Genomic DNA, 57,671 nt, shown 5'->3' on the forward strand with positions numbered 1-57,671 from the left:
ATTCGNGGACGGGACGTCGATGTTCGCGCACGGCTACACCTTCGGCGGGCACCCGGTCTCCGCGGCGGTGGCGCTGGCGAACCTGGACATCTTCGAACGCGAGGGCCTCAACGCGCACGTCGCGGAGCAGGCGCCGGCGTTCAGAGCCACCCTCGACAAACTGTTGGATCTGCCGATGGTCGGGGACGTGCGCGGGGAGGGCTTCTTCTACGGCATCGAACTGGTCAAGGACAAGACCACCAAGGAGTCGTTCAGCGACGAGGAGGCCGAGCGGATCCTGCACGGGTTCCTCTCCACCGCCCTGTTCGACGCCGGTCTGTACTGCCGGGCCGACGACCGCGGCGACCCGGTCATCCAACTGGCACCCCCGTTGATCTGCGGGCAGGCCGAATTCGACGAGATCGAAAGCATCCTGCGCAGCGTCCTCACCGAAGCCTGGACCCTGCTGTAACGCAACGGGTCCCGCGCCGAAAAGCGGCACCTCGACAACGGCGTCGAGGTGCCGCCTTCGTGTTTCCGGTGCGCCGCGCGCGCATCGCCCCTTCTCACGAGAACGGCAGAATCATGACTTCCCACTCCTCGCTGTCCGCGAATGGCGGTGCCGGACCGAACGGCCCCGATCGCGGCCAGAGTGCGCATCCCCTGAACCGCGGATTGGGCGTCGGCGCCATCGTCTTCATGGTGGTGGCCGCTGCCGCGCCGCTCGCCGTGGTCGCCGCCCAGGTGCCCATCGTCATCGCGTTCGGCGGCAGCATCGGTGCGCCGCTGTTCTTCCTGATCGCCGCCGTCATCCTCACACTGTTCGCGGTGGGGTACACGCTGATGAGCAGGCACGTCCGCAATGCGGGGGCGTTCTACTCGTACGTGCAGGCCGGGCTCGGGCGGGTGAACGGGCTGGGTGCCGCGTTGCTGGCGCTCGTGTCGTATTCGATGCTCCTCATCGCCGTCTACTCCTATCAGGGTGTGGCGGCGAGCAACGCCGCCGCGCAGTACCTCCATGTCGACGTCCCCTGGTGGGTGTTCTCGTTCGCGGCCTTCGGGATCGTCTCCGTGCTCGGGTACCGCGACATCGAACTCAGTTCCAAGGTCCTCGGGGTACTCCTGATCGCGGAGGCGCTCATCGTGGTCGTGCTTGATGTCGCCATCCTGGTCAAGGGCGGCGCCGCAGGACTGACCGCCGCGCCCGTGCTGCCGACCACGGTGTTCGACGGCTCGCCCGGACTAGGTCTGATGTTCGCGTTCTTCGCCTTCTTCGGGTTCGAGGCCACGGCCGTGTTCCGAAACGAGGCGCGCGACCCCGACCGCACCATTCCGCGGGCAACGTATGTCGCGGTGGTGTCGATCGGTGCGTTCTACGCGCTGTCCGCGTGGGCGGTGGTCGTCGGTGCCGGTGTGTCCGATGCGGTGGACACGGCGTCGGACGATCCCGTGAACATGGTGTTCGCCCTCGCCACCCGGTACGCGGGGACGGTCGTGCACGACGTCATGCAACTCCTCGTGGTGACCAGCGTCTTCGCGTGCGTCCTGTCGTTCCACAACGTCATCACGCGATACCAGTTCACCCTCGGCTCGATGGGAGTGCTGCCGTCGACGCTCGGCCGGGTCAGCGTGAAGTACGGGGCGCCGTCGCGCTCGTCGATCGTCCTGACCGCGATCTCCGGAGTGCTGCTCGCGGTGGTGGCGGTCAGCGGTATCGACCCGATCACTCAGGCGTACACGTGGCTGTCCGGTGCGGCGACGCTCGGGATCGTCCTGCTCATGGCGCTCACCAACTTGGCGGTCATTGTGTTCTTCCGCATGCACGATCTCGACAAGCGCCGGTGGCACACGGTCGTGGCACCGTCGCTCGCGATCCTCGGTCTGCTCGCGGTGGTCGCTCTCGTCGTGGCCAACTTCGAACTCCTCATCGGAGATCGGCTGGGCGCGTTGATCATCGGAGGGCTGGTCATCGCTGCGTACGGCGTCGGTGTGGTCGTCGCCCTGAGGATGCGACGGTCCCGCCCTGCTGTCTACGCGGCGCTGCGGGACGGTGAACCGCAGAGCGGCGACTGACGCTGCGCAATGCGCAGCAGGAGCGTCGGAGTTCGACGCAAAGTTTTAATATTTCTGGGGTTGTGTGGCGGTTTGCGCGCTGTTAATGTGGTCTTCAACACGCAAAGCGTTGAATCAATCCGCATTGGATGCCGAAATGCGCAGCATCGAGTCACACCCGCCGCCGAAGCGGCGCAATCAGAGGAGCGTGTCTTGACGATTCAGGACTTTCCCACCGCAGACTGGCCGGGCAGCAAGGCCGCCGCAGTGTCGTTGACCTTCGACGTCGACGCGGAGGCCGGCTGGCTCGGGGAGGGCGACGAGTACGCGCGCCGTCTGACCATCCTGTCCGAGGGCCGCTACGGCGTCACGCGCGGAGTGCCGCGCATCCTCGACCTGCTCGGCCGCTACGACATTCCGGCCACGTTCTTCGTCCCCGGACACACCGCGCAGCACCATCCCGCGATGGTGGAGAGCCTGCTGGACGCGGGCCACGAGATCGGCCACCACGGACACCTGCACCTGCGCAGCGACAAGGTGAGCGAGCAGCAGCAGATCGACGAGATCGACAGGGGCCTCGAAGCTCTCGAGCGGCTCGGCGTCCCGCGGCCGCGGGGATACCGCTCCACGTCCTGGGAACTCACCCCCGAGACGTTCGGACTGCTCGTCGAACGCGGATTCCTCTACGACTCCAGTTGCATGGGCGACGACCGCCCGTACGTCGAGTCGTGGGACGGCCTCGAGATCCTCGAACTACCCGTCCACTGGTCGCTCGACGACTGGCCGCGCTTCGGCTGGAACATCGACGGGGGTGGAAACGTCGCCGACCCCGAAGAGCTGCGTCGTTGCTGGACAGCCGAATTCGAGTCGGCCCGCGCCGAACGCAGGCACACGAGTTTCACCATGCATCCCGAGGTCATCGGACGCCCCTACCGGCTCGCCCAGTTCGAGCAGGTGGTGGCGCACATGGCCGAATCCGGCGACGTGTGGTTCGCCCGCCTCGACGAGGTCGCCGAACTGGTGGCGCCGCGGCTGCGGGTGGCGTCGTGACGCGCCGGTTCCGGTCCGCGCAGACCCGGCCGTGGGATCGAGGATATGAGTTCGGCAGCGTCCACGCGGAACAGATCGGTGAATCCGTGGCCGCGTACCAGCGGTTGTTCGACCGCGCCGCCGGCGAGGCCGTCGACCTCGATCACTGGGGGACCCTCGCCCTCGAGCGGATCACGGCAGCCGCACCCGTGCTCGCCGACGAGATCGCCGGCATCGCGGAGGGCGCCGGTCTGCCGGTGACCGGGGTTGCGGCGATCAATGCGCGTACCGAAGTGCTTGCGGCAGTGGGCTCGACCACGCCGAGCGAGTGCTCGACGGTCGTCCGGCTCCGGGGCGGGGCGGCACCGGTTTCCGTGCAGGCATGGGACTGGTTCGCCGAACTCGCCGACCTGTGGCTGGTCTGGGAGATTCCGCACGACAACGGTCACCTGACCACCACCGTCACCGAATACGGCATCGTCGGCAAGATCGGCGTCAACGACCGCGGCCTCGGCGTGCACTTCAACATCCTCCACCACACCGGGGACGGGAACGGGATCGGCGTCCCGGTGCACGTGCTCGCCCGCGCCGTGCTCGACGAGTCGCGCGATCTCAACCACGCGCTCGTCCGGCTCGCCCAGGCGGAGGTGTCCGCATCGACGTCGCTGACGCTCGTCGCGAGCACCGGCGGTGAATCCGCTGCCGTGAGCGTCGAACTCAACCCCGGCGGAATCGGGTACGCCCTGCCGGACCCCGACGGCCTCCTCGTCCACACCAACCATTTCCTCAGCAGTCCGGCGAACCTGCACGACAGGGAACTCCGGGACGGACCGGACACCGTGATCCGGTTCGACATGCTCCGCCGTCGACTGGCCGGCAGGCCGGACGTCGACGCACCCGCGGTTGTCGAGGCGATGACGTCGCACCTGCTCGGCGGCGGAGCGACGTGCTGTCACGTCGATCCGGCGCTGCCGGCGTCGGCACGCTTCGAAACCCTCGCCACCGTCTCGCTCGACGTCGAGAACGGAACCCTGACCGCCCATTCCGGTGGGCCCTGCACCATTCCCGCCGATTTCGCGGCACCGACCAAGGAGAACACCGTGCTGAAACTGAAGCGCATCGACAACATGGACATCCTCACACGCGATGTCGACGCCCTGGTGGAGTTCTACCACGGCGTCCTCGGGCTCCCCTTCCACCTTCCGTACGAGAAGGACGAGGAGTGGGCGGCGATCGACATGGGCAACGTCACGCTGTACATCTTCAAATCCGAAGTGGGCGAACATGCGCCGCGCCGCACCGCGGTCAACCCCGACAACGCGCCCGGCTACGACTCGATCGCGTTCGAGGTCGACAGCCTCGACGAGGCCGAGGCCGCGCTCGACGGGCAGGTCGAATGGGTCGACGAACGGATCCAGTGGAAGCACCCCAGCGGCACCTGGTACCAGTACCGCCCGTTCTTCGACCCCGACGGCAACATGCTGTACGTCACCGAGCCGCACATCGTGGGATCGAAAGCATGAGTCTCACAGCGATTCCCGGTGTCCGGCTGGACGACCGCGTCGCACTGGTCACCGGCGCGGCCCGGGGGATGGGTGCTGCACACGCGCGGACCCTCGCGGCCCGCGGCGCCGACCTGATCGTCGCCGACCTCGACGCCGCGGAACTGTCGGCGGTCGCCAAGGAGATCCGCGACAGCACCGGCCGCCGCGTCGAATGCCTCGAACTGGACGTCACCGCACCGGACGCCGGTGAGCGGGTCGTCGCCGTCGCGAACGACAACTTCGGTCGCCTCGACATCCTGGTCCACAACGCCGGCATCATGCACGACTGGAAGACTCTCGGCGACACACCCGTCGAGAACCTGCGGCCCTACCTGGACGTCAACGTCCTCGGGCCGTACGCCGTCACCCGGGCCGCCGCGCCGCTCCTCGCCCGCAGCGAGGCGCCCCGCGTCATCTTCATCTCCTCGCAGTGGGGGCAGGTGCCGGACGGGCACTCCTACGGCTACATGGTGTCCAAGACCGCGCAACTCGGGCTGATGAAGGCACTTGCCTCCGAACTCGTCTCGCAGAAGATCCTCGTCAACGCCGTCGCCCCGGGCGCGATCCACACCCGGATGGTCCCCGACGACGTCTACGCCGAAGAACTCGCCGCCGTCCCCCTCGGCCGTCTCGGCGACGCCCACGAAATCGCCGCGGCCGTCGCCTTCCTCGTTTCCGACGGAGCCGCCTTCATCACCGGTCAGACCCTCGCGGTCAACGGTGGAGCGCTCGTCGTCGGCGCCTGAACTCCCCGAAAGGACCCTCGTGACCACCTCGATCCCCACCCCGACCAAACGTGAACTGGCCGAAGCGTCGATGCGCCGCTCCTGGTTCCCCGTCGCGCGCCTCTGCGACCTCGACAAGCCCCAGACGGCCACACTTCTCGGCGTCAACCTGGTGATCTACCGCGACGGCGAGGGGCGGATCTCGGTGCAGTCCCGGCGCTGCCCGCACCGCGGCGGCGACCTGTCCATGGGCGAAGTGCGCCGGAATTCGATCGGCTGCCCCTACCACGGCTGGGAGTTCTCGAGCACCGACGGCAGCTGCAGCCGCATCCCGTCCCTGGCGGATCAGGGCAAGATCCCGCCGCGCGCCTCGATCACCACCTACCCCGCGGTCGAACGGTTCGGCCACGTCTGGACGGTGCTCGAGGACCCGATCCGCGACATGTACGAGATCGAGGAGTGGCAGGGCCTCGACCTCGAATGGCTTGCCGCCGAACCCATCGACTCGTCCGTGGGCGTCGGGGTGACGATCGAGAACTTCCGCGACGTCGCACATTTTCCGTTCGTCCACAAGGTGTCGATGGGCCCGACCCCGGAGGTCGTCGAACCGCTGAACGTCAACCGGGACGGCCTCGACGTCTGGATGGACCGGCCCCTCGACGCCGGCTCCGGCGACTGGGCCAACGACGGAAACTGCATGATGCGGTACCGCTGCTCCGCACCGGGTCTCGCGTCCATCACGTATCACTACGAGAAGCTGGGACGCCGCGTCGTCGCCGGGTTCCCCTCGCCGATCGACTACGAGCACGTCAAGATCTTCTGGGGCGTCGCCAACGAGGTGGGCTACCGTGGCGCGGACCTCGAGGAATGCCTGCGCGTCGAGGAGATGGTGTACCTCGAGGACATCCCGATCGTCGAATTCATCGAACCCCGAGAGATCCCCTGGGATTCGGAGTTCCAGGAATTCTCCGTGCCCGCCGATCTGTTCACCCTCAACTACCGGCGCTCGTTCACCGAACTGATGAACCGCGTCAAGGACGGCAGTCATGTCAACGAGTTCGTCTGATCCGCACACCCTTCGGTTGCGTGTGGTCGTAGCCCGCCGGGAGGCCGAGTCGATCACCTCCTACGAGTTCGCCCACCCGGACGGTGCCGCGCTGCCCGCTTGGGAACCGGGCGCCCACGTCGACGTGCACCTGCCGTCGGGCACGATCCGGCAGTACTCGCTGTGCGGCGACCCGGCGGACGAGTCCCGCTACCGCATCGCCGTCCTCGAACTGCCCGCAGGCCGGGGCGGTTCGGTGGAGGTCCATCGCGAGCTGCGTCCGGGCCGACTCGTCGAGATCGGCAGGCCACGCTCCAACTTCGCGCTGGCAGAAGCGGAACGGTACGTCTTCGTCGCCGGCGGCATCGGCATCACCCCGATGCTGCCGATGATCCGCGAAGTGCAGCGGCGCGGTCGCACCTGGGAACTGGTGTACGGCGCCCGCACCGCCGAGCACTTCGCATTCGTGAGCGAATTGGACCCGTCCGCGGTGCGGTTGGTGCCGCAGGACACGCACGGTCACCTCGATCTGGAGTCCGTCGTGGCGTCCTCGTCGGGGGCGGCGGTCTACTGCTGCGGGCCGACACCCCTCATGGACGCGCTGGTGGAACGGATGTCGCAGGCGGGTCGCGCCGGTGACCTCCACCTCGAACGGTTCGCGGCGGCGGCCCCCGTGGTCGAGTCGAGCGGAGAATTCGAGGTCGAACTCGCCCGCAGCGAGAAAGTCGTCCCGGTGCGGCCCGACCAAACGGTGCTCGAGGCCGTCCGCGACGCCGGAATCGACCACCCGTCGTCCTGCGAGATGGGCATCTGCGGGTCCTGCGAGGTGAAGGTCCTCGGCGGCGACGTCGACCACCGCGACGACCTCCTCACCGAAAGCGAACGCGCGCAGTGCAACAGCATGATGATCTGCGTGTCCCGGGCGAGGGGACACCGCCTGGTCCTGGACCTGTGAGTACTTGTTAACCGCCCGACGTTAATAAGTACTCACGGGTGCGAAGCGCACCACCACACCGGGGCGGAGCAGGGCAGGGGGAGTGCGCCCGGCATCCCAGATCGTCTCGTCGGTGGTCCCGATGAGCTGCCACCCGCCGGGCGAACTGCGGGGATAGATTCCTGTGAACTCCCCACCGAGCGCCACGGTCCCGGCGGGGACGGAGGTCCGCGGCGTCGAGCGGCGCGGCACGTGCAATTCGGGTGCACCGCCGGTGAGGTATCCGAAACCGGGGGCGAAGCCGCAGAACGCCACCGTCCACGGTGTTCCGGTGTGTGCGGCGACGACGCCGTCGACACCGAGCCCGGTCAGTTCGGCCACGTCCTCGAGGTCGGGCCCGTCGTAGCGCACGGCGATCCGGACCTCCTCCGGGGCGTCCTCGGCGACCGCCGCCGCCGGTTCCGTTCTCCGCACCCACTTGGCGACGCGGTCGCGACTCGTCGCGCCGTGGTCGAACCGCACCAGGATGGTGCGCGCCGCCGGTATCACCTCCCGGACACCGGGCGGCCGGGAGTCGTCGAGAGCACGGAAGTGCGCGAGCACGGTGCCCTGATCCTCGAACTCGGCAAGGATCGCGCTTTCTCCGACGTCGAGGATGCGCATCACACGAACGGCTCCACCGTGACGCCCTCGGCGTCGAGCAACAACCGGATGGCGGTGGCCATCTCGACCGCGGCGGGCGTATCGCCGTGCACGCAGACGGATTCGGCGGTGACCGCGAGGACGGTGCCGTCGACCGCTTCGAGGGTGTGATCGACGACGAGTCTGCGGACCCGCTCGGCCACGACCGCCGGATCGTGCAGGACCGCGCCGTCCGTCCCGCGAGGGACCAGCGTTCCCTCGGGCGTGTACGCGCGGTCCGCGAACGCCTCGGTGACCGTCCGCAGTCCGGCCTTCTCGGCCTCCTCCAGGAACACCGAACCGGGCAGACCGAGAACCGGAAGCGTGTCGTCGTACGCGGTCACCGCCGCGACCACCGCGCGGGCCTGCTCGCGGTGATGCACGATCGCGTTGTACAGCGCGCCGTGCGGTTTCACGTACGCCACCGCGGACCCGGAGACCTGGGCGAGACCGTCGAGGGCGCCGATCTGGTAGACGACGTCGGCCGTCAGATCGCGCGGTGCGACGTCGATGAACCGGCGTCCGAACCCGGCGAGGTCGTGGTAGCCCACCTGCGCGCCGATCCGGACCGTCAACTCGGACGCCGCGGAACAACACGCCCACAGTGTCGCGGGATCACCCGCGTGGAAACCGCAGGCCACGTTGGCGCTGGTCACGAGGTTCAGCATCGCGACGTCGTCGCCGAGGGTCCAAGCACCGTAGCTCTCGCCGAGGTCGCTGTTCAGATCGATTGCCGGCACATATTCGATATTAGGGTTCCGAGGGCCGTCTTGTAGATTCTCTCGCGGGGGCGGGCGGAACCGGTGAGGGTCCTGCTGCGTCAGAACAATTGACCGTGTGTGGCGGACCGCGCCATCGGAGGGGGAAACGTGACCGACCCGGCATACATCAAGGATCCCGAGAACTTCCACTCGGACCAGTGGGACCACGCGAGGATTGCGAGCGCCGTCGCCGGCATGAACGTCGAGCACGTGAGCGGCATCGCGCGAGCCTGGACCGAACTCGGGACGACGGCCCACGACGCGATCGTCGAGTTCAGCGACGCGATCAAGAAGACGATCAGCGAGAGCTGGCAGGGGGCTGCCGCGTCGGCGGCCTACATCGAGACCGAGCGGTACTCGACGTCCGCGCCGCAGGCGCAGGATCAGCTTCACGGCGTGGCGGCGGCGCTGACCCCGTTGGCGGAGACGGTCGCGTCGCTGCGGTCGCAGGTTCCCGAAACCATCGGCACCGGACTGTGGGACAAGCTGACGCCCTGGGACACGGACACCGAGGACGAGTACTACCGGCGCGAGGGCGAAGCGCGCGAGAAGATGGCCACGATCTACAACCCGGGGCTCGCGACTTCGGACGGCAACGTCCCGTCGTTCACGAGACCGGAGAGCATCGTCGATGTTCCTTCGGGTCCGTCCGCTCCGGGCGTCGACTACTCGAGCGGCGCCCCCAGCTCGAGCGATCGGTTCGGGGGACCCAGCGTCGGCCAGCCGAGTTCCGGTGCCGCACCCGACAGCGATGCATCCGCTGTGCCCGGTACTCCCGCAGCGGACGACACACCGCAGAATGCGGACTCCGCGCCTTCGTCGGCCACCGCGCCTTCGTCGGCCACCGTGCCGGCGTCGGCCACCGCGCCGGCGGCGACTACCCCGGCCTCGGTGACGGGTGATCAGGCAGCGCAGAGCCGATCGGCCGTGCCGCCGGGTGGCGATTCGTCCTCGGGTGCCGGCTCACGAGCCCCGGGTGCGGGTGCGGGTGGAGGTGCCGGAGCAGGCGGACTCGGCGTCGGCGGGCTGGGCAGCGCGAGCGGCGTCGGCGCCGGAAGTCGGGTGGGGGCAGGCGCCCGGCCGGGCTCAACACCCGGGATCGCGGGTGCTGCAACCGGTGGTCGCACCGGCGCCGGGATGCGGGGCACCGGCCCGGGCGGCGGAATGATGGGCGGCGCCCCGGGGGCTGCCAAGGGCGGCGGCGAGGACAAGGAACACAAGACCCCCGACTACCTGATCACCCTCGACAACGGCAACGAGCTGATCGGCAAACTGCCCCTCGTTTCGCCGCCGGTGATCGGCGCATGAGCATGCGCAATTGGCGGCTGCGTCCCGAACTGTTCGACGCGCTGTGGGCCGGCGCCGGGCAGGACCGCATCCCGTACCCGTTCCGGATCGTGAGCGCACATCCCGGACTCAACGCCTATGTGGCGGAACAGAGCCGGATACGAGAAGCGTTCGCGGGAGCCGAGCACGACGACGTGAAGTCGGCGTTGGGCGTGCTCGCCGAGCCCGAGGTGTATGTCGAGATCTCCGGCTCCACTGCCGACGAGACACCGATCCGCATCATCGGTGCCCAGCGCCGGCAGTGGGTCGTGATTGCGTCACAACTACCCGGCCGGACACCACGGATCGGCGGCGACGTGGTGATCGGCGCCGGGCAGGCCGGAAAACTGGGCGCGCAACTGATCGGCCTCATCCCGCAGAACGCCGCCGGCAGGCGCCGATTCCAGCGACGGAACGAAGAGGACATCCACTTCTCGCAGGGGATTCTGCAGGAGGTCAACCGGGCGGCTCCCGTCCCGCGACTCGAATCCGCGGTGCAGAAGGGATACGTCGGCCGCGGCAAGATCCGAGTCTTCCGAGGCCCCCGCTACGGCACGGGCCGCGACGTCGGCGTCATGCAGTGGATCGACATTGCCGGCGACGGCCGCTACGTGATCGGCCCACACGATCCCGCCGCCGCGCACCCGGCAGGTCCCGACCAGCTCGTATCCTCGCTCGACACCCTGATCAGGGTGGGTACGACGCCTCGGGCAGGCTCGGTCGGTGCCCGCGGTTGGTAGATTGCCACGCCGGAGATTGCACAGGTGGGGACAGAGGGAGGGGACAGAACCATGGCGGGACCAGAAGCACCGGAAGCCGGTTGGAAGGCTTTCACCGAAACGGTCGTCGGGGGCGGCCGGCTCGAACTCGATCCGGCAGGGTTAGAGCAGTGCATCAAGCTGTGTCAGGACCATGCGGATCACATGGGTGATCTCGCCCGCCGCGCAAATGAGGAGCTACGCGCCACCGATCTCGGGATCGGAGAGAAGGACATTGCGTCTGCAGCCGAGCTTGCGCGAAAGTTCGACGAGAAGGCGATCAGCGGTAAGGACATCGAATTCGGCAACACTGCGCGTGGGCTCTTCACGGCTCATCAAACGTACGCGCGAGATATGAAATCGATGTTCGAGGCTGTGCTTGCCCGATACCAGGAGCAGGATGAGCAGATCGCAGGAACCCTGAGCGCCGCGGGAACCGAACTGTGAACGGCAAGCGAGCCGCAGCGACTGCAATGTCGGCACTGGTCCTGGTGGGATTCGCTACTTCCTGCGAGCAATCCTCCGACGGCGAAGCAACAGTCGACCCCGCTCCGGCTATCGGTTACCACCCATGCGACGACCTGCCCAACGAGGCGATCAAGGAGGCGCGGATAGACGCACGCCCTCCTAGTCGCTCGGATCACGAGTCGACTTCGAATTTTGCTTGCATGTTCACGTCGCACGATCCCTATTACGGGATCACGATCGCTGCTCGCGGCGACACCATCGAGGACATTCGGCGAGATGACCGCTTTGAGGTCGTCAACGAAACCGAGATCGGCGGGCGCCGCGCTGTAGTGGGGCTTTTCCTCGGTGGATCGTGCAGTGTCGCGGTCGACATCGCGCCGGGAGTCCTCGACTTCGACATTCTCTACAGCGAGGGAAGCCCGGAATTCACCACGGCGAACGCGGCGTGCGATCAAGCGACGAAGGTGGCGACGGCGTTGGCGCCGTATTTCCCCGACCACCTGTAGAGGAGTTGTACTGAGCCTCCACTCTTCGGGGTTCGAGGGCCGGTTCGGCCCTAGGTTCGCGGAAAGTGGCGGCTCAGTGCGAGTGGGGGCGATGCGTCCGGCGTTCTTGCGTCGTCAGGAGCCCGGTCGGTGCCCGCGGTTGGTAGATTGCCACGCGCCGGCGATTGCACAGGTGGGGACACAGGGAGGGGACACGAACATGGCGGGGCCAGAAGCACCGGAAGCGGGTTGGAGAGCTTTCACCGAGAACGTCGTCGGGGGCGGCCGGCTCGAACTCGACCCGGCAGGGTTAGCGCAGTGCATCAAGCTGTGTCAGGACCATGCGGATCGCATGAAGCTTCTCGGAGGCCGAGCACGCCGAGAACTTCGCGCTGCGGACCTCGGACTCGGGGAAAAAGACATCGAGTCGGCCAAGCAACTTGCGCGAAAGTTTGATGAAAAGGCGATCGGCGGAGATGACATCGAGTTCGCAAACACTGCGGTGGGCTTGTTTCTGGCGCACGAGACCTACGCGTCGGATATGAAGTCGATGTTCGAGGCTGTCTTGGCGAGCTATGGAGAGCAGGACGCTGCAACCGCCGCGCGATTGGGATCCGTTGGGGTGCAACTATGACGCGTTTCGCGGTCCGCGCGACGATGGGGAGCTTGAGTCTCCTGTCGGTTGTCGGGGTCGTCGCATGCTCTCAGCCGGTCGACGGGGAGCCTGCTGGAGAGCCTGCGGTCGAGATCGCCTACCAGCCATGCGATGCCTTCTCGCCGGAAGCGCTCGCCGCGGCGAGGATCGATGCGGCACCGCCTGACCGGATGCCGGATCGAGATGACCCTCCAAATCATGCATGCGGGTTCTTGTCCCGAGATCCCTCGTACGTGGTCGTGGCTTCGGCCATCGGCGCACCTTTCAGTGGTATCGCGAGCGACGACCGCTTCAACGTCCTGAGGGAGACCGAGATCGGTGGGCGGAGTGCGCTGGTGTCGGATTTTCGCGGTGGTAGTGCGTGCACGGTGTCGGTGGCGATCGAGCCGGGGATTTTGGAGTTCATGGTCGGGTACAGCGAGTTGGAGGATTTCACGACTGTGGATGCGGCGTGTGATCAGGCCACGAAGGTGGCGACGGCGCTAGCGCCGTATTTCCCCGACCACCTGTAGGCGGCTTGCATCGATCCGGCTCAGTGCGTGTGTGCGTGGGTGTGGGCGATGCGTCCGGCGTTCTTGCGTCGTGAGGACCCGCTGAGCCGGCAGGCGAGGTAGATGACGAACGAGATCGTGGTGACGAAGCTGGACACGGGCACGCCGGGTGCGAGGGACAGCAGGATGCCGCCGACGGCGGCGAGTTCGGCGAATACGATCGACAGGATGGTCGCCTTGAGGGGGCTGGCAGTGACGTAGGCGGCGGCTGCGGCGGGGGTGATGAGCAGTGCCATGACCAGCAGTGCGCCGACGATCTGGACGCCGAGGGCGGCGGTGATGCCGACGAGGACGGCGAACACGATCGACAGGGCGCGCACGGGGACGCCGCGGGCTTCGGCGACGTCGGGGTCGGTGCTCGAGAACAGGAGGGGACGGTAGATCAGGCCGAGGACTCCGATGACGAGCACGGCGCAGAGGAGTAGCAACTGCAGGCCGCTGTCGCCGGGTGCGACGATTTGGCCGATCAGCAGCGAGAAACTGGTGCCGGTGCGCCCTTGGTACGACCAGATGAACAGCACGGACAGTCCGAGCCCGAATGCCATGATCACGCCGATCACGGAGTCACGGTCGCGGGCCTTGGCGCCGAGCAGCCCGAAGAGGACGGCCGCGACCACGGAACCGGCGATGGCGCCTGCCCCGACGCTGACGCCGATGAGCAGGGCAGCGGATGCGCCGGTCAGGGACAGCTCGCTCGTGCCGTGCACCGCGAACGACATCTGCCTGCTCACGATCAGCGGCCCGATGGCTCCGGCGAGGAGTCCGAGGATGGCGCCCGCGATCAGGGCCTGCTGCACGAAGTCGTATTGCAGCAGGTCGACGGTGGCGGAGACGTCGAACATGCGTGACATGGCGTCGGTGAACTTGTTGCTCATGCGTGTCCCTCGTCCGTGTGGTGCACACCCTCGCCGGGGCGGAGGCCGCCCGCGCTGCCGAGTGCGTCGATGGCGTCGCCGGTGCCGATCACGACGAGGCGACCGCGTACGTGCAGCACCTCGACGTCGGTGCGGTACAGCTCGGACAGCACCTCCGACGTCATGACCTCTTCCGGTTTGCCGATGCGGAACTGGCCGTCGACGAGATAGAGCACGCGGTCGACGAGGGGGAGGATCGGGTTGATCTCGTGGGTGACGAAGAGGACCGCGGTGTCGTGGGTGCGGCGGCGCCGGTCGATGAGGCCGGACACGAGGTTCTGGTTGGCCAGGTCGAGGCTGAGCAGCGGTTCGTCGCACAGCAGCATCCGTGGGTTGCCGACGAGGGCTTGCGCGATCCGCAGTCGCTGCTGCTCACCGCCGGACATGGAACCGATCGGCGCGTCCGCGTAGTGCTGGGCGCCGACTTCGGCGATCGCCGCGTCGACGATGGCCCGGCGCCGGCCTCGCCGGAGGAGGCCGGTTCCCCACTGGTGGCCGTCGACGCCGAGCCCGACGAGGTCGCGGCCGCGGAGCGGTAACCCGTCGTCGAGCGACTTCTGCTGGGGGATGTACCCGACGTGCGAATTGCCCTTCCGCGCCGGGGTTCCGGCGATGCGCGCGGTGCCGGAGCTGAGTGCGAGCTGGCCGAGCAGCACCTTGAGCAGCGATGTCTTGCCCGACCCGTTGGGTCCGAGGACGGCGACGAATTCGCCGGGTTCCACGGTGAGGTCGAGGTCCTGCCAGAGTGTGCGTTCACCGAAGGACAGTCGCGCCCCCGTCAATTCCAGTGCGGGGACGCGACCGTTGCCGGCGTTCTTCGAAGTGGGTTCTGTCACAAGCCGATCAGTTCTATTGCAGAGCCGCGGCAAGCGACTCGGCGGTGTTGGTCTGCCACTGAATGTAGTCCAGGCCTTCGGGCAGGGTTTCGGTCACCTCGACGACGGGGATGCCCGCCGACTCGGCCGTGGCGCGCACGTCCTGGGTGACCCGGTCCTGTGTCTGCACGTTGTAGACGAGGGCCTGCACCTGCTTGCCGGTGAGCAGTTGCCGGGTCGCGGCGATGGCGGCGGGTGCGGGGTCGTTGCCGTTTTCGATGGCGCTCGTGAAGTCGGGCGGGGTGACGTCCTTCAGGCCCGCGGACTGGAGCAGGTAGTAGGCGATCGGTTCGGTCTGCGCGACGGGCGCGTCCTTGTGCGCTGCGGCGATGCCGGCGGTGATCGCCGAGATCTGCTCGAGCTGGCCGTGGAAGGTGGCGGCGTTGGCCTTGTAGGCGTCGGCGTTGCCGGGGTCGAGTTGGCCGAGCTTGTCGGCGATGGACTGGGCGGTGGCGTCGACGGTGTCGACGTCGAACCAGACGTGTTCGTTGACGTCGCCGTGGGCGTGACCCTCATGCGAGTCACCGCCGTCTGAGTCACCGCCGTCCTCGCCCGCATGCGCGCCGCCCTCGAGGAGGTCGAACGCGTTGACCGTGAGCTGGTCGCTGTTGCCGGTGCCGATGATGTCGTCGACGAAGTGGTCGTACCCGCCGCCGTTGTAGACGATCAGCGACGCGTCGGTGAGCTTGGCGGCGTCGGTGGGGCTCGCCTCGAAGGAGTGCGGGTCGGATGACGGTTCGGTGATGATCGAGGTGACGTCCACCTTGTCGCCGGCGACGGCCTGGGCGACGCTGCCCCAGACGTTCGTCGACGCGACGACGGTCAGGGTGCCGTCGCCGGTCGTGTCGGAGCCGCACGCGGTGAGGGTGAGGGCCGCGGCGAACGACAGCCCGACGGCCGCCGTGGCGGCACGAAAACCGGAGGAAGCGCGCACAGAGAACTCCTGACAGAACGAAGCGCTAAACGCTATTGGAAACCGTTACCGTTGCACTTTAGCGGATCGGTCCTGGTAGTGCACTTTCGGTGCAGCCCCGACGAGCCCGAACCCGCGCCAGGTACTAACGTCCCCCTATGCCCAGGTCTCGACAGCCACGTCGCCAAGCCACGCTGGCGTCGCTCGCGGCCGAGCTCAATATTTCGCGAACGACGGTGTCCAACGCATACAACCGGCCGGATCAACTCTCTGCCGAACTCCGCGACCGGGTGCTGCAGGCGGCGAAGCGCCGCGGCTACCCGGGCCCCGACCCGGTGGCCCGGTCCTTGCGCACCCGCAAGGCCGGCGCCGTGGGACTGCTGCTCACCGAGGCCCTCAGCTACTCCTTCCGCGACCCCGCCGCGATGAGCTTCCTGTCCGGCCTGGCCGAGTCGTGCGAGTCCGCCGGGCAGGGTCTGCTCCTGATCCCGGCGGGCCCGGGCCGGGAGGAGGCGGACGCCGCGGCGGTCGTGCAGCAGGCGGGTGTCGACGGGTTCGTCGTGTACTCGGTGGCGGACGACGACCCGTACCTGGCGGCGGTGTACGAGCGGCACCTGCCGATGGTCGTGTGCGATCAGCCGCGGGAGATCCCGGGGGCCTCGCTCGTGGGCATCGACGACCGCGGCGCCATGCGTGGTCTCGCCGACTACCTGATCGGCCTCGGCCACCGGGACATCGGCGTGCTGAGCATGAGGCTGGGGCGCGACCGCTCGGACGGGGTCGCCGGCGCGGAGCGTTTGCGGTCGCCGAATTTCCACGTCCAGCGTGAACGCATCGAGGGCGTGCGCGATGCCATGTCCGACGCCGGCCTGGACCCCGCGACGCTCACCGTGATCGAGCGGTTCGAGCACACCGGGAAGTCGGGGCACGCCGGTGCGGCACAGGCGCTCGGCGTCAATCCCCGGATCACCGCGCTTGTGTGCACCACTGACGTCCTCGCTCTCGGCGCCCTGGACTGGGCGCGCTGGCAGGGCATCGACGTGCCCGGCCAGCTGTCGGTCACCGGATTCGACGGCGTCGACGAAGCGCTGCGCGAGGGCCTGACCACGGTCCGGCAACCCCAGGAGGAGAAGGGGCGCAGGGCAGGCGCTCTGCTCATGTCGCCGTCGCACTCCGGGGTCGCGACCGTCGAGATGCTCGAGACGGAACTCCTCCGCGGTTCGACGGCCGGGCCCGCAAGACGCTGACCCGGCCTCCGGCTCAGGCGAGGAGCTGGGCGCAGCGCAGCAGGCCCAGGTGGCTGTACGCCTGGGGGTGGTTGCCCAGCGACCGCTCGGCGACGGGGTCGTACTCCTCGCTGAGCAGCCCGGTCGGTCCGGCGGCGTCGACCAGTTGCGCGAACAACGCCTCCGCCTGCGACCGCTGACCGACCAGCAGGTACGCCTCCACCAGCCAGGCCGCGCAGAGGTGGAACCCGCCCTCGGTGCCGGGCAGGCCGTCGTCGTGGTGGTACCGGTACACGGTGGACCCGCTGCGCAGTTCCGCCTCGGTGGCGGTGACGGTGGCCGCGAACTTCTCGTCCGACGGGTCGATCAGCCCGGACAGTCCGATGAACAGGGTGGCAGCGTCGAGGTCGGTGCCGTCGTAGGCGGCGGTGAACGAGCGGACCTCGTCCTTCCAGCCCTTCTCGCGCACCTCCTCCGCGATCTTGTCGCGCAGCGATGTCCAGCCGGGTTCGACGTCGCGGCCGAAGTGTTCGGCGAGCGCCACCGCACGGTCGACGGTGACCCAGCCCATCACCTTGGAGTACACGTGGTGGCGCGGGTTGTCGCGGATCTCCCAGATGCCGTGGTCGGGTTCGAACCAGCGCCGTTCGACGGCTTCGACCATGGCGCAGACCAGTTCCCAGTCGCGGTCGTTGAGCGCCACCTCGACGCCCTGCTGCTCGCGGGCGTGGGAGAGGTCGTGGATGAGTTCGACGATGGGTCCGAACACGTCGAGTTGCACCTGCTGGTTGGCCGCGTTGCCGATGCGGACGGGACGCGAGCCCGCATATCCGGGCAGCGAGTCGATGACGGCCTCGGGCGGCAGACCGCCACCGTGCAGCGTGTAGAGGGGGTGCAGGCGTTCGGGGCCGGGCAGCGTCTCGAGGACGTCGTGCACCCAGTCCAGGTAGCCCTCGGCCTCACTGAGCGAACCGAGACTGACGAGCGCGGACGCGGTGAGCGCCGCGTCGCGCAGCCAGCAGTACCGGTAGTCCCAGTTGCGGACGCCGCCGATCTCCTCGGGCAGCGACGTGGTGGCGGCCGCCATGATCGCGCCGGAATCGACGTGCACCAGGCCGCGGAGGGTGAGCGCGGAACGCTTCATCAGGTCGGGTTTCAGCGTGGGCAGGGTGAGGCTCTTCGCCCAGTCCGACCAGTACGCTTCGGCCTGCGCGCGGCGTTCCGCCTCCGGGGTCTCGGAAGGCCCGAGGTCCTCGGTGCCGCAACGTAACTCCAGGACGACGTCGCCCCCGGACGGATCGACGACGGCATGCGCGGTCTGCTGGTTGCCGTCGGAGGTGACGTTCCACTGCACGCCGGGGGAGCGCAGCACGATCGGCTCGTTGGTGCCGTGCACCCGCAGTCCCTCGCTGACCGCCTCGAGGATGACCTGGCCCTGGCCGAACTCGGGCCGCGGTGCGAACGTCACGACGGCGGCGGCCCGCCCGCTGATCACCCGGGTCAGGTCGGTGCGGCCCAGACGGACGTCGTGCGGCAGATAGTCGGTGACGGACAGGCTGGCCCACCGGGTCTGCACGGTCATCGTGCTGTCGATGTACCGCTGGCTCAGCGGCAGGGCGCTGCGGTGCGGGCCGACGCTGAAGTGGCCGGCTTCCGGCCCGCCGAGCAGGTGGGCGAACACGGACGCCGAGTCGGGTTCGGGGTGACACAACCACGTGAGGGTCGCGTCGGGGGTGACCAGGGCGACGGTCCGCGGGCTGGCGAGCATGGTGAGGCGTTCGATCGGCGGCGCGTGCGCCCCGGACAGCCAGGTGCGGCGCTCCTCGAGCAGGAACGCGAGGGCGGCGGCGACGTCTTCGGTGCTCGACACCCGGAATTCGGCGAGGCTCTCGCCCGGGCCGACCTTCACGCCGAGGTCGGGGCCCTGGAGACGCGCGAACGCCTTCTCGTCGGTGACGTCGTCGCCGACGAACACGGCCGCGGTCGCGCCGTCCTGGTGGCGGATCAGGTCGAGGGCATGGCCCTTGTCGGTGGCGACGACGGCCAGTTCGATGACGGACTTGCCCTCGGTGACCTGCACGCCCACCCGCTGTCCGGCGTCGCCGCGCACCGCGGCCAGGGCCTGGGCGCCTTCCTCGGCGTCGGCGTTGCGGACGTGCAGCGCGACGCTCGCCGGCTTCGCCTCCACCGACGTGCCGGTGTGCAGGGCGGAGATCCGCCTGAGTTCCTCGGTGATCTCGCCGAGAAGCTTCTTGGCGTCGGCGTCGATCGCATGGATGAACCCGATGTCGAATTCCGAGCCGTGGCTGCCGACGAGTTGAACCTCGGCGGGCAACCGCGACAGCGCGGCGAGGTCTTTGAGCGCCCGGCCCGAGATCACCGCCGCCGTGGTGCCGGCGAGGCTGGCCAGGGCGCGGAGAGCGCGCACCGATTCGGCGTGGGGAAACGCCTTTTCGGGATCGGAGACGATGGGAGCCATCGTGCCGTCGTAATCGGACGCGACGAGCAGACGAGGGGTCCGCGCGACCCGGGAGAGGGCACGACGAAGTTCGATGGGCAGATCATGGGCGCTCACACGTTCAAATCTAGGGGATGTGACGGATGTGGGCGCGTTCTCGGCCGGGGCTGTGCCCCGATCGCGTCCTATTCGGGTCTGCGGCTCCCGTCACCGAGCAGCAGTTCGACGGTGAGTTCGAGCCGATTCGCGACATCGGTCGCGGACGAGCGGCGTGTGAGCCAGGCCACCAGGTTCGACAGCCACACGTCGGAGATGACGCGGGCGACGGCCAACTGGTCCTCGGTGGGTTCGGTGTCCGTCATCGCGCGGGCGAACAAACGGTCCATCAGCTTGCCCACCTGATCGACCTCGGCGGCGGCGGACGCGTCGGCGAACATGAACGCGCGCGTCATCGCCTCGGTCAGCAGCGGGTCGCGCTGCATGGCCCGGGTGATCTGGCTGAGGATCAGCTGCATTCGCTCGAGCGGGTTCCGGCCCGGCGGGTTCTTTCCGCGTGAGTCGATCCGCTCGAACTCGCGGGCGAGCGCCGATACCAGCAGGTGCACCTTGGACGGGAAGTAGCGGTACAGCGTTCCCACGGCGACGTCGGCGCGTTCGGCCACGGCCCGCATCTGCACGGCTTCGTATCCGCCCTTGGAGGCCAGAGCCAGGGTCGCGTCGAGGATCCGCTTGCGCCGTTCCTTCTGCGCGTTGGAACTGAGATCGTCCTCGCCCAGCGTCGCCGCAGCGACCGTCGTGGACCGTGATCGAGAGCTGGTCGTCATTACCTGTTTTCCTTCGCGCCTTGACTCATGGCCAGGTGTCATATTAGAACACGTTCTAGACGAATGTGTCATTCAGGAGAGGCGGATACCCGTTGTGACTATCGCCACCACCGAGGAACAGAAGGCTGCAGCGGGTGCGATCCAGGCTTGGGCGCGGTCGACGGACCCGCTGGTCACAGTACGGCAAGGACCAGCAGATTCGTGGCGCACCTCGTGGCAGTCGTTCTCTTCGCTCGGAATTTTCTCGGTCGCCGTGCCCGAAGAGGTCGGTGGGTCGGGAGCGGAGATCGTCGATCTCGCCGCGATGCTCGAACAGGCCGCGACCGAACTCGTGCCGGGGCCTGTTCTCTCCACCGCACTGGCCGCTCTCGTCGTCGGGCGCAGCTCCGGCGCCGCCGCGAAACGGTGGTCCGAGGACCTCGCCGACGGCGCGATGCCGTGCGCGGTGGCTCTCGGCAACTCCCCGGTGAACGCGACGCTCGGCGCCGACGGCGGGTTGACGGTGACCGGCGACGCCGGATTCGCGATCGGCGGCGACACGGGCGTGTCCGTGCTGCTGCCTGCCGACACGGGCGAGGAGGTCGTGTGGTGCCTGGTCGACGGTGAATCCGACGGCTTGACCGTCACGGTCGCCGACACGATCGACAAGAGCCGTCCGCTCGCGCGGGTGCGGTGCGACGGGGTGGCGGTGGCGGCCGACCGCGTGGTCACGGGGGTGCGGGACGGGCTGGTGCCCGACCTCGCCGCGACCCTGGCCGCCGCGGAGGCGTCCGGCGTCGCGACCTGGTGTCTGCGAACGGCGGTGGAATACGCCAAGATTCGCGAGCAGTTCGGCAAACCGATCGGGTCGTTCCAGGCGATCAAGCACCTGTGCGCGGAGATGCTGTGCCGCGTCGAACAGTCCGGGGCCGCGGCGTGGGACGCGGCCGTGGCGGCGGAGGACGCGTGGAATGCGGACGGCGGCGAACTCCCGGTCGCGGCCGCGGTGGCGGCGACGATCACGCTCGACGCCGCCGTCGAGACCGCCAAGGACTGCATCCAGGTGCTCGGCGGCATCGGCTTCACCTGGGAGCACGACGCCCACTTGTACCTGCGCCGGGCGACGTCGCTGCGGCAGCTGCTCGGCGGCTCGGCCCGCTGGCGGGCGCGGGTCACGGAACTGACCCGGGCCGGCGCCCGCAGGCACCTGTCGATCGATCTGACAGGCCTGGACGACGAGCGGGCCCGGATCCACGCCGACATCGCGGACTTGGTGGCGCGGCCGGAGTCGGAGCGACGCGCGGCCCTCGCCGAGTCGGGCTACCTGGCGCCGCACTGGCCCGCGCCCTACGGGCGAGGTGCGCGCGCCGCGGAGCAGATCCTGATCGAGGAGGAACTGGCGGCCGCCGGGGTCGGCAGACCCGACCTCGTGATCGGCTGGTGGGCCGTGCCGACCATCCTCGAGCACGGCAGCGCCGAGCAGATCGAGCGGTTCGCCACCCCGACGCTGCGCGGCGAGATCATCTGGTGCCAGCTGTTCAGCGAACCCGGCGCCGGCTCCGACCTCGCGGCGCTGCGGACGTCGGCCGAGAAGGTGGGCGGCGGGTGGCGGCTGCACGGTCAGAAGGTGTGGACGTCGAGGGCGCAGGAGGCGGACTGGGCGATCTGCCTGGCCCGCACCGATCGGGAGACGCCCAAGCACAAGGGCATCAGCTACTTCCTCGTCGACATGACGAGCCCCGGCATCACCATCTCGCCGCTGCGCGAGATCACCGGCGACGCCCTGTTCAACGAGGTGTATCTCGAGGACGTGTTCGTGCCGGACGACCTGGTGGTCGGGAATCTCGGCGACGGCTGGAAGCTGGCCCGCACCACGCTGGCGAACGAGCGGGTCGCGATGGGAGGGGGCTCCTCGCTCGGTGCGGCGATGGAGGAACTGGTCGCACTCGCGGGCGACGGCGACCCGGTCACCGACGACACGCTCGGCCTGCTCATCGGCAACGCGCTCGTCGGCTCGCAACTCGAACTGCGCACCACCCTCCGGCAGCTGGACGGCCAGGACCCGGGGCCCGAATCGAGCGTCCGCAAGCTGGTGGGCGTCCGTCAGCGGCAGGCGGTCGCGGAATTCGCGATGGAACTCGGCGGCACGGACGGCTGGGTGGAGGGTCCGCTCGCGCGCGAGTTCCTGAACACCCGGTGCCTGTCCATCGCGGGCGGAACGACGCAGATCCTGCTGACCGTGGCGGCCGAGCGGATTCTCGGGCTGCCGCGCGGCTGAGCCGACTCGCGCTCGGCCTTCCGCGGGGTCCGGGATGGTGATACAACTAGAACACGTTCTAAATCGAAAGTGGGATTGTCAGCGTGGACTTCACTCGAGACGAAACCCAGGAGGCCGTGGCCCAGGTCGCGGCCGGACTACTGGCCCGCGACGTCGACGGCGACGCCCTCTGGGCGGCCTTCGCCGACGCCGACCTGCTGACCCTCGCGCTGCCGGAACGGCTCGGCGGTGAAGGGCTCTCGGTCACCGACGTGGGTGCGCTGCTCACCGAGGTCGGGCGGAAGGCGGCGCAGGTCCCGGCCCTCGCGACGCTCGGATTCGGGGTGCTGCCCATCGTCGCGCTGGGCGACGACGCGCAGCAAGATGCGCTGCTCACCGGTCTCGCCGACGGGCGCACATTTACCGCGGCGCTCGCCGAACCCGGGGCGCAGTTCCCGGCACGGCCGTCGGTGACGGCGGTCGCTGACGGCGACGGCCACTCCGTCACCGGGCGCGTGCTCGCGGTTCCGTACGCCGAGCAGGCACACCGGATCCTGGTGCCGACGGACGCCGGCGTGGTGCTGGTGGATCCGGCGGCGGACGGCGTCACGCTCACACCGACGCCCACGGCATCGGGCAGTCCCGAATTCGCGGTCACGTTCGACCGGGCGCGGGGCGAACTGCTCGCGGCCGGCGACGACGCAGTGCAGACGCTGTACCGGATCGCACTGGCGTCGATCGGGGCTGTGGCCGACGGGCTGCTCTCCGGTGCAACGGTTCTGGCGGGCGAGCACCTGGCCACCCGGCACCAGTTCGGCAAGCCGCTCGCGACGTTCCAGGCCGTCTCTCAGCAGATCGCCGACGTCTACGTCACGTCCCGCACCCTCCACGTGTCGGCGCTCGCAGCGTCGTGGCGGGTGTCCGAGGGCCTGGACGCACAGGACGATCTGGACGTGATGGCCTACTGGATCGCCGCCGAAGTGCCCGCCGCGATGCAGGTGCTGCACCACCTGCACGGCGGGATCGGCGTCGACGTGACGTACCCGCTGCACCGCTACTACTCGACCGCCAAAGACCTGGCCCGCCTCGTCGGCGGCGCCTCGTACCGACTCGACCTCGTGGGGGCCCGGTGTTCATCGATCTGACCGACGAGCAGCGGGAGCTGCAAGCGGAACTCCGGCGCTACTTCTCCGGGCTGATCTCCCCGGCCGAGGCGGAGGTGATGCGCACCGAGCGCCACGGCGCCACCTACCGCGAGGTCATCCGCCGGATGGGCAAGGACGGCTGGCTCGGGGTGGGCTGGCCGGTGGAGTTCGGCGGCCGCGGTTTCGGGGAGATCGAGCAGCAGATCTTCGTGAACGAGGCTGTGCGCGCCGATGTTCCGCTGCCGTCGGTGACGCTGCAGACGGTCGGGCCGACGCTGCAGACCTACGGCACCGAGGAGCAGAAGCGCAAGTTCCTGCCTGCGATCCTGGCGGGCGAGGTGCACTTCGCGATCGGCTACACCGAACCCGAGGCGGGTACCGACCTGGCGGCGTTGCGGACCACGGCCACCCGGGTGGGGGACGAGTACATCGTCAATGGCCAGAAGATCTTCACCACCGGCGGCCACGACGCCGACTACCTGTGGCTCGCCGTCCGCACCGGTTCGCCCGACTCGCGGCACCGCGGCATCTCCATCCTGATCATGGACACCAAGGACCCCGGTTACAGCTGGACGCCGATCATCACGTGCGACGGCGCCCACCACGTCAACGCCACGTACTACTCCGACGTCCGGGTGCCCGCGAACATGCTGGTGGGCGAGGAGAATCAGGGCTGGCGCCTGATCACCACCCAGCTCAACCACGAACGCGTCATGCTCGGGCCCGCCGGCCGGGTCGGGGGTCTCTACGACCGCATCCGCAACTGGGCGGCCGCGCACGACCTGCTCGGCGAACCGGACGTCCGGCGCGTGCTCGGCGAGATCCACGCGACGTACCGCCTCAACGAACTCCTCAACTGGCAGGTGGCGTCCAGTGAGTCGGATGCCGTCGACATCGCCGACGCGTCCGCGACGAAAGTGTTCGCCACCGAACGCATTCAGCGCATCGGCCGGCTCGCGGAGGAGATCGTCGGACGTTACGGCGACCCGTCCGAGCCGGAGACCGCCGACCTCGTGACGTGGCTCGACATGCAGGTGAAGCGCAACCTCGTCATCACGTTCGGCGGCGGCGTCAACGAGGTGATGCGCGAACTGATCGCGACAGCCGGCCTGAAACTTCCCCGAGTCCCGCGATAGGAGCGCCGCGCGAAATGAGTTCCGAACAGATTCTTGCTGCCGCAGAAGAGGTCCGGTCGGCGGGACCGAGCGCTCCCCGGCCCGGACGGGACCCGATCAACCTGCCGATGATCCGCAACTGGGTGGAAGCGATCGGCGACAGGAATCCGATCTACGTCGACGAGACGGCCGCGCGGGCAGCGGGACACGACGGCATCGTCGCACCGCCGGCGATGGCGCAGGTGTGGACGATGCAGGGCCTGAACGCAGTTCGGCAAACCGACGACCCGCTCGGGCGCATGACCACCATCCTCGACGAGGCCGGGTTCACGTCCGTCGTCGCCACCAACTGCGATCAGATCTACCACCGCTACCTGAAGGTCGGCGAGGAAGTCACCATCACCACGACCCTCGAGGACGTGGTCGGCCCGAAGAAGACGGGCCTCGGTGAGGGATGGTTCTTCAACACCCGCAGTGTGTGGCGCGACGCCGCAGGCGAACCGGTGGCCGAGATGCTGTTCCGGATCCTGAAGTTCATGCCGAAGACCGACCGGCCGGGGCCGTCGGGGAACGGGCAGGGCGCGTCCTACGACGACCTGGACCCGTCGAGAATGATGCGGCCCAGCGCCTCGCAGGACACCCAGTTCTTCTGGGACGGCGTGACCGCGCACGAACTGCGGATCCAGCAACGCGAGGACGGGACGCTGCAGCACCCGCCGGTGCCCGCGCTGTGGAAGGACAAGGCGGAGACGACGGATTACGTCGTCGCGTCGGGCCGCGGCACGGTGTTCAGTTACGTGGTCCATCACGCGCCGAAGGTCCCGGGGCGCTCGCTGCCGTTCGTGGTGGCGCTGGTCGAACTGGAGGAGGGCGTCCGCATGCTCGGCGAACTGCGCGGGGTCGCGCCCGCCGACGTGGCGATCGGGATGCCGGTGGAGGCGATCTACCTCGACTTCCCGGGCGACGACGAGACGGGCGGCGCGCCGTGGACCCTGTACGCGTGGCAGTGCGGAGCGAAGGAGCAGTCATGACGTCCACTCTCGATGTCGTAGTGGGAACGGCGCTTCCGGAACTGTCCGTCACCGGCGACCCGACGTTCGTCGTCTCGGCCGCGCTGGCGACGCGCGACTTCCAGGACGTCCACCACGACCGCGACCTGGCGCAGCAGCGCGGATCGAAGGACATCTTCGTTAACATCCTGACCGACACCGGTCTGGTGCAGCGGTTCGTCACGGACTGGGCGGGCCCGACCGCGGTGATCAAGTCGATCGCGCTGCGCCTCGGGGTTCCGTGGTACGCCTACGACACGCTCACGCTGAGCGGCACGGTGGCGTCGGTGGACGAGGGCGTCGTCACGCTCGACGTCGTCGGGAAGAACGGTCTCGGCGACCACATCACGTCGAAGGTGACCCTCGTCCTGGACGGACGCACGAACGGAGCGGGTGCATGAGCGGGCTGTCGGGCAAGGCTGTCATCGCCGGGATCGGCGCCACCGACTTCTCGAAGGACTCCGGGCGCAGCGAATTACGGCTCGCGGCGGAGGCCGTCACGGCGGCACTCGGGGACGCCGGGCTGACACCCGCGGACGTCGACGGCCTGACGTCTTTCACGATGGACACCAACACCGAAGCGGCCGTGGCCCGTTCGGTCGGCATCCCGGACCTGAAGTTCTTCAGCCGCATCCACTACGGCGGCGGCGCGGCGTGCGCCACCGTGCAGCAGGCCGCGATGGCCGTGGCCACCGGCGTCGCCGACGTGGTGGTGGCCTACCGGGCGTTCAACGAGCGGTCGGGAATGCGGTTCGGGCAGGTGAACTCCGGGCTGGTGCAGCAGGTGAACTCGTCCGGCACCGACAACGCGTTCTCCTACCCGCACGGCCTGTCGACGCCCGCGGCGTTCGTCGCGATGGTCGCCCAGCGGTACATGCACGAATACGGCGCCACGAGTGAGGACTTCGGACGGGTCGCGGTCACCGACCGCAAGCACGCGGCCACCAACCCGAACGCCTTCTTCCACGGCAAGCCGATCACCCTCGAGGACCACCAGAATTCCCGCTTCATCGCCGAACCGCTGCACCTGCTCGACTGCTGTCAGGAGTCCGACGGCGGCATCGCGATCGTCGTCACGTCACCGGGGCGGGCGAAGGATCTGAAGCAGAAGCCGGTCGTGATCGCCGCGGCGGCCCAGGGGAGCGGCAGCGACCAGTACATCATGACCAGCTACTATCGGCCCGAACTCGCGGGACTGCCCGAGATGGAACTGGTCGGCAGGCGGCTGTGGGATCAGGCCGGACTCGCACCGCAGGACATGGATCTGGCAATCCTGTACGACCACTTCACACCATACGTATTGATGCAGCTCGAAGAACTCGGCTTCTGCGGTCGCGGTGAGGCCAAGGACTTCATCGCCGACGGGACCATCGATCTCGACGGCAGCCTGCCGCTCAACACCCACGGAGGCCAGCTCGGGGAGGCCTACATCCACGGCATGAACGGCATCGCCGAGGGCGTGCGGCAGATCCGTGGCACGTCCGTCAACCAGGTCTCCGGTGCGCAGAACGTCCTCGTCACCGCTGGCACCGGGGTGCCTACGTCGGGGTTGGTGCTGACGGCCTGACACCGGCCCGCAACTGTCTGCGCGCAATGTGTTTCGCGACGTACCCGGCGTCGCGCCCCACCCCGCCGGTGAGCATCGACGCGAACGCCTGCAGGAACGGCAGTCCCACGAAATACAGCCCGGGATGGTCGGGTGAAACTCCACGGGACTGCTCCGGCCACCCGTCCGCACCGGTAATGGGGATCTGGATCCAGGTCGTGTCCTTGCGGAACCCGGTGCACCAGATCACGTTGCGGACGTCGAGCGCGGTGCCGTCGTCCAGTACCGGTCGGCCGTCGCGCACGTCGGTGACCTTCGCGGGGAAGTGGTCCACACCGGCCGCGGCCAGGTCGGCGCGCTTGACCCGCAGCAGTGGGCCGCCGCCCGAGCGGACGTGGGCGCGCATCTTCCGGCCGACGGGGGTGCGTTCCGTCAGAACGTGATTCGCCATGAACCACATGATCGGGATGGCGATGTGCGCGGCGCGTCCCTCGAGGTCGAACGGCACCTCACCGCGGACGGGACCGCAGATCGTGGTGCGATGCGAACGGGAGGTCTCCAGAGCGATGTCCGCGCCGGAGTGGCTGCACCCGACCACCAGCACCGGCCCGTCCTGCAGTTGGGAGGGATTGTGGTAATCGCTGGAGTGCAGTTGCCGGATCCGGGGGTCGAGGCGGTCGGCGAGGTCGGGGATGACCGGGGTCTGCCAGGTGCCGGACGCGACGACGACGTTGCCGGCCTCGTATCGGTCCGTTCCGGCGGTGACGACGTAGCGGTCGCCGAGACGGGTCAGTCCGTCCACGGTGACGCCGGTCCGGACCGGCAGCGCGAACCGCTCCGCGTAGGTCTCGAAGTAGTCGGCGACCTCGTCCTTCCCCGGCCACGACCACGCGGGGGCGGGGATTCCCCAGCCGGGCAGCCCGTCATATTGTGCGGGACTGTACAGGCGGAGCGAGTCGAACCGCTCCCGCCACACGTCCCCGACGCGGTCGTGGGCGTCGAGGATCACGAAGTTCTGCCCGCGTTCGGCGAGGTGGTAGCCGGTGGCGAGGCCGGCCTGCCCGGCACCGATCACGATCGTGTCGAAACGTTCTGTAGACATGGTGGGCCTTCTTCCCTCGGCGTTCGGTGGTTGTGCTCAACGTTATTGAGCGGACCGATCCGGGCGCGTCGGGAGAAAGGCGCAGATACGTACGACCGTATGGGTACTTTCATGCAGACGGGCCGACGAGGTGATGCTCGTAGGCATAGGCGGTGGCCGCCGACCGCGACGAGATCCCCAGTTTGACGAAGATGTTGCTCAGGTGGCGTGCGACCGTCTTCTCGCTGAGGAACAGTTCCGTCGCCACCGCCCGGTTGCTCTTGCCCGCCGCGACGAGGCGCAGCACGCACACTTCACGCGGGGTCAGCGGAGTGGAGTCCGCGGAGTCGGGACTGAACTCCGCCCGCAGTCGCTCGAGGTCGGGGAGCGCGCCCAGTTGCCGGTACGCGGCGGACGCGAGGTCGTGCTCCATCTGCGCGGTGTCGTCGTCGCCGAGGTCGCGGCACACCAGCGCGACCGACTCCCGGACCCGCGCGCACTCGTAGGGCGCGCCGACCTCCTGCCAGCGCCGCCACGCGTCGCGCAGAACGGTCCGCGCGTCGCTGCCCCGACCCTCGGCGTGCAGCACCGATCCTGAAGCCTGCGCGGCCAGGGCGCACAGATAGGGAATCCCGAATCGGGTTGCCGTCGAGTCGAGTTCGTCCGCAGCAGACCGCGCCGCCGGAACGTCGCCCGCGGCGAGCAGGATCTCCACGCACGCAGGCAGCAGCCGGGCGCGTTCCACGGCGCCGGTGGCTTCGTCCACCGCACAGCGGATCGACGCGGCCGCGCTGCCGACCCGCCCCTGCGCCATCCGCAGCAGCGCGAGCCCGGGTTGCGGGCGCCTGCCCAAGCGATTCGCCTCCAGGAACAACTTCTCGGCCTGCGCGACCTCGCCGCGCAGGCGGTGGAGGTCGGCTATCACGTAGGCGGCGGACCCGGCCGAGGGTTGCGCGCCGAGTCGTTCGTGCGCCCGCCGCGCCGAGTCCATCGCCATCGGCCAGTCGCCCTGCAGTTGCAGGATCTCGGCACGGTGGACGAGGCACTGACCGCGATAGGGGACGAGACCGGGTTGCGAAGAACACCATTCCTCCAGCGCCACAGTCCATTCCCTCGACCTCCGGAGGTCGCAGATGTTCTGGCACTGCTCGATCACGGCGCAGTACACGATCCCCGCGACCACCGGGGACACGTTGTCGGACGTCACCCCGACCATCGCCTCGTCGAACGCGGAGACCGCCTCCTCGACGTTCCCCAGCAGGACGAGCGAATGGCCGGTGCCCAGCACCCCGAGCGTCGTCAGATCCGGGTCGGCGAACCGGATGCCCACGTCCGTGATCGCGCGGAAGATGTCCCGGGCCGCGGTGCCGTCGCCGTCGTCGATCCGGCGCAGACCCTGCGGCACCAGCAGGTAGCCGCGCTCCGCGCAGTCCACCCCCGCGGTGTCCAGAAGTCGCTGGGCCTTGCCCAGCCAGCCGCCGCCGCGAGCGTGCTCGCCCCGCATGAGCAGGCCGAACGAGAGCCAGAACGCACACCGCGCCGAGCGCACCGGTCGACCCGTGCGGGTCCACTCGTGCACCGCCCGCTCCCACCATCCGGTGCTGGCGTCGTCCTCACCGAGCAGGTAGGCGGCGGTCGCGAGCAGTTCGAGATCGTCACCCGGCAGCGGGTCCTGCCGATCGGCGCTCGACAGGCGGGTGTAGGTGTCGCGCCAGTCTCGCCGGTCGAAGGCCGCACGGCCCGTCCGGAGTTCCGACGCCGCATCCGACATCATGGTCTCCTGCCGAAGATCTGCGCGCTGACCTGCTCGAATTTCAGACTACCGCCGCACAGTGCCTGCCCGGAACGTCGAATATTCCCCTGCACCTGTCGGTACCTCGAGTCACACTGGGTCGACACGCCAACGGATGGGAACTTCTGATGGTCGATGCGATAACGGCAGAGGGTCTGGTCAAGAAGTACGGCAAGGTCACAGCGCTGGACGGGGTCGACCTTGCGGTCCCCTCGGGAACGGTCATGGCCCTGCTCGGTCCGAACGGCGCAGGCAAGACCACGGCGGTGCGGGTCTTCACCACCCTCCTCGTCCCGGACGCCGGCCGCGCGCAGGTCGCCGGTCTCGACGTCGTCCACGACGCGCGGGTGCTCCGGTCCCGGATCGGCGCGTCGGGGCAGTACGCGGCCGTCGACGAGTACCTCACCGGTTTCGAGAACCTCGACATGGTCGGGCGGCTCTACCACCTCGGGGCCAAACGTAGTAAGGCGCGAGCCCGCGAACTGCTCGAACAGTTCGACCTGGTCGAGGCGGGCGATCGCCCCGTCAAGGGCTACTCGGGCGGCATGCGCCGGCGTCTCGACCTCGCCGGAGCGCTGGTGGCCGAGCCCGAAGTGCTGTTCCTGGACGAACCGACCACGGGACTCGACCCCCGCGCACGGCTGGCATTGTGGGATGTCATCGACAACCTCGTCGCCAGGGGCACCACCCTGCTGCTGACGACGCAGTACATGGAGGAAGCCGAGCGGCTCGCCGACCAGATCGCGGTGATGGACCACGGCTCGGTCATCGCCCGCGGAACCGCCGACGAACTGAAGGACCGCGTCGGTGGTGAACGCATCGAGTTGAGCGTCCGCGAGGGCGTCGACCTCTCCGTCGTGCGCGACGAACTGGCCCCACTCGCCGCCGGCGACATCGTCGTCGAAGAGAACGTCCGCCGGGTGACGGTGCCGGTGTCCGGCGGCGCGGATGCGCTCGTCGAGGCGCTGGGCCGTCTCTCGAACAGAGGAGTGAAGGTGTTCGACGTCGGTCTGCGCAGACCCACCCTGGACGACGTCTTCCTCACCCTGACCGGACACGAAGCCGAAGAGGAGCAAGTCTCATGAGCGCCCCACAGACGGCGTCCGTGCACACCGCGCTCGCGGACGGGCTCACGATCGCCAAACGCAACATGATCAAGATCAAGCGCGTCCCCGACCTCATCGTGTTCACCACGTTGTCGCCGATCATGTTCGTGCTGTTGTTCGCGTACGTCTTCGGTAGCGCGATCCAGGTTCCCGGAATGTCCTACCGCGAATTCCTGATCGCCGGGATCTTCACGCAGACAGTCATCTTCGGAGCCACGTGGACGGGCCTCGGGATGGTCGAGGACCTGCAGAAGGGGATCATCGACCGATTCCGGTCGCTGCCGATGGCCCCGTCCGCCGTCCTCCTCGGCCGCACGTCCACCGACGTCCTGATCAACATCGTCAGCCTCCTCGTGATGTCGCTGACCGGTCTGATCATCGGGTGGCGCATCCACTCGAGTCTCGGCGAAGCGCTCCTCGGCTACCTGCTCCTGCTGTTGTTCGCCTACGCCCTGTCCTGGGTGATGGCGGTGGTCGGACTCTGGATCCGCACCCCGGAAGTGTTCAACAACGCCAGTTTCATCGTCATCTTCCCGCTCTCGTTCATCGCGAACACATTCGTCGAGACCACCAACCTGCCCGGCCCGCTCAAGGTGATCGCCGAATGGAACCCGGTGTCCGCGGTGACACAGGCCGTGCGGGAACTGTTCGGAAACACCAACCCGGCCATGACCGTTCCCGACGCGTGGCCGTTGCAGCACCCGGTCATCGCCTCACTTCTCTGGTCGGCGGTGCTGCTGGTGATCTTCGTTCCGTTCGCCATCCGGCGGTACAAGAAGGCCGTCAGTCGCTGAGCGCGAGTCGGTCACCGCGTCGCGACAGGGATCACCCCCAACTGCTGGAGCATGGCGAGGACGTCCTTGTCCGACCACTTCTCCGCGATCCGCCCGTTCTCGATGCGGTGGATGACAGTGGCGGTCATCTCCATGCGGTTCCCCGTCGCGGGAATTCCGGGAAGATCGCCCGTGTGCGTGCCGGAGCACAGCAACCGGGTGACGACTTTGTCGCCCTCGGCAACCTGATCCTCTATCCGGTGCGTGCCCGGTGTGGCCTCCCAGAACAACCGGAATTCCTGTTTCAGTCCCTCGCGCCCCGATGCCTCGAGGCCGGGAAACGGCGCCGGTGAATGGTCGAGGTAGTTCTCGTCGACGAGTTCGTCCAGCGCGTCGATATTGCCTGCGTCGATCTCGGTGTAGAAACGCCGGATCAATTCCTTGTTCGTTTCCAGTGACATGACTCCATTGTCTGCCCGTCACGTCGCGGCGTATACCCACCTTCACCGGACGAACGGGACGCTCGTTGCGTCAGATCGAACGAGCGTCCCGTTCGTCCGAGGGTGCTACAGCTAGTGGAGTTCGCGCGGCGAGTCGACGTCGCGTCCCGATCCCAGATCGGAGCAGTCGACCGCCTCGGCGCCGTGGGCGTCGAGGTATTTCCGCGCGCCGGAGTCCCCGGTGAGGCTGCGCCGCAACGGGAGCCAGTGGTCCCGGCCGATCAGAACCGGGTGCCCGGGACGTCCGCCGTAGTGGGCCTGGCGGAGCGCTGACCGAGTGTCGTGTGGCGGGGTGTCGCCAGGGGTCGAAGCCACGCGCCGGACGGCGTCGGCGCCGAGGTCGGGGAGGTCGACCAGGGTGATGACGACGGCATCGACGTCGTCGAATGTCGCCGCGACCTCCAGTCCCCGACGCAGGGAAGCCGACAGCCCCGACTGCCAGTCGTCCGCGATCCCGACGGTGACGGGCACACCGTCGGGCAGGAGGTCCTCGGCCTCGTCGGCGCGGGCACCGAGCACCACGACGGTGGGCGCGCATCCGGCCTCCGACAGCACCCGGACCGCACGCGCCAGCCATGGTTCCCCGTCCGCGCCGACGACGAGTGCCTTCGGCATGCCCATGCGCGAACCGGCCCCGGCCGCGAGCAGCACGCCCCCGATCGTCATCGAACTCTCCCCGTCCCGCGCTGCATGCGTCCAACTTAATCCCCCCAGATCGATGACACCCGTCGCCTCGACAGCCGGAGGACGATCTGATTCGTCGTAACTGCAGATCGACTGGCATGGGAACGGCGATATCCTGTGAGGACGTCGTCGGGAGGTGCACGGATGTCACCCAGCTGCTGTCCAGGGGTAGTGGGATAGCCGGATAGCTGATGACTGACAGCGATCCGCTCCGAACCCGTCGCGACGTGACCTCCGCTGTCACGGACATGCTGACCGGGGCGGGATTCGACGCCGCTGTGGAGATCGGGCGTGGTGGCTTCGGGGCGGTCTACCGCTGCACTCAGGTGTCGTTGGACCGCGTCGTGGCCGTGAAGGTCCTCACCGGCGAACTCGACGACGAGAGCCGGGCGCGCTTCTTCCATGAGCAACGGGCGATGGGTCAGCTGACGGGACACCCGAACATCGTCAGCGTGCTGCAGGTCGGCGCCACCGAAAGCGGCGTTCCCTACATCGTGATGCCGTATCACCCGGAAAACTCGCTCGATGCCCGCATCCGCCGGCACGGCCCACTCACCGTTGAAGAGGGCCTGCGTCTCGGTGTGAAATTGTCCGGTGCGCTCGAGACCGCGCACCACCTCGGCATCGTGCACCGCGACGTCAAACCGGCGAACATCCTGCTCACCGACTATGGCGAACCGGAGCTGACGGATTTTGGGATCGCACACGTCGCCGGCGGCTTTCGTACCGCTCCCGGCACCGTCGTCGGCTCGCCGGCGTTCACCGCGCCGGAAGTTCTCGGTGGGCAGACGCCGACTCCGAGCGCGGATGTCTACGGGCTCGGTGCGACGCTGTTCTGCGCGCTCACCGGGCATGCGGCGTTCGAGCGTCGCAGCGGCGAGCAGATCGTGGCGCAATTTCTGCGGATCACCACCCAGCCGGTGCCGGACCTTCGGGAGACCGGGATCCCCGACGACGTGTCTGCAATAGTGGAAGTGGCGATGGCGGCGGACCCGGATGACAGGCCGTCTGCCGCCGGGCTGGGCGAGATTCTGCAGCGGGTGCAATCCCGAAACGGCTTCCCGGTCGATTCGATGGCACTCAAGCAAGCCGAGCCGGATCACGCGCAAAAGAATCACCCTCCCGTACCGCTCGTGGCCTCAGGGCGGCCGTCGTTTCGACATTCGGTGGGTTCCTCGACTCCCGGCCGGAAGGGGAACCTTGTCCTCGAGCTGACCAGTTTCGTCGGCCGGCGAACTGAACTCGCCACCGCGAAGAATCTGCTCGCGTCCTCACGGTTGGTCACTTTGACCGGCGTCGGTGGCGTCGGCAAGACCCGGCTGGGACTACGAGTCGCATCGACGGCGCAGCGGGACTATCCAGACGGGGTCTGGCTGGTGGAGCTCAGTGAACTACGCGACGGGTCCCTCCTCACGAATGTGCTGGCGAACACTCTGGGATTGCGTCCCCAATCGAGTCGGCAGTTACCGGACGTCCTTGTCGAGTACCTGGCTCCGCGGAAAATACTTCTGCTGCTCGACAATTGCGAGCAGGTGCTCGACGCGGCCATGCACCTCGCCGACACCCTCCTGCGTGAATGTGCTGACCTGCGGATTCTGGTCACCAGCCGGGAACCTCTCGGCCTGGGTGGAGAAGTGGTCTACCGGGTGTGCCCGCTGGCGGTCCCGGAACCGGACCGTGAGCCGTCACTGCGTGGATTGCCCCGATACGACGCGGTCACGTTGTTCGTCGAACGGGCCTCGGTTGCCGTACCGGGCTTCGTACTCACCGAGGCAAACAAGGCGACCGTCGCGCGAATCTGCGCACGACTCGACGGCCTTCCGCTAGCCATTGAACTCGCGGCGGCGCGGCTACGTGCGATGTCGCCGGAGCAAATCCTGCAACGTCTGACCAACCGCTACCAATTACTCACCCGCGGAAGCCGTTCCGCACCTACTCGACAGCAGACCCTGCGCTCGTGTATCGCTGGAAGCTACGACCTGTGTACCGCCGTCGAGCAGCAATTGTGGGCCGAGGTATCCGTATTCGCAGGTAGTTTCGCGCTGGACGCCGTCGAGGACGTGTGTGCGAGCACCCTGGGCGCGGACGCGGTGCTCGATGCGGTGGCCTCACTGGTGGACAAGTCGATCCTCATCCGCGTAGAGCAGAGCGGCGTGGTCCGATTCCACCTGCTCGAAACTCTCCGCGAGTACGGGTGGGAGAAAGTTCTGCACAGCGGTGAGTCCACGAAACTGGCCCTCCGCCATCGAGCTTGGTGCCGCAAATTGGCGCTCGACGCCGAAGCCGGCTGGGTCAGCCCCCAACAGCTTTCGTGGATCGACCGCCTCGATCGCGAAGAACGAAATCTGCGCGAGGCGCTCGAATTCTGCCTGTCCGAACCGGACGAGTCCGCGGCGAAGGCGGGTCTGGAGATTGCGGCTGCACTCTTTCCGTTCTGGCTCACGCATGGTCGACTCGACGAGGGACGGCGTTGGCTCGACAGAGTGCTGGCCCGCCAGCGGAATCAGCCCGCGTCGATTCGTGTCAAAGCCCTACATGCGGCCAGTTTTCTGGCCGTCATACAGGGTGACTTTCTTCAAGCCGCCACATTCGCGAACGAGGGGCGCGCCCTCGCCGCCGACCACGGAACCCAACTGGACCACGCCCTCGTCCAGCACGCCGACGGGGCCCGTGCACTTCTCAGCGGCGATCCGCGAGCCGCAGTCCCGGCCTTTACGCAGGCCCTCACTGTGTTGCGTGACGGTGGTAACCAGTTCGCCTACCTGACGACGATGCAGGTGCTGGGCATGGCCCACGAATTGCTGGGACACTTCGAGGAAGCCCGCGGCTGCCTCGAACAAGCAATTCGAATCAGTGAGCAACACGGTGAGTCCGTCCTGAGGGGACGAGCGTCCTGGACCCTTGCGCTCGCCGTCTGGCGGGAAGGTGAAAGCGACAGAGCTGTAACCCTGCTCGGTGATGGTCTCCGATTGGTCCGGCAGGTCGACGATCCGCTCGGGGCGGCATGGTGCCTCGAAATCCTCGCCTGGATAGAAGCCCAGAACCAACCACGCCGGGCGACCGTTCTGATGGCAGCCGCCGCGGCACTACGCCGTCGAGTCGGTACATCCACCGACCTGGCTTCAGAGCTGGCGGGGTATCGAGAAGAGTGCACGCACGTCGCCCGCCTGGCCCTCGGCGAGCGTTCGTTCGCAGGAGCCTCCCACGAAGGCGAGCTCATGGATATCGACGCCGCCGTCGCCTATGCACTGGGGACAGCGCCGACCGCGGCGGAGGGGGCCGACACCATGACGGTCCTGACCAAGCGTGAACGACAAGTCGCCGATCTGGTCGCTCGCGGACTTACCAATAAGGCGATCGCCGACCAGCTGGTGATATCGCAGCGCACCGCTCAAGGACACGTCGAACACATCCTGACCAAACTGGGATTCACCTCACGCACACAGATCGCGGCCTGGGTCGTTGAACAGCACGGAGACCCGCGGTAGGAGAACAATTCAGTTGCGGCGGGCCCGCCGCCGCCCGCTCGGATCGAAAGTGGGGACTACGCCAGACCCGGCCGGCACCGCCTCGGCGTCCCGGCGCGCCGTAGACTGGCCGGTGGCCTCGGCAGGCTTAAAAGACGGCACGCCCAACAGTCGGAACGGACGGACGCATGGTGGATCCGAACAGAGTCGGCGAACCTGCCCAGCAGGAGTTCGCGCAGCGATGGGGTGGCGCGGGCAGCGTCGTCGACCTCGACGGTCCCGTGCATTGGGTCGAGTACGGCGAGGACACCGAGTTCCCCCCGGTGGTCATGGTCCACGGACTCGGCGGCTCGCACCTGAACTGGGTCCGGATCGCACCGGTCCTCGCCGAGCGCACTCGCGTGCTCACCGTCGATCTCCCAGGGTTCGGGCTCAGCCCGTCTGGGCGACGCCGGACGGGGGTCGGCGCCAACGCGAAGGTGCTGCACCGCTTCCTGCGCGAGGTCGTCGGTCGTCCCGTGATCCTGATGGGCAACTCGATGGGCGGCATGATCTCGCTGTTCGAGGCGGCGGCGCACCCGGAGACCGTCTCGGCCCTGATCCTGGTCGACCCCGCACTGCCTGTCGCGCAACGGATCCCGGACCCTCGGATCGCCGCGCAGTTCGCGATGTACTTCACCCCGTTCGTGGGGGAGCGGTTCCTGCAGTACTCGAGCCGGAAGATGACGGACCGGCAGCTGGTCGAGCGCATGATCGACCTGTGCTTCGCCGATCCGAGCCGGGCGTCGGAGGATTCCCTCGACGCCGCAGCGGCGCTCGCGGGTTACCGCCGCGGGCTGCCGTCCGAGGACGCGGCGTTCCTTCAGGCCAGCCGCTCGCTGATGCGCGTGCTGGCGCGTCCGCGGCGGTATCTCGATGTCATGCAGTCGATCGCGCAGCCCGTGCTGCTGCTCCACGGCGACCGCGACCGACTGGTCCCGGTCGCGGCGGCCCGTAAGGTGGCGACGGCAAATCCGCGGTGGGACAGCGTGATTCTCGCGGACGTGGGGCACACTCCGCAGCTCGAGGTTCCCGACACGATGCTCGACCGCGTGCTGGCGTGGGTCGACAGACACGGTCTGATCGACGTCTAGGTTTCGGCAGTTCTGCCGGTCCCGGCGATCGACTGCGCGAGCGCGCGGAACAGGTGCGTCAGTTCGGGCCGCGTCGCGGTTCCGCTGCGGACGACCCCGCACACCGGGATGCGCAGTCGATCGTGCGCCTCGCGCAGGAAGCTCAGTCCCCGCCTGGGTGTCGCGTCGGCGGTATCGGCGTACAGCACCGTCCACGACCGCGGGGTGGTGAGGACGTCGAGGGTGGCCGTGTGGTCGCTCGGGATCGACGGTCCGAGCATGACCCGCTGCCCGACCTGCCGGAATGCGTCCTCGACCACGTTGTGGATCAGGATCTGACTGCTCCGCGGTGGCAGCAGGAGTGGGTAGGGTGCCAGTTCGCTGAGGTCGACGGTCGAGACCCCGGCGAGTGGGTGTTTGCTCGACGTCACGATCACCAGGTCTTCGAGCCCGAATTCGACGGTTTCGAGGCCCGGCCGGTCGACGCCGCCGCGGATGAGTGCGAGGTCGGCGTCGCCCGATGCGACCGCGGTCATCCGGTCGGTGAAATCCTTGATGACGAATTCGATGTCGAGCTGTGGGAAGTCTTCGCGGACAAGCGATATCGCCTCCAGGCTCTGGGTCGCGAAGCTCATGCTCGCGCTGATCCGGAGACGGTTGCGCGGATCCAGTCCCACCGACAGCGCGCGCGCCTCGAGCCCCATCATCTCGGCGGCGATGGGCATCAGTCGTTCGCCCGCCGCGGTGAGCCGGGTGGCGCGCGTCGAGCGCTCCAGCAGGGTGGTGCCCAACTCGGTTTCGAGTTTGGCGATCTGATGACTGATCGCCGACTGGGAGATGAAGCAGCGTTGTGCGGCGCGCGAGAAGCTGCCCTCCTCGCCGACCGCGAGGAAGTAGCGAAGCTGTCGGAACTCCATGACCTGAGGTTACGTCCTTCGGGGAAGACTTATGAGCGATCGAGATAACACTATTTCGATTTCCCCAGCTTATTAGCAATTGACACCGGTCGATCCCTAATGTGGAGCTCATACGCGGAGCTAAGTAGACGCATTGAAGCAGTAGGAGGTTTTCGGTGGATCGCACACAGGTCGTCATCGTGGGATCGGGATTCGGCGCACTCGCGGCGGCGAAGAAGCTCGGCAAGGCCGGCACGCCGTTCGTGCTGATTTCCGAGACCACCGAGCATCTGTTCCAACCCCTTCTGTACCAGGTAGCGACGGGTGTCATCTCGCCCGGCGAGATCGCCCCGTCCATCCGCGCGATCCTGGCCAAGTACCCCAGCGGCGACGTCCGCCTGGGCCGCGTCGTCGACGTCGACCCGGACAAGAAAGAGGTCGTCTACGAGGCCGGTGGCGTGAGCCACACGATCGGCTACGACAGCCTCATCGCCGCCACGGGCGCCCGGCAGGCCTACTTCGGCCATGACGAGTTCGCCGAGGTCACGTACGCGCTGAAGACCGTCGCCGACGCCGACCGGCTGCGCAGACAGATCGTCCGCTGCTTCGAGGAGGCGCACACCACCTCCGACCCGGAGCGTCGCCGCGACCTGCTGCACTTCATCGTGATCGGTGCCGGCCCGACCGGCGTCGAACTGGCAGGTCAGATCAAGGAACTGGCGGGCCGCTACTTCGAGAAGTCGCTCCGCGACGTCACGTCCGAAGACGTCACCGTCACCCTCGTCGAAGGTGCGGGGGAGGCGCTGCCGGTGTTCGGTGGCAAGCTCAGCAAGTACACCCAGGATTCGCTCGAAAAGGCCGGTGTCGAGTTGGTGCTCGGCACGATGGTGACCGATATCGACGAACACGGCGCCACCCTGTCGTCGCCGAGCACCGGATTCGAGAAGCGCCTCACGGCGGACACGATCATCTGGTCGGCAGGCATCCAGGCCAACGACTTCGCGGCAGTGCTCGCCGACCGGACCGGCTGCGAGACCGGGCGCGGTGGCCGTCTGCTCGTCGACGAGGACCTCACGGTGGGTCGCTACGACGACGTCTACGCGATCGGCGACATGGCGTCGCTGAACAACCTGCCCGCCCAGTCGCCGTTCGCGATGCAGGGTGGACGCCACGTCGCGGCCATCATCACCGGGAAACGCGCCCTCGGCACGCCGTTCACGTACCGCGACAAGGGCAGCATGGCGATCATCAACCGGTTCCGCGCGATCACCCGCGTCGGCAAGATTGAGCTGACCGGTGTGCTCGCCTGGTTCCTGTGGCTTGCCGTGCACCTCGTCTACCTGGTCGGATTCCGCAACCGGTACGTCGCGGTGATGTCGTGGTGCGGTTCGTTCCTCGGACACCGTCGCCCGCACTTCCACTACGCCCAGGAGATCGAAACGATCGAGTTGAGCGACCAGCGAGAGGACGCCGCGGCCTAACGTGGTCCCATGACCGTCACCAGCGCTGGAGTACTCCTGTATCGCACCGACGATGCGGGGGTGCTCCAGTTGTGGATCGTGCACATGGGTGGCCCGTTCTGGGCGCGCAAGGACGAGGCCGCGTGGTCGATCCCCAAGGGCGAATTCGTCGACGGCGAGGATCCCTACGTGGCCGCGCTGCGCGAGTACGAGGAAGAGATCGGCGCACCGCCGCCCGCGGTCGAGTACGAGTTGCTCGGCGAATTCCGGCAGCCCTCCCGCAAGGTGATCACCGTCTACGCGGCAGAAGTGAGCGAAGACGAGGTCGCCTTCGTCGAGAGCAACACGTTCGACCTGGAATGGCCGCCGCGGTCGGGGAAGATTCAGCAGTTCCCCGAGGTCGACGACGCCCGCTGGTTCCCGTCGGACGTCGCCGAGACCAAGCTGGTCAAGGGGCAGCGTCCCATTGCGCGTCGCGCCCGTGAGTACTTATTAACCGCCCGACGTTAATAAGTACTCACGGGCGCGTCAGCGCACGCCAGACGGCGGCGGGGGTCATCGGGAGCCGCCGCAGCCGGGCGCCGGTGGCGTCCGCGATCGCGTTGGCCAGTGCCGGAGCGACCGGGTTGTACGGGGACTCGCTCATCGATTTGGCGCCGTGCGGGCCCAGTTCGTCGTAGGTGTCCGCGAAGTAGACCTCGGTGTCCGGCACGTCCACGAGTTGCGGGATGTGATAGTTCCGCAGTTGCGGGTTGAGGACGGTCCCGGCGCCGTCGAGCAGGATCTCCTCGTACAGCGCGCTGCCGATGGCCTGCGCCACGCCGCCCTCGACCTGCCCGCGGCACTGCTGCGGGTTGAGGACCGTGCCTGCATCCGCCGCCTGGATGGACTGCAGGATCCGGACCTCCCCGGTGACGGTGTCGACCGCCACCCGGAAGGCGTGCACGTTGAACACCACCGACCGCGGGGTGCCGTCGTGGTGGCCCTCGGCCCGCAGCGGTCCCTCAGGCACCAGCTTGTCGAGTTCGACGGTCCGCCCGGCGACCACGACCGCGTCGGGTGTCAGGGCGCAGTCGCTGTCCCCGGCGGCGCCCGCGACGCGGCGGGCGACCTCGAACAGCTGCTCCCGCAGCCGGGTTCCGGCGAGATGCACCGCCTTCCCCGCGACGACTGTGCCTGCCGAACCGAATGCTCCGGTGTCGTGCCCGGCGACGTCGGTGTCGGATTGGATCACGGTGATCCGGTCGGCGGTGGTGCCCAGCGCGGACGCGGCGAGTTGCGCGTGCACGGTGGTGGTGCCGTTCCCGAACTCGGCTGTGCCCACCCGCAGTTCGTACCGGCTGCCCTCGACGAGGGTGCACGACACGTCCGCGAAGTGCCCCCGCGGCGGAATCGTCGCGATCATGGACGCCGCCATGCCCTCGCCGACCCGCCACTGCGGACCGTCCGGCGGGGCCACGTCGTTGCCGCGGCGCAGTGCGGACTCCGCCAGGTCGAGGCACTGGTCCAGTCCGTAACTGCCGTACGTGAGGTCGCCGTGTTCCACTTCGAAATCGACGAAGTCGTCACCCGGGACGACCACATTGCGACGACGCAACTCGAATGGATCGATTCCCAGCTCCGCGGCCAGTTGGTCGAGCGCGGACTCCACCGCGAAGATGATCTGCCCCAGCCCGTAGCCACGGAATGCCCCGGACGGCAGGTTGTTGGTGTACACGGCCTGGGCGTCCACCCGCTTGTTCGGCGACCGGTACAGCGCAACGGATTCGCTGCAGCCGTGGAACATCACGCCCACCGAATGATTGCCGTACGCACCGGCATCCGACAGCACGTCGACGGCGAGTGCCGTCAGCGTGCCGTCGCCGTCGGCGCCGGCCTTCACCGACACCCGCATGGGGTGCCTGCACGGGGCGATCGTGAACTGGTCGGACCGCGTGAACTCGTACTGCACCGGTCGGCCGGTGCGCAACACGGCGAGGGCGACGAGGTCCTCCACCAGCATCTCCTGCTTCGCGCCGAAGCCGCCCCCGACGCGGGCCGTGAACACCCGGACCTGTGCGCGGTCGAGCGAGAACAGATGGGCGAGTTCGTCGCGGACGAGGAACGGCACCTGGGTGCTGCTGCGGAGGGTGAGCCGACCGTCGGCGTCGAGCCAGCCGATGGCCGAGTGGGTTTCGAGATGCGTGTGCTGCACGCGCTGGGTCTGCCACGTGCCCTCCACCACCGCACCTGTGTCCCGCGCGGCCGCGAGCCCGGCGGCGAGGTCGCCGGTCTCGCCGTGCACCTCGGCCACCAGATTCCGGGCCGGGTCCGCGATCCGGGACTCGGCACCCTTGTCACCGTGCAGCAGGGGTGCACCGGGTCGGCGCGCCAGGTCGGGGTCGAAGACCGGTTCGAGGACTTCGTACTCCACCTCGATCAACTGCAGTGCGCGCCGGGCGATGTCGACGGAGTCCGCGACCACCGCGGCGACGCGCTGCCCGCGGAACCGGAGGATCGTGTCGAACACGTAGGTGTCGTCGGGGTCGTCCGTGCGGAACTCGTGACGTGCGGTGGAGAAGGCCACGTCGGGACTGTCGCGGTGGGTGAGCACCGCGTGGACGCCGGGCAGTCGCTCGGCCGCGGACGTGTCGAGGCGGGTGATGCGGGCGTGCGGATGCGGGCTGCCGAGGATCTGGATGTGGGTCAAACCGTCGACGGCCAGATCGAGCGTGTACGGTTCGGCGCCGCACACCACCCGGGTGGCCGCGGGCGCGGGAATCGACCGTCCGAACGACGCACCGGCACTGTCCGATTCGGTGGTGCACACGCCGCCGACGGCGTCACGGATGGAGCGATAACCGGTGCAGCGGCACAGATTTCCCTTCAGTGCGCGCGGCAGGTCGGCGCGTTGCCCGGAGTCGAGCGCGGACGCGGTCACCACCATTCCGGGTGTGCAGAACCCGCACTGGAATCCCGCCGCGTCGACGAACTGCTGCTGCACGGGATGGAGTTCACCGGGACTGCCCAGACCGGCGGCGGTGGTCACCTCGCGGTTCTCCGCGCGATGCGCCGGCACCACACACGAGTGCACCGGGGCGCCGTCGAGCAGCACGGAACAGGCGCCGCAATCCCCGGCGTCGCAGCCCTTCTTGACCGCGTACCGCTGCTGCTCCCGCAGGAACGTGCGCAGGCACTGACCGGGCCGTGCGTCGGCGTCCACCGACTGACCGTCGACCGTCAACTTCATTCCAGCTCCCTCCGGATCTCCTCGGCGAGGACGCCCGTGACGTGACGACGCCAGTCCGCGGCGCCGTGGGCGTCCGTCAGGTAGTCGTCGGGGGAGATCCGTTCGGCCAGAGCGTCGCTCAACACATCGGTACCGGGCACGGCGGGGAAGCGCAGGACGAACGGGCGGACGGTCGCCGCGGTGACGGTCAGCGTGCACCCGTCGGCGCCGACACGTCCGGCGAGCAGCGCGCCGGACCGTCCGAGCGGCGAATACGCGATCTTCCGCAGCGACGTGCGGCCCCGCAACGCCGCGGCGGAAATATGGATGCTACGGATCAGTTCACCGGCACCCAGCGCCGTGCGGCCCGCCCCGGTGACGAACCGGTCCACCGGAACCCGGCGTTCACCGCCGTCGGGGGTCCAGATCAGGAGTTCGGCGTCCAGTGCGCAGCACAGCGTGATCATCGCGCCGGCAGGCAGCGCCAGCGCGAGGTTGCCGCCGACGGTCGCGGTGTGCCAGATCTTCCACGACGCGACCAGCGACTCGGCGCACGGCCGGAACAGGGTCTTCGCCGTCCACTCGGCGGGAAGCGGTGCATTGCAGAGATTCTCGATGCTGCACGTCGCGGCGAGTTCGAGTCCGTCGTCGTGGACGGTGATCGCGGGCCAGTCGAGGGTGGCCAGGTCGATCAGCCGGGTGACCGTCGGTTGCGGCTCCGAATACAGCCAGGTGCCGCCCGCCAGGTACGCCGTTCCGGGTTCCAGGGCGGGCAGGTCGTCCCGGCTGCGCGGCGCCGAGATCTCCGTCACGAACGACAGATCCATAGTTTCACCCCGCCTTGCGCACCAGGGCCCGGTGGGCCTGCTCGACCTCCGCGGCGACGTCGTCCTCGTTCACGGTGATCACTCTCCCACGCTCGACGACGGCGCGCCCGTTCACCAGAAGCAACTCCAGCGGCGCCGTGGCCCCGAGGACCAAAGCCGCCACCGGGTCGGTGATGCCGGAATGCGCGAGGGTGTCGACCCGCCACAGCGCGAGGTCGGCGAGTTTGCCGGGTTCGAGGGAGCCGAGTTCGTCGTCCCGGCCGAGCACCCGGGCCCCGCCGATCGTGCCGAGTTCGAGTGCGGTGCGCACCGTCATCTCGCGCGGGCCGCCGCGGGCCCGGGCGAACAGCACGGCGTGGCGGGCCTCCTCGAGCATGTTGCACGCCTCGTTGCTGGCGGCGCCGTCGACACCGAGTCCCAGTGGGACCCCGGCCGCGTGGAGGTCCCTGGCCCGGGCGATCCCGGCGCCGAGGCGTGCATTGGACGTGGGGCAGTGGGCGACGCCGGTACGGGTGCCGGCCAGGGTGGTGATCGCGACGTCGTCGAGATGGACGGCGTGGGCGTACCAGACGTCGGGACCCACCCAGCCGAGTCGCTCCATGTACTGCACCGGGGTGCAGCCGAACCGGTCGAGGCAGAAGTCCTGCTCGTCAATGGTTTCCGCGAGGTGGGTGTGCAGTCGCACCCCGGCAGACCGGGCGAGGGCCGCGGCCTCGGTCAGCAGGTTGGCGGTGACGGAGAACGGGGAGCAGGGCGCCACCGCGACCCGCAGCATCGAGTCGGGCGATGGGTCGTGCCAGCGGTCGATGACGTCCTGGGTGCCGATCAGGACGTCGTCGAGACGCTCCACCACCGAGTCGGGTGGCAACCCGCCCTGGCTGTGGCCCAGGTCCATCGACCCCCGGCTGGGGTGGAACCGCAACCCGACGGTCCGGGCGGCCTCGATCTCGGCGCCGAACACGTCGCCACCGTCGCGGGGCACGACGTAATGGTGGTCGGTGGTGGTCGTGCACCCGTGTTTCGCCAGCCAGGCGAGACCGCCGGTGGCCGCGGTCCGGACGGCGTCGGCGTCGATGCCCGCCCAGATCGGGTAGAGGGTGGTCAGCCAGCCGAACAGGTTGTCGTCGGCGGCGAGCCCGCGGGTGATCCACTGGTACAGGTGGTGGTGGGTGTTCACCAGCCCGGGTGTCAGCAAGCAGCCGCGTCCGTCGACGACCCGTGCCCCCTCGACCACCGGCGCGGGACCGGCACCGACGTCGACGATGCGGTTGCCCCGCACGACGACGTAGCCGTCCCGGTGCTCGTTGCCCGACGCGTCGACGGTGGCGACGTGGGCGCCGGAGACGACGACCGTGCCCGAGGCGTCGGACATCAGTTGAGCCACCCCGCGTACGCGGACCACGCGGGCCCGGGGTCCGGGGCGTCGGAACGCTGCACCGTCGCCTGGATCAGGCCGTACGGGCGGTCGGCGGCGTGGAAGACCTCGTTGTCGTTCTCCACACCGAAACGGGCGAGGTCGTGGGCGAAGTGGTGCTTGTTCGGCGCGGACAGTCGCACTTCCGCGAGCACGGGGTAACGCTCCAGGATCGCCTTGCCGATCTCGTACAGCGTCTGCTGCAGGGCGAGCGAATGGACGGTCGCGAACGTCGCGACGATCTGCTCCTTGATGCCGGCGTAGACGCTGTTCCAGTCCACGTCGGTGGTGACGAACCGCCACTGCACGACGAGCGACGTCGCCATCACCCGGTCGTGGGTTTCCTCGAGGATCGTGTACTCGTCCTTCAGGAATCCGAAGAATTCGCTGCCCGTGGACTTGAGGATCACGAGATCCTTGAGCCCGCCGACCACCCACGTGCCGTCGGCGTCGACGGTGATCGCCGCGGTGCGCACCTCCTCGCCCTTGCGCACCCAGGTGTGGTCGTGTTCCGCCCCGTCGACCACCGCGCGCTGCCACGCATATTCCTCGATCTCGATGCGGGCACCCGCGACCGGGGCCACGTCGTCCAGGAAGTGTCGTGCCAGCGTCAGCCCGTACTCCTCGATGGAGTCGAGTCCCTTCTCCTTCGCGTAGGAATACGCCGTCTGCTTCTGGGTGTCGGTGGGTAGCACCGAACTCTGGTCGCCGGCGAGGTGCGCCGCCGAGAAGTCGCCGCGCAGGCATGTCGACACGCTCACGTCCCGGATTTCGTGACGGGGGGTGTCGCGGTAGATCCGCACGATGCGGTTCTCGGCCTTGCCGTACTGGTTGTCGCCCAGGACGATGGCACCGGTGAGGTCGGTCATCTTCAGCTCCCGCGGTAGGTGGAATAGGCGAACGGGGACAACAGCAACGGGACGTGATACCCCCGTTGCGGGTCGTCGAGGACGAACGTGACGGTCACCTCCGGGTAGAACGTCTCCCGGCCGCGGGCGGCGAAGTAGTCGCCGGTGGCGAAGACCAGCGAATAGGTTGCCGCGGTCAGACCGTCCGGCGCGATCTCGGCGACGCGGCCGTCCGAATCGGTCGTCGCGCTCGCGAGGACGTCGCCGTCCGGCGACAACAGTCGCACCTGCACTCCGGCGGCGGGTGCGCCGTCGGTGGCATCGAGTACGTGGGTGCTCAGGATCTTGGACATCAGTTGGCCCTGTCTCCGATCTCGCCGAGAAGGCGTTCCAGGCGCAACCGGTTGATGGCGGCCAGTTCGGTTCGCAGGATCCTGCGCTCCGTCGCGGCGTCGTGGCCGAGACGCGCGTGCAGCACGTCGAGCAGTTCCTGCGCCGACCGACCGGACGCGCAGACCAGGTAGACGTGCCCGAACCTCTGCTCGTACTCCTCGTTACCCGACCGCAGACGCGCGCGGACGTCGTCGTCAGCGGACGCGACTGCCGACTGTTCGCGCGCCGACGACGGATTGTCCACGCGGTCGCCGATCCGCGGATGCCCGGCCAGTGCCGCGTCGACCTCGGACTCGCTCAGGTCGGCCAGCACGGTGTCGGCAGCGGTGTGCAGCGCGTCGGCGGACGGGAACGGCCGCCCGGCGGCCATCCGCTGCGCCCACACCGTCGACGCGCAGCACTGCACCAGCAGGTCGACGGCCCGCGCGTCGCTCAGCGCGTTGAACGCGATCAGGCCGGGCGGTTCGGTCATGACGGCTCCTCGCTCGTGCGCCTTTTCGGTACCTCTGGCTACCACAATGGCGCACAGGGCGCAGCCCTTCGGGTCAGCGACCGAAACCCTCGAGCAGTCCGGTGTACTTCTTGGGCAGGGGAGCCGCGAACTCGCCGCGTGTGCCGGTCCGCAGACCGAGCGTCACGAGGGACTGCACCATGAGGGTCGCCGCCGCCACGCCGTCGACCACCGGCACGCCGAGTTCCGCCGAGATGACCGCGCACAGGTCCGCCATGCCCGCGCAGCCCAGCACGATCGCGTCCGAACCGTCCCGGTCGAGGGCGGCGCGGCAGGCCTCGGTGATCACCTTCACCGCGTCCGGGTCGCGGTCGAGGTCGAGGACCGCGATCTCGCACGCGTGCACGCCGAGGCAGAAGCGTTGCATGCCATACCGTTCGGCGAGTTCCCACGCCCGCCCTCGGGTGCGTCCCAGTGTGGTGACGACGCTGAACCCGCGGCCGAGGAAGCTCGCGGTGTGCATGGCCGCCTCGGCGATGCCGAGCACGGGGCCGGAGGCCAGTTCCCGGGCCGCGTCGAGGCCCGGGTCGCCGAAGCATGCGATCACGTACCCGTCCACGCCGGCCGCCTCGCCGCGCGCGATCTCCTCGAGAAGCCCGGGGACACTGAGTGCTTCGTCGTAGTGACTCTCGATCGACGCGGGGCCCATCTGCGGGCTCACCGCGTCGACGACCGTCCCGGGGCCGGCGACGGAGCGGGCGCAGTCGCCGATCTTGTCGGTCATCGCCGGGGTGGTGTTGGGATTGACGATCTTGATGTGCACCTTCCTCGACCTACGCCTCGACCGGTGCGGTGCGGTGCGCACGACGCGCGCCGGTGGACAGTGCGAAATAGCAGAGGAATCCGATGCCCATGCCCAGGAACCACGAGTACTGGGCGGCGCCGGCCATGCCCCACACGTCGAGTCCGAACGGCTGGGCCTTGAGGATCACGGGAACCACCGCGACGAGCGCGCCGACGACGGTGGAGATGATCGCGGCCGGGTTGTAACCCTTCTTGTACCAGTATGTTCCGTCGTGCGACATGGTGAACATGTCGTCGAGGACGATCCGCTGCCTGCGCACCAGGTAGTAGTCCGCGATGAGGATTCCGAACAGCGGCCCGATGAAGGCGCCGAGCGTCTCGAGCGTGTAGTGGATGACCTCCGGGTTGTTGTACAGGTTCCACGGGGTGATCAGGACGGATCCGACGGCGGCGATCATTCCGCCCGTGCGCCAGCTGATGCGCTGCGGGCTGACGTGCGAGAAGTCGAACGCCGGGGACACGAAGTTGGCGACGATGTTGATACCGATGGTGGCGACGATGAAGGTGAGCAGGCCGAGGACGACGGCGAACAGGTTGTCCATCTGCGCGACCGTCTCGACCGGGTCGGTGATCAGCCGGCCGTACACGGGCAGCGTCGCCGACGCGGTGACGACGGTGAGGATCGAGAAGAACAGGAAGTTCACCGGGAGGCCGAGGAAGTTGCCGCGCTTGACGGCGGCGAACGTCTTTCCGTACCGGGAGAAGTCGCCGAAGTTGAGCATCGGGCCCGAGAAGTACGACACGACAAGGGCGATCGCGCCCAGCACCACGGGGACGGCCGACCAGCCGGTGTAGTTCACCTCGCCGAGGTTCAGGCTGATGTTCGACCATCCGGCCTCGCTGATCAGGTAGATGGCGAGCATCAACATCACGATGTAGACGGCGGGGCCGCAGAAGTCGATGAACTTGCGGATGCTTTCCATGCCGCGCCAGAAGACCAGCGCCTGCAGCACCCACATCGTCATGAACCCGGCCCAGCCGAGCGCCGACAGGCCGAGGAATCCGTGCTCGTGCACGTCCGCCCAGGGCGCCAGGCCCGGCCAGATCTTCAGGCCGAGGATCACGAACGCGTGCGACGCCAGGTACGTCTGGATTCCGTACCAGGCCACCGCGATGAGGCCGCGGATGACGGCCGGGACGTTCGCACCCAGGACGCCGAACGCGCTGCGGCACATGACCGGGTAGGGGACACCGGTGACCTGGCTGGGTTTGGCCACCAGGTTCGCGAACACGTTGACGATCGCGATGCCGACGACGAGGGCGACCAGGACCTGCCAGCTGGTCAGCCCGAGCGCGAACAGGCTGCCCGCGGTGACGTACCCGCCGACGCTGTGCACGTCGGACATCCAGAACGCGAAGATGTTGTACGACGACCACGACTGGGTCTTCAGCGGCGCGAGGTCGTCGTTGGTCAGTCGCGGGTGATAGCCGGGTTTGATCAGCCCGGCGCCGGCCAGGTGTGCACCGGGGACGGTTTCCCCTTCGGAGGAGGAGGGCGCTGTCTGAGTCATCGTTTTGCTCCCTGGTGCAGTCCGGAGACGACTGCTTCGACGTGAGGGTGCCTCGGTGAAAAGCACACCACCGAAGCGCTGGGAGCAAAAGTAGTTTTCGGATATTTCCTGACTGTGACGGCGAAGATATATTCTCGCGGGCGCCCGAGCGGGCCGAGAATATATCTTGCCGGACGGCCTACCCGGGCGTGTCCCGGAAGATTCCGGTGTCCGTGGGCAGGGCGGCGATCACCGTGTCGAGTTGTTCGTTGTGCCGATCGGTGGCCGCCTTCAGTGCGGCGGCGTCCCGGGCGAGGAATGCCGCGAGCATGTCGCGGTGCCCGAGGTGCAGCCGCAGCCGCTCCGGGGTGTCGACCTGCGACATCGGCTGCACCGGCTCGGTGATGTTCCACGCTGCCTCGAACATGTGCAGCAGCCGCTGCATCCGGCACGGCGACGCCAGGGCGAGGTGGAAGTTGCGGCTCTCCCGGTGGTACGCGGTCAGGTCGTCCTCGAGAACCGAGCGGTCGAGCGCCGCGTACGTCTCCCGGGCCCTCGTGTCGTCGGCCTCGTCGGCCAGGGTGATGGCCACCGAGTGCGCCGCCGACTCGAGGACGCCCCGCACCAGGTACAGCTCCTCGAGTTCGTCGACGGTCAGCCGGGCGACCGTGTACCCGGCATTGGCCCGGTGATCGACGAGACCCTCGCCGATCAGCGTCTTCAGCGACTCCCGGATCGGGATGCGGCTGACACCGAAGTGCTCGGCCACTTCGTCCACCGGGATCGGGGTGCCCGGCGGGGCGCCGCCGCTGAGGATCACCCGGCGCAGTTCCTCCAGGATCACGGTCTGCGAGCTGCCGGGATCCCGGTTGGCCAGGTTCGTGACCAGCAGAGACGGTCTTCGCGGGGGCATCGGACCGTCCTCAGGCGGGGTGGACGGCGCGCCAGTGGCGGGCGATCTCGATGCGCCGGGCGACCCAGACGTCGTCGTGGGACTGCACGTGGTCGAGGAAACGCTCCAGCGCCGCGGTGCGGGCGGGCCTGCCGACGATCCGGCAGTGCAGGCCCACGGACAGCATCTTCGGCGCCCCTGCCGTGCCCTCCGCGTACAGGACGTCGAAGGCGTCCCGCAGGTGCGCGAAGAACTGCTCGCCGCTCGGGAAACCGCCGGGGGACGCGAATCGCATGTCGTTGGTGTCGAGGGTGTACGGCACCACCAGGTGGTCGACCAGGCCCTTGCCGGGGGCGTCGACCTTCACCCAGTAGGGCAGGTCGTCGGCGTACGAGTCGGAGTCGTACTCGAAGCCGCCGTGCTCGACCACCAACTTCCGGGTGACCGGGGAGTCGCGGCCGGTGTACCAGCCCAGCGGCGCCTCGCCGGTGAGGTCCCGCAGGATGTCCACTGCCTCGGCCAGGTCGCGGCGTTCGGCGTCCTCGTCGGACAGCTGGTACGACTTCCACCACAGGCCGTGGCAGGCGATCTCGTGACCGAGTTCGCGAAAGGCGCTGACGGCCTCCGGGTTCCGCTGCATGGCCTTGGCCACCGCGAAGATCGTGAGCGGCAGCCCGCGCCGCTCGAACGCCCGGAGCACCCGCCACAGCCCGGCGCGGGAACCGTATTCGTAGATCGATTCCATGCTCATGTGCCGGTTCGGGAACGGCTGCGCACCGACCATCTCGGACAGGAACGTCTCCGACGCGTCGTCGCCGTGGAGGACGTTGTTCTCGGCGCCCTCCTCGTAGTTGAGGACGAACTGGACGGCGATCTTCGCCCCGCCCGGCCACTGCGGATCGGGCGGGTGCTGCCCGTATCCGACCAGGTCACGAGGATAGCTGGAGTCGAAACCGTGTGTCATGCCGTCAACCCTGCCCGACCCGCGGCGGTCAGGGAACCCCACAACCGCAACCGCGCCATGCCGCCGTCCGGGAAGATGTCGAGCCGGGCCTCCGTGACGGGCCGGTCGCTGTCGATGACGAAGCGGTGCCTCGTGTCGGGTTGCAGGCGCGTCCGCGGGAGCAGTTCCGTCCACTCGCCGTCGCCGTCCCGCCCGAGGAGGCTCGCCTCACCGGGGGCATTGCCGAGGAAGTAGGAGGTGTCGATTTCGGCCAGCGACACCGTGCCCTGGGCGGCGAGCCGGATCTCGACCCAGTCGTTGCCGTCGTCGCGGCGGCGGGACGTCTCCCAGCCGTCGCCCATCACCCGGGCGAGACCGGGGAGCAGCATGTTCTGCGGCGAGCCGTAGAACATGTTGGAACAGGACGTGACTCGGGCGCCGTTCTCGAGGGCCGCGAGATCGACGGGGCCCGCGTCGAGGAAACGGGGGTCGGGACGGCCCTCGCCGTGCACGCGGAGCCGGGCGACACCGCCGTCCGGGTGCATCGTGAGCTTCACGTGCGTCCACCGTGCGCCGGAGTCGACCGCGAACGGATTCTCGGTGTCACCCTGAACGGGGCTGCGCTCGACGATCGTGGTCCAGTCGGCGCCGACCAGTTCCTCGGCGGACGGGTAGCCGTCGACCGACGCGGCCTGCACCGAGATCTCCGGCGGGTAGTTGCCCTTGAACCAGGCGGTGTCGACCACGACGCCGCGCACCACGCCGGGAACCCCGAGCCGGACGATCGCCTCGTCCGTGCCCGCCACCCGGCGACGGCGGGTCTCCCAGCCGTCGTACACCTGACCCTTGTGCCCGAACGTCGCCGGCTGGTACACGGCGGCCGTCGGGCGGATGAGGTTCTCCCGCTCGGCGAACAGCTCGTCGTTGGCCCACACGACGGCGCCGCCGAGTGTGCGTACGGCCAGGTCCGGCAGACTCCGGAAGCTGGGCGGGGTCAAGGCGTTCGGGGTCACGGGTGCTGGTACCTCCTGATCGGGCGTGGGCCAAGTGTAGGACCTCGGCGGGGGTGGTGCGGGTGGTCCTCGGAGGCGGGGCGGCGGTCAGATCTCCGGAACGACCGCCCGGGTGAGGAGGTCGCGGAGCGTCTCCACCGTGCATCCAGGGGCCTGCGCGCGGACCGCGTCCTCGTCGAACGCGCCGCACGCCAGCCCGCGCAGCAGCACCGTCGCGAGGGCCTGCGCGGTGGCCGGTTCGTCCATCACCCCGCCGCCCTGGCGGTCGAGGTAGGCCTGCAGGCGGGTGGCCGCGGCGGGCAGCGCGTCGCGGTAGAAGTCGAACGTCGCGAGCCAGCGGGTGATCAGATGCCCGGGATGCATGTCCCATCCCTGGTAGTACCCGCGTTCGAGCGACCGGGTGACGAGCCGGTAGTGCCGGGCCAGGGCCGCTCGGATCTCCTCGTCGCTGCCCTGCGGGACCACCTGGGTGGACCCGTCGCACACCCACACCCCGGTCTGGGCCGCCGCCACCAGCATCACGGACTTGGCGTGGTCGGCCACCGGGTGCTCGAGCGACTGGAACCGGGAGGCGATTCCGCAGGCCGCGCTGTAGTCGTAAGTGCCGTAGTGCAATCCGGTGCAGCGACCCTCGGCGAGCTGGATCGCCTTCGCGACGGTCACCGTGCCGTCCGGCCCGAGGACGGCCTGCGGGCTCTCGATCTGCAACTCGAAGCGCAACGACCCGTCGGGGAGCCCGTACGCGCTCTCCAGTTCCTCGCACAACGCGACGACCGCGGTGACCTGCTGGGCTGCACGCAGTTTCGGCACGGTGAACACGAAGCCGTCGGGAACTCCACCCGCGCCTTCGAGGACGAGTTCGAGCGTGCGGATGCCGCGGCGGCGCTCGTGCGGCGCAAGGCCCTTCGCGCGGATCCCCAGCGACCGCGGACCGGACAGGTCGGACGACAGCTGTCGCAGCGTGCGACCCGTCTCCAGTGCGGCCGCGTCCTCGACGTCGTCGCTCCGCCAGCCGTAGCCGTCCTCGAAGTCGATCCGCAGATCCTGGATCGGACTGCGCCCCAGCGTCGCGCGCACGTCGGGAAGTGCACCGGTAGTGCCGATTTCGGACAGCGCATCGGCATACCTGTCCAGCAGTTCGACAGCCTGCTCACCCCACACCCTCGGGGTGTCCGGGCCGGCGTCCGCCGCGCTCACGTAGACGGTGTGGATGGGCTGCGCTTGCTGCCGATCACCCGGATACGCCACCGCGAGGTCGTCGTCGACGGGCGCGAGGAGTGCGTCGACTCGGTCGAAACCGCTGTCGGGGAGACGGCTGAGGTACTGGGGGTTCACGTCACGATCTTCCCAGAAATGCGGGATTTTCGTCGCCTGGTCTGCCGCGTTCGGGCCGTCGCGTCGCACAGTCTCCCTGCTCACATCTGCTTGTCGCGCGAGACTCTCCGTTCGTAGTGTCTCCTTCCGTGGATGTAGAGGTTCTGCTGGACGACGCGCAGCGCTCGGCGGCGGCCGTCCTGGACGAGACCGCCGACGGCCTGGAGCAGGGGAGACCCGGGGTTCGCGGCGTGTACCTGTGGGGCCCCGTCGGGCGTGGCAAGACCTGGCTGATGGATCGCTTCCACGCGGCTACCGACGTCCCGAAACGGCGGGTGCACTTTCACTCGTTCTTCCGTAGCCTCCACGCCGACGCGCACGTGCTGGGGTCCATCGACCTCGCGATCGACGCGGCGCTCGGCGACGTCCGGTTGCTGTGCTTCGACGAGTTCCACCTCCACGACGTCGGGGACGCGATGCTGGTGGCGCGCCTGTTGAAGGCGCTGTTCGCCCGCGGCATCACGCTGGTGGTGACGTCGAACTATCCGCCCGAAGGACTGCTGCCCAACCCGCTGTTCCACCACCTGTTCGAGCCGACGATCACCGTGCTGAAGCAGAATCTGACCGTCGTGCGGGTGGCCGGTCCCGTCGACTACCGCACCGTGACCGCACCGGACGCCGGATTCGCTGCCGGCCGGTTCGTCCCCGCGACCGCAATCGAGGCCCCGTCGGAGCGGGTCGCCCTGACTGTCGGCACGCGCACCGTGACGGCAGCGGCGGTACGCGACCGGACGGTCTGGTTCGAGTTCGCGGCGCTGTGCGCCACCCCGACCGCACCCGCGGACTACCTCGACCTGGCCGAGCGGTTCGGCTGCTGGGTGATCACCGGTGTGCCCCGACTGCGGGAGGCCGGCACGGACACCGTGCGGCGGTTCGCGAACGTCGTCGACGTGCTGTACGACCGCGGCACCGCGCTGACCGTCGTGGCGGACGCGTCGTGGGAGGAGATGTTCACCGGACTCGCGAGCACCCTCGACGTCGACCGCCTGGTGAGCCGGTTGTCGACGCTGAGCCGGTGACCGCCGGGGCAGACGCGAAGATCTGCCCCGGCGGTGGATCGATCAGACGTACCGGCTGTACGCGGGCAGGTCAAGCTGGCCGTTGCCGGACAGTCCGATGACCACGACCTCCGGTTCGGTGACCGTTCGAGCGTGCGCGATGGCCGCGGCCACACCGTGCGTGGATTCCGGCGCGGGGATGATGCCCTCGGCGCGGGCGAACAGCAGGCCCGCGGTGAGGGCGTCGTCCTGTTCGATCGCGGTCGCCTCCATCAGTCCGAGCGCGACGGCGTGCGAGACCATCGGCGACATGCCGTGGTACCGCAGGCCGCCCGCGTGGATCGCCGGCGGGACGAAGTCGTTGCCCAGCGTGTACATCTTCAGCAGCGGCGTCAGACCCGCGACGTCGCCGAAGTCGTAGCGGTACTCGCCCTGCGTCAGCGACGGGCAGGCCGCCGGCTCACACGCGACGAGGCGGGTGGTGGTGCCCTCGCGCAGGTTGCGGCCGAGGAACGGGAAGGTCAGGCCGGCGAGGTTGGAACCGCCGCCGGCGCAACCGAACACCGTGTGCGCGACGGGCTCGCCCGCCTCGTCCAGCTGGGCCATCGCCTCCTGGCCGATCACGGTCTGGTGGAGCATGACGTGGTTGAGGACGCTGCCCAGCGAGTAGTGCGCGCGCGGATCCTTGGCGGCCACCTCGACGGCCTCGCTGATCGCCATGCCCAGCGAGCCAGTCGTGTCGGGGTGCTCGGCGAGAATCGCCCGGCCCGCCTCGGTGAGGTCGGACGGCGACGGATGACAGATGCCGCCGTACGCCTCCATCTGGAGTCGGCGGTAGGGCTTCGCGTCGTAGGACGCGCGGACCTGCCACACCTCGACGTCGAGACCGAGCAGCGCACCGGCGAACGACAGCGACGCGCCCCACTGGCCCGCCCCGGTCTCGGTGGTGAGCTTGGTGGTGCCCTCGAGGGCGTTGTAGTAGGCCTGCGCGACAGCCGTATTCGGTTTGTGCGAGCCGACCGGGCTCACACCCTCGTACTTGTAGTAGATCCGTGCCGGGGTGCCGAGTACCCGTTCGAGCCGATGCGCCCGCACCAGCGGCGACGGACGCCACATGCCGTAGATCTCCCGAACCGTCTCGGGAATCTCGATGTAGCGGTCGGTCGCGACCTCCTGCTCGATCAGGCTCGCCGGGAACAGCGGTGCCAGATCCTCCGGTCCCAGCGGTTCCCGCGTGCCCGGATGAAGATGCGGCGGAACGGGTTCCGGAAGATCCGCCGCCAGGTTGTACCAGTGCGTGGGAACGGCCGAGGGAACCGCAACCCCCAGAGGTTCCAATGAGCGAGCCAGTTCGGCTCCGGTTACCGGGGACATGGTCAAGTAACTCTCCTTCGTGGACGGGTGCGTCCCGAACATGCTGCGCCGTCCGCCGCCGTGAACGAGAGATTTTCTACGTCTCCGCGTGTCACGATGGAGGGGCAACTCGGGAGTGAGGATGCCGGACCGTCGCGTGATGAGCAGGGTCGTCCACACGGTCGCCCTGCTGGCGGCCGTCGTGACGGTCACCCTTGTGGTCAGGGCGGTCCCCGCGCCCGACACCCCCGCCACGACGGCGGAGCCGGGTGCGGGAGCGACGCGGGCGTTGGTCGTCCTCTCGGCGATCGCCGTCGTCGTCGCGGCCGTGGCGCTCGCGTCGGCCGTGCGCGGCGGACGTCCGCGGGTCGCCCCCGACCCGCCGACGGTCGGGCCGACCGGGAACACCGGGGCTTCGGTCTCGCGCCGGCACGTGGTCGGGTGGGCGGTGTTCGCCTCGCTTCTGGTGGCCGCGGCGTTCCTCCTCGGATCCGTCCGCGGCGACGAACCCCTCGACCGTCAGCGCGCGACGACCCAGGCCGCCGACGAGGGGACTGACCGAACCGACCAGGTGGTGCCCGGCGAGACGGTCCCGCCGCCCGACGCGGTCGCCGAGGCCCGCGAGGATCTCGCGGAATTGTGGACCGCGGCAGCGATTGTCGGACCGATCCTGGTAACGGTGCTGATCCTCGGTGGCGTGGCGCGGCGTCCCCTGAAGTCCCGCGTCGGCGCCTGGACGGCGGCGAGTTCCCCCGGCGCTCCGGCGGGCGCGCAGTCGTTGGCCCGGGCCGCGGAGGAAGGTCTCGCCGTGGTCGTGGCGCCCAGTCTGCCGCCGCGCGAAGCTATCATCGCCAGTTACGCGGCGATGGAAGACGCGTTGCGGACGGCGCCGGGTGCCGAACCGCGGGATTCGGACACACCGTCCGAAGTGCTGGCGCGCGCAGTGCAACTCGGAGCGCTGCGCTTCGAGGCGGCGGCGCCGTTGGTGCGGCTGTTCTCGGAGGCGCGGTTCAGCCTGCATCCGATGGACGAACATCATCGTGACGAGGCCGCGGACCTGCTCCGGCGCGTGCTCGACGACCTGGGGAGTGACGCATGCTCGCCGTCGCCGTAATCGGTGTCGCAGCGGTACTGGCCGTGGAGGTCCCGCTGGTGGCCGCGGGCCGGTACGGCGCCGCCGTGCTGATCGCGGGAGCGGTGACCGCACTGGTGCTCTTCGAGATTCGGCGACGGATGGCACCGGCGGACGTCGACGACGAGATGTCGGGCCTGGAAGCGGAACGGGCCGAGGCGACGGCCCGCTGGATGGCGCGGACGGAATCGTTGATCAGCTGGGCGGACGGTACGCGCGGCGACTGGGACCACCATCTGCGTCCGCTGCTGGCGCGCGAATTCCAGCAGTCCACCGGACAGCGACAGGGACTCGACCCCGCCGACA

The 57,671-nt window shown here is 68.6% G+C and carries 54 protein-coding genes (1 of these 54 running past the window's edge); 29 read left to right on the forward strand and 25 right to left on the reverse strand.

The window, feature by feature from the left end; translation table 11 throughout:
• The 7 genes from CA951_RS25050 to CA951_RS25080 all read left to right on the forward strand — a co-directional run.
• The coding region (locus CA951_RS25050; RefSeq protein ID WP_143543094.1) for an aminotransferase class III-fold pyridoxal phosphate-dependent enzyme at positions 1-451 on the forward strand (451 nt) is incomplete at its 5' end.
• Between the two features lie 113 nt (positions 452-564).
• On the forward strand, positions 565-2,052 hold the full coding sequence (locus tag CA951_RS25055; protein WP_218780515.1) for an APC family permease: 1,488 nt from the start codon (positions 565-567) through the stop codon (positions 2,050-2,052).
• 192 nt (positions 2,053-2,244) lie between these two features.
• Entirely contained in the window at positions 2,245-3,081 is an 837-nt protein-coding gene (locus CA951_RS25060; RefSeq protein WP_087559412.1) for a polysaccharide deacetylase, read from the forward strand.
• Positions 3,078-4,583 (forward strand): C45 family autoproteolytic acyltransferase/hydolase, encoded by a 1,506-nt coding sequence (locus CA951_RS25065; RefSeq protein WP_087559413.1) that lies wholly within the window; start codon positions 3,078-3,080, stop codon positions 4,581-4,583. The genes CA951_RS25060 and CA951_RS25065 overlap by 4 nt, the downstream gene beginning before the upstream one ends.
• On the forward strand, positions 4,580-5,350 hold the full coding sequence (locus CA951_RS25070) for an SDR family NAD(P)-dependent oxidoreductase (RefSeq protein ID WP_087559414.1): 771 nt from the start codon (positions 4,580-4,582) through the stop codon (positions 5,348-5,350). The genes CA951_RS25065 and CA951_RS25070 overlap by 4 nt, the downstream gene beginning before the upstream one ends.
• Positions 5,351-5,369: 19 nt before the next feature.
• Positions 5,370-6,395 carry an aromatic ring-hydroxylating dioxygenase subunit alpha gene (locus tag CA951_RS25075; protein ID WP_087559415.1) on the forward strand — a complete coding sequence of 342 codons (1,026 nt, stop codon included), beginning with the start codon at positions 5,370-5,372 and terminating at the stop codon, positions 6,393-6,395.
• Positions 6,376-7,329 (forward strand): PDR/VanB family oxidoreductase, encoded by a 954-nt coding sequence (locus CA951_RS25080; RefSeq protein ID WP_087559416.1) that lies wholly within the window; start codon positions 6,376-6,378, stop codon positions 7,327-7,329. Before CA951_RS25075 ends, CA951_RS25080 begins: the two co-directional genes overlap by 20 nt.
• 21 nt (positions 7,330-7,350) lie before the next feature.
• On the opposite strand, the gene CA951_RS25085 is transcribed toward CA951_RS25080, so the two are convergent.
• Positions 7,351-7,971 carry an allophanate hydrolase subunit 1 gene (locus CA951_RS25085; RefSeq protein WP_087559417.1) on the reverse strand — a complete coding sequence of 207 codons (621 nt, stop codon included), beginning with the start codon at positions 7,969-7,971 and terminating at the stop codon, positions 7,351-7,353.
• Positions 7,971-8,729, reverse strand: coding sequence for a LamB/YcsF family protein (locus CA951_RS25090; RefSeq protein ID WP_087559418.1), 759 nt, complete (start codon positions 8,727-8,729; stop codon positions 7,971-7,973). Before CA951_RS25090 ends, CA951_RS25085 begins: the two co-directional genes overlap by 1 nt.
• A 129-nt stretch (positions 8,730-8,858) precedes the next feature.
• Here CA951_RS25090 and CA951_RS25095 point away from each other — a divergent pair, with 129 nt between their 5' ends.
• The 6 genes from CA951_RS25095 to CA951_RS25120 all read left to right on the forward strand — a co-directional run bounded on the left by CA951_RS25095 (position 8,859) and on the right by CA951_RS25120 (position 12,954).
• On the forward strand, positions 8,859-10,058 hold the full coding sequence (locus tag CA951_RS25095) for a hypothetical protein (RefSeq protein ID WP_087559419.1): 1,200 nt from the start codon (positions 8,859-8,861) through the stop codon (positions 10,056-10,058).
• Positions 10,055-10,816 (forward strand): ESX secretion-associated protein EspG, encoded by a 762-nt coding sequence (locus tag CA951_RS25100; RefSeq protein WP_087559420.1) that lies wholly within the window; start codon positions 10,055-10,057, stop codon positions 10,814-10,816. Before CA951_RS25095 ends, CA951_RS25100 begins: the two co-directional genes overlap by 4 nt.
• A 51-nt stretch (positions 10,817-10,867) precedes the next feature.
• Positions 10,868-11,281: a hypothetical protein gene (locus tag CA951_RS25105; protein ID WP_087559603.1), complete on the forward strand. Its 414-nt coding sequence runs from the start codon at positions 10,868-10,870 to the stop codon at positions 11,279-11,281.
• 26 nt (positions 11,282-11,307) lie between these two features.
• A complete protein-coding gene (locus CA951_RS25110) occupies positions 11,308-11,808 on the forward strand; it encodes a DUF3558 domain-containing protein (protein WP_087559421.1) in 501 nt (166 codons plus the stop codon).
• Positions 11,809-12,007: 199 nt separating this feature from the next.
• Entirely contained in the window at positions 12,008-12,421 is a 414-nt protein-coding gene (locus tag CA951_RS25115) for a hypothetical protein (RefSeq protein ID WP_087559604.1), read from the forward strand.
• A complete protein-coding gene (locus tag CA951_RS25120) occupies positions 12,418-12,954 on the forward strand; it encodes a DUF3558 family protein (protein ID WP_087559422.1) in 537 nt (178 codons plus the stop codon). Before CA951_RS25115 ends, CA951_RS25120 begins: the two co-directional genes overlap by 4 nt.
• Before the next feature lie 20 nt (positions 12,955-12,974).
• On the opposite strand, the gene CA951_RS25125 is transcribed toward CA951_RS25120, so the two are convergent.
• The 3 genes from CA951_RS25125 to CA951_RS25135 are packed head-to-tail and all read right to left on the reverse strand — an operon-like array spanning position 12,975 to position 15,716.
• On the reverse strand, positions 12,975-13,868 hold the full coding sequence (locus CA951_RS25125) for a metal ABC transporter permease (protein ID WP_072939481.1): 894 nt from the start codon (positions 13,866-13,868) through the stop codon (positions 12,975-12,977).
• Positions 13,865-14,743 carry a metal ABC transporter ATP-binding protein gene (locus CA951_RS25130; RefSeq protein WP_087559423.1) on the reverse strand — a complete coding sequence of 293 codons (879 nt, stop codon included), beginning with the start codon at positions 14,741-14,743 and terminating at the stop codon, positions 13,865-13,867. Before CA951_RS25130 ends, CA951_RS25125 begins: the two co-directional genes overlap by 4 nt.
• 13 nt (positions 14,744-14,756) lie before the next feature.
• On the reverse strand, positions 14,757-15,716 hold the full coding sequence (locus tag CA951_RS25135) for a metal ABC transporter solute-binding protein, Zn/Mn family (protein WP_087559424.1): 960 nt from the start codon (positions 15,714-15,716) through the stop codon (positions 14,757-14,759).
• Positions 15,717-15,853: 137 nt separating this feature from the next.
• Between CA951_RS25135 and CA951_RS25140 the strand changes: the two genes are divergently transcribed.
• The gene (locus tag CA951_RS25140) at positions 15,854-16,942 is read left to right on the forward strand and encodes a substrate-binding domain-containing protein (protein WP_087559425.1); all 1,089 of its coding nucleotides are present in this window, start codon (positions 15,854-15,856) and stop codon (positions 16,940-16,942) included.
• Positions 16,943-16,955: 13 nt separating this feature from the next.
• Here the strand turns inward: CA951_RS25140 and otsB are convergent, their stop codons facing one another.
• Complete coding sequence (gene otsB, locus CA951_RS25145) at positions 16,956-19,496, reverse strand: trehalose-phosphatase (RefSeq protein WP_087559426.1); 2,541 nt, start codon at positions 19,494-19,496, stop codon at positions 16,956-16,958.
• A 68-nt stretch (positions 19,497-19,564) separates the two neighbouring features.
• A complete protein-coding gene (kstR, locus tag CA951_RS25150; RefSeq protein ID WP_005566090.1) occupies positions 19,565-20,203 on the reverse strand; it encodes a cholesterol catabolism transcriptional regulator KstR in 639 nt (212 codons plus the stop codon).
• 94 nt (positions 20,204-20,297) lie between these two features.
• On the opposite strand from kstR, the gene CA951_RS25155 reads away from it, so the two are divergent.
• The 6 genes from CA951_RS25155 to CA951_RS25180 all read left to right on the forward strand — a co-directional run bounded on the left by CA951_RS25155 (position 20,298) and on the right by CA951_RS25180 (position 27,315).
• On the forward strand, positions 20,298-22,460 hold the full coding sequence (locus tag CA951_RS25155; RefSeq protein ID WP_087559427.1) for an acyl-CoA dehydrogenase: 2,163 nt from the start codon (positions 20,298-20,300) through the stop codon (positions 22,458-22,460).
• 83 nt (positions 22,461-22,543) lie between these two features.
• Positions 22,544-23,584, forward strand: coding sequence for an acyl-CoA dehydrogenase family protein (locus CA951_RS25160; RefSeq protein ID WP_087559428.1), 1,041 nt, complete (start codon positions 22,544-22,546; stop codon positions 23,582-23,584).
• On the forward strand, positions 23,569-24,720 hold the full coding sequence (locus CA951_RS25165; RefSeq protein ID WP_087559429.1) for an acyl-CoA dehydrogenase family protein: 1,152 nt from the start codon (positions 23,569-23,571) through the stop codon (positions 24,718-24,720). The genes CA951_RS25160 and CA951_RS25165 overlap by 16 nt, the downstream gene beginning before the upstream one ends.
• Positions 24,721-24,734: 14 nt before the next feature.
• Complete coding sequence (locus tag CA951_RS25170) at positions 24,735-25,730, forward strand: bifunctional MaoC family dehydratase N-terminal/OB-fold nucleic acid binding domain-containing protein (protein WP_087559430.1); 996 nt, start codon at positions 24,735-24,737, stop codon at positions 25,728-25,730.
• On the forward strand, positions 25,727-26,149 hold the full coding sequence (locus tag CA951_RS25175; protein ID WP_087559431.1) for a MaoC family dehydratase: 423 nt from the start codon (positions 25,727-25,729) through the stop codon (positions 26,147-26,149). Before CA951_RS25170 ends, CA951_RS25175 begins: the two co-directional genes overlap by 4 nt.
• Positions 26,146-27,315, forward strand: coding sequence for a lipid-transfer protein (locus tag CA951_RS25180; RefSeq protein ID WP_087559432.1), 1,170 nt, complete (start codon positions 26,146-26,148; stop codon positions 27,313-27,315). The genes CA951_RS25175 and CA951_RS25180 overlap by 4 nt, the downstream gene beginning before the upstream one ends.
• Here the strand turns inward: CA951_RS25180 and CA951_RS25185 are convergent.
• Positions 27,287-28,396, reverse strand: a complete 1,110-nt coding sequence (locus tag CA951_RS25185; RefSeq protein ID WP_087559433.1) for an NAD(P)/FAD-dependent oxidoreductase — start codon at positions 28,394-28,396, stop codon at positions 27,287-27,289. The genes CA951_RS25180 and CA951_RS25185 overlap by 29 nt on opposite strands.
• Before the next feature lie 109 nt (positions 28,397-28,505).
• The gene (locus tag CA951_RS25190; RefSeq protein WP_087559434.1) at positions 28,506-30,146 is read right to left on the reverse strand and encodes a helix-turn-helix transcriptional regulator; all 1,641 of its coding nucleotides are present in this window, start codon (positions 30,144-30,146) and stop codon (positions 28,506-28,508) included.
• Between the two features lie 149 nt (positions 30,147-30,295).
• Between CA951_RS25190 and CA951_RS25195 the strand changes: the two genes are divergently transcribed.
• Positions 30,296-31,252 carry an ATP-binding cassette domain-containing protein gene (locus CA951_RS25195; RefSeq protein WP_087559435.1) on the forward strand — a complete coding sequence of 319 codons (957 nt, stop codon included), beginning with the start codon at positions 30,296-30,298 and terminating at the stop codon, positions 31,250-31,252.
• Complete coding sequence (locus CA951_RS25200) at positions 31,249-32,067, forward strand: ABC transporter permease (protein WP_087559436.1); 819 nt, start codon at positions 31,249-31,251, stop codon at positions 32,065-32,067. Before CA951_RS25195 ends, CA951_RS25200 begins: the two co-directional genes overlap by 4 nt.
• 11 nt (positions 32,068-32,078) lie before the next feature.
• Here the strand turns inward: CA951_RS25200 and CA951_RS25205 are convergent, their stop codons facing one another.
• Both CA951_RS25205 and CA951_RS25210 read right to left on the reverse strand, forming a co-directional pair.
• Positions 32,079-32,507, reverse strand: a complete 429-nt coding sequence (locus CA951_RS25205) for an ester cyclase (protein WP_087559437.1) — start codon at positions 32,505-32,507, stop codon at positions 32,079-32,081.
• A gap of 111 nt (positions 32,508-32,618) precedes the next feature.
• The gene (locus CA951_RS25210; RefSeq protein ID WP_087559438.1) at positions 32,619-33,212 is read right to left on the reverse strand and encodes an NTP transferase domain-containing protein; all 594 of its coding nucleotides are present in this window, start codon (positions 33,210-33,212) and stop codon (positions 32,619-32,621) included.
• A gap of 209 nt (positions 33,213-33,421) precedes the next feature.
• On the opposite strand from CA951_RS25210, the gene CA951_RS25215 reads away from it, so the two are divergent.
• Both CA951_RS25215 and CA951_RS25220 read left to right on the forward strand, forming a co-directional pair.
• Positions 33,422-36,718: a protein kinase gene (locus CA951_RS25215; RefSeq protein ID WP_087559439.1), complete on the forward strand. Its 3,297-nt coding sequence runs from the start codon at positions 33,422-33,424 to the stop codon at positions 36,716-36,718.
• A gap of 167 nt (positions 36,719-36,885) precedes the next feature.
• The gene (locus tag CA951_RS25220) at positions 36,886-37,830 is read left to right on the forward strand and encodes an alpha/beta fold hydrolase (protein WP_087559440.1); all 945 of its coding nucleotides are present in this window, start codon (positions 36,886-36,888) and stop codon (positions 37,828-37,830) included.
• On the opposite strand, the gene CA951_RS25225 is transcribed toward CA951_RS25220, so the two are convergent.
• On the reverse strand, positions 37,827-38,726 hold the full coding sequence (locus CA951_RS25225) for a LysR family transcriptional regulator (protein ID WP_087559441.1): 900 nt from the start codon (positions 38,724-38,726) through the stop codon (positions 37,827-37,829). The two genes, CA951_RS25220 and CA951_RS25225, sit on opposite strands and share 4 nt — an antisense overlap.
• Positions 38,727-38,881: 155 nt before the next feature.
• Here CA951_RS25225 and CA951_RS25230 point away from each other — a divergent pair, with 155 nt between their 5' ends.
• The gene (locus tag CA951_RS25230; protein ID WP_087559442.1) at positions 38,882-40,186 is read left to right on the forward strand and encodes an NAD(P)/FAD-dependent oxidoreductase; all 1,305 of its coding nucleotides are present in this window, start codon (positions 38,882-38,884) and stop codon (positions 40,184-40,186) included.
• Positions 40,187-40,195: 9 nt separating this feature from the next.
• Complete coding sequence (locus tag CA951_RS25235) at positions 40,196-40,675, forward strand: NUDIX domain-containing protein (protein ID WP_087559443.1); 480 nt, start codon at positions 40,196-40,198, stop codon at positions 40,673-40,675.
• Between the two features lie 7 nt (positions 40,676-40,682).
• Here the strand turns inward: CA951_RS25235 and CA951_RS25240 are convergent, their stop codons facing one another.
• From CA951_RS25240 to CA951_RS25295, 12 genes are all read right to left on the reverse strand, one after another.
• A complete protein-coding gene (locus CA951_RS25240; protein ID WP_087559444.1) occupies positions 40,683-43,394 on the reverse strand; it encodes a molybdopterin cofactor-binding domain-containing protein in 2,712 nt (903 codons plus the stop codon).
• Positions 43,391-44,200: a xanthine dehydrogenase family protein subunit M gene (locus CA951_RS25245; protein ID WP_087559445.1), complete on the reverse strand. Its 810-nt coding sequence runs from the start codon at positions 44,198-44,200 to the stop codon at positions 43,391-43,393. Before CA951_RS25245 ends, CA951_RS25240 begins: the two co-directional genes overlap by 4 nt.
• A gap of 4 nt (positions 44,201-44,204) precedes the next feature.
• On the reverse strand, positions 44,205-45,572 hold the full coding sequence (locus CA951_RS25250; protein ID WP_087559605.1) for an 8-oxoguanine deaminase: 1,368 nt from the start codon (positions 45,570-45,572) through the stop codon (positions 44,205-44,207).
• The gene (gene pucL / locus CA951_RS25255; RefSeq protein ID WP_087559446.1) at positions 45,572-46,483 is read right to left on the reverse strand and encodes a factor-independent urate hydroxylase; all 912 of its coding nucleotides are present in this window, start codon (positions 46,481-46,483) and stop codon (positions 45,572-45,574) included. Before pucL ends, CA951_RS25250 begins: the two co-directional genes overlap by 1 nt.
• 2 nt (positions 46,484-46,485) lie before the next feature.
• The gene (gene uraH, locus CA951_RS25260) at positions 46,486-46,815 is read right to left on the reverse strand and encodes a hydroxyisourate hydrolase (RefSeq protein ID WP_087559447.1); all 330 of its coding nucleotides are present in this window, start codon (positions 46,813-46,815) and stop codon (positions 46,486-46,488) included.
• Positions 46,815-47,327: a 2-oxo-4-hydroxy-4-carboxy-5-ureidoimidazoline decarboxylase gene (gene uraD, locus CA951_RS25265; protein ID WP_087559448.1), complete on the reverse strand. Its 513-nt coding sequence runs from the start codon at positions 47,325-47,327 to the stop codon at positions 46,815-46,817. Before uraD ends, uraH begins: the two co-directional genes overlap by 1 nt.
• Before the next feature lie 73 nt (positions 47,328-47,400).
• Positions 47,401-48,129: an aspartate/glutamate racemase family protein gene (locus tag CA951_RS25270; RefSeq protein WP_087559449.1), complete on the reverse strand. Its 729-nt coding sequence runs from the start codon at positions 48,127-48,129 to the stop codon at positions 47,401-47,403.
• Positions 48,130-48,139: 10 nt separating this feature from the next.
• Complete coding sequence (locus tag CA951_RS25275; protein WP_087559450.1) at positions 48,140-49,681, reverse strand: NCS1 family nucleobase:cation symporter-1; 1,542 nt, start codon at positions 49,679-49,681, stop codon at positions 48,140-48,142.
• Positions 49,682-49,859: 178 nt separating this feature from the next.
• Complete coding sequence (locus tag CA951_RS25280; RefSeq protein WP_072939418.1) at positions 49,860-50,573, reverse strand: GntR family transcriptional regulator; 714 nt, start codon at positions 50,571-50,573, stop codon at positions 49,860-49,862.
• 10 nt (positions 50,574-50,583) lie between these two features.
• Complete coding sequence (gene puuE / locus CA951_RS25285) at positions 50,584-51,516, reverse strand: allantoinase PuuE (RefSeq protein ID WP_087559451.1); 933 nt, start codon at positions 51,514-51,516, stop codon at positions 50,584-50,586.
• Positions 51,513-52,508, reverse strand: coding sequence for an allantoicase (gene alc / locus CA951_RS25290; RefSeq protein WP_087559452.1), 996 nt, complete (start codon positions 52,506-52,508; stop codon positions 51,513-51,515). Before alc ends, puuE begins: the two co-directional genes overlap by 4 nt.
• An 87-nt stretch (positions 52,509-52,595) precedes the next feature.
• Entirely contained in the window at positions 52,596-53,843 is a 1,248-nt protein-coding gene (locus CA951_RS25295; protein WP_087559453.1) for an aldolase/citrate lyase family protein, read from the reverse strand.
• 146 nt (positions 53,844-53,989) lie between these two features.
• Here CA951_RS25295 and zapE point away from each other — a divergent pair, with 146 nt between their 5' ends.
• The gene (gene zapE / locus CA951_RS25300; protein ID WP_087559607.1) at positions 53,990-54,901 is read left to right on the forward strand and encodes a cell division protein ZapE; all 912 of its coding nucleotides are present in this window, start codon (positions 53,990-53,992) and stop codon (positions 54,899-54,901) included.
• A 42-nt stretch (positions 54,902-54,943) separates the two neighbouring features.
• Here the strand turns inward: zapE and CA951_RS25305 are convergent, their stop codons facing one another.
• Positions 54,944-56,254 (reverse strand): TrpB-like pyridoxal phosphate-dependent enzyme, encoded by a 1,311-nt coding sequence (locus CA951_RS25305; RefSeq protein WP_373414357.1) that lies wholly within the window; start codon positions 56,252-56,254, stop codon positions 54,944-54,946.
• A 121-nt stretch (positions 56,255-56,375) separates the two neighbouring features.
• Here CA951_RS25305 and CA951_RS25310 point away from each other — a divergent pair, with 121 nt between their 5' ends.
• Positions 56,376-57,347 (forward strand): DUF4129 domain-containing protein, encoded by a 972-nt coding sequence (locus tag CA951_RS25310; protein ID WP_087559454.1) that lies wholly within the window; start codon positions 56,376-56,378, stop codon positions 57,345-57,347.
• Positions 57,329-57,671: the 5' portion of a hypothetical protein gene (locus tag CA951_RS25315; protein WP_087559455.1), read on the forward strand. The gene runs 140 nt beyond the window's last position; 343 of the gene's 483 nt are visible here — the first part of the coding sequence; its start codon is at positions 57,329-57,331; its stop codon lies off the right edge, out of view. The genes CA951_RS25310 and CA951_RS25315 overlap by 19 nt, the downstream gene beginning before the upstream one ends.

Source organism: Rhodococcus sp. NCIMB 12038, assembly GCF_002165735.1.
Classification (GTDB): Bacteria; Actinomycetota; Actinomycetes; order Mycobacteriales; family Mycobacteriaceae; genus Rhodococcus_F.

Coding starts and splice junctions, on each gene's coding strand:
- CA951_RS25055 (WP_218780515.1), top strand. CDS start 565: ATGACTTCCCACTCCTCGCTGTCCGCGAATGGCGGTGCCGGACCGAAC.
- CA951_RS25070 (WP_087559414.1), top strand. CDS start 4,580: ATGAGTCTCACAGCGATTCCCGGTGTCCGGCTGGACGACCGCGTCGCA.
- CA951_RS25080 (WP_087559416.1), top strand. CDS start 6,376: ATGTCAACGAGTTCGTCTGATCCGCACACCCTTCGGTTGCGTGTGGTC.
- CA951_RS25085 (WP_087559417.1), bottom strand. CDS start 7,971: ATGCGCATCCTCGACGTCGGAGAAAGCGCGATCCTTGCCGAGTTCGAG.
- CA951_RS25100 (WP_087559420.1), top strand. CDS start 10,055: ATGAGCATGCGCAATTGGCGGCTGCGTCCCGAACTGTTCGACGCGCTG.
- CA951_RS25105 (WP_087559603.1), top strand. CDS start 10,868: ATGGCGGGACCAGAAGCACCGGAAGCCGGTTGGAAGGCTTTCACCGAA.
- CA951_RS25110 (WP_087559421.1), top strand. CDS start 11,308: ATGTCGGCACTGGTCCTGGTGGGATTCGCTACTTCCTGCGAGCAATCC.
- CA951_RS25115 (WP_087559604.1), top strand. CDS start 12,008: ATGGCGGGGCCAGAAGCACCGGAAGCGGGTTGGAGAGCTTTCACCGAG.
- CA951_RS25120 (WP_087559422.1), top strand. CDS start 12,418: ATGACGCGTTTCGCGGTCCGCGCGACGATGGGGAGCTTGAGTCTCCTG.
- CA951_RS25125 (WP_072939481.1), bottom strand. CDS start 13,868: ATGAGCAACAAGTTCACCGACGCCATGTCACGCATGTTCGACGTCTCC.
- CA951_RS25140 (WP_087559425.1), top strand. CDS start 15,854: ATGCCCAGGTCTCGACAGCCACGTCGCCAAGCCACGCTGGCGTCGCTC.
- kstR (WP_005566090.1), bottom strand. CDS start 20,203: ATGACGACCAGCTCTCGATCACGGTCCACGACGGTCGCTGCGGCGACG.
- CA951_RS25170 (WP_087559430.1), top strand. CDS start 24,735: ATGAGTTCCGAACAGATTCTTGCTGCCGCAGAAGAGGTCCGGTCGGCG.
- CA951_RS25175 (WP_087559431.1), top strand. CDS start 25,727: ATGACGTCCACTCTCGATGTCGTAGTGGGAACGGCGCTTCCGGAACTG.
- CA951_RS25180 (WP_087559432.1), top strand. CDS start 26,146: ATGAGCGGGCTGTCGGGCAAGGCTGTCATCGCCGGGATCGGCGCCACC.
- CA951_RS25185 (WP_087559433.1), bottom strand. CDS start 28,396: ATGTCTACAGAACGTTTCGACACGATCGTGATCGGTGCCGGGCAGGCC.
- CA951_RS25190 (WP_087559434.1), bottom strand. CDS start 30,146: ATGTCGGATGCGGCGTCGGAACTCCGGACGGGCCGTGCGGCCTTCGAC.
- CA951_RS25195 (WP_087559435.1), top strand. CDS start 30,296: ATGGTCGATGCGATAACGGCAGAGGGTCTGGTCAAGAAGTACGGCAAG.
- CA951_RS25200 (WP_087559436.1), top strand. CDS start 31,249: ATGAGCGCCCCACAGACGGCGTCCGTGCACACCGCGCTCGCGGACGGG.
- CA951_RS25205 (WP_087559437.1), bottom strand. CDS start 32,507: ATGTCACTGGAAACGAACAAGGAATTGATCCGGCGTTTCTACACCGAG.
- CA951_RS25210 (WP_087559438.1), bottom strand. CDS start 33,212: ATGACGATCGGGGGCGTGCTGCTCGCGGCCGGGGCCGGTTCGCGCATG.
- CA951_RS25215 (WP_087559439.1), top strand. CDS start 33,422: ATGACTGACAGCGATCCGCTCCGAACCCGTCGCGACGTGACCTCCGCT.
- CA951_RS25220 (WP_087559440.1), top strand. CDS start 36,886: ATGGTGGATCCGAACAGAGTCGGCGAACCTGCCCAGCAGGAGTTCGCG.
- CA951_RS25225 (WP_087559441.1), bottom strand. CDS start 38,726: ATGGAGTTCCGACAGCTTCGCTACTTCCTCGCGGTCGGCGAGGAGGGC.
- CA951_RS25235 (WP_087559443.1), top strand. CDS start 40,196: ATGACCGTCACCAGCGCTGGAGTACTCCTGTATCGCACCGACGATGCG.
- CA951_RS25240 (WP_087559444.1), bottom strand. CDS start 43,394: ATGAAGTTGACGGTCGACGGTCAGTCGGTGGACGCCGACGCACGGCCC.
- CA951_RS25245 (WP_087559445.1), bottom strand. CDS start 44,200: ATGGATCTGTCGTTCGTGACGGAGATCTCGGCGCCGCGCAGCCGGGAC.
- CA951_RS25250 (WP_087559605.1), bottom strand. CDS start 45,572: ATGTCCGACGCCTCGGGCACGGTCGTCGTCTCCGGCGCCCACGTCGCC.
- pucL (WP_087559446.1), bottom strand. CDS start 46,483: ATGACCGACCTCACCGGTGCCATCGTCCTGGGCGACAACCAGTACGGC.
- uraH (WP_087559447.1), bottom strand. CDS start 46,815: ATGTCCAAGATCCTGAGCACCCACGTACTCGATGCCACCGACGGCGCA.
- uraD (WP_087559448.1), bottom strand. CDS start 47,327: ATGACCGAACCGCCCGGCCTGATCGCGTTCAACGCGCTGAGCGACGCG.
- CA951_RS25275 (WP_087559450.1), bottom strand. CDS start 49,681: ATGACTCAGACAGCGCCCTCCTCCTCCGAAGGGGAAACCGTCCCCGGT.
- CA951_RS25280 (WP_072939418.1), bottom strand. CDS start 50,573: ATGCCCCCGCGAAGACCGTCTCTGCTGGTCACGAACCTGGCCAACCGG.
- puuE (WP_087559451.1), bottom strand. CDS start 51,516: ATGACACACGGTTTCGACTCCAGCTATCCTCGTGACCTGGTCGGATAC.
- CA951_RS25305 (WP_373414357.1), bottom strand. CDS start 56,254: ATGTCCCCGGTAACCGGAGCCGAACTGGCTCGCTCATTGGAACCTCTG.
- CA951_RS25310 (WP_087559454.1), top strand. CDS start 56,376: ATGCCGGACCGTCGCGTGATGAGCAGGGTCGTCCACACGGTCGCCCTG.